This is a genomic window from Kitasatospora sp. NPDC004799 (genome assembly GCF_040609095.1).
Classification (GTDB): domain Bacteria; phylum Actinomycetota; class Actinomycetes; order Streptomycetales; family Streptomycetaceae; genus Kitasatospora.
Window position 1 is genome coordinate 1 of the sequence record NZ_JBEXJK010000005.1, and the last position, 56,605, is coordinate 56,605.

The window sequence follows — 56,605 nt, forward strand, 5'->3', positions numbered from 1 at the left end:
GTGGTGGTCCAGAAGACCAGGTCGCCGGGGCGCAGTTGGCGGTAGCCGATCGGGGTGCTCGGCGGCGGCGTGCTCTACCGCCGGGCCCGGGCCGGCGCCCGCTGACCGGACGGGTCGGCAGGGCCTGTCCGACGCCGCCGGTCGGGCTCGCGAATCGCCGGGCAGGCCGTGGGCCTGCCCTCGAACTCGCGTCCGCGGGGCGGCGTTGACGGGCCCCGGGCGGGCGCCGGGACCGGGCCCGCCGTAGTGACGACGCACCCGCGGCCGCCGAGTGAACGGGCGGCCGCGGGTGCGTGAGGGCTCGGTGCGCCTTCCTCCCGGGCCCGCGGCGCCCCGCCCGTCACCAGCTCCGGACCTGCCGGATGATCCGCCGCTTCAGCCGGACCGTCCGGCTGCCGTCGGGGAACAGCCGTAGCCGGTCGAGCTCCCAGTGCCCGTACTCGGCGTGCTCGGTGAGCAGTTGGCGCGCCGCGTTGCGCGTGGTGCCGCGCGGCATGCGCAGGGACTGGTACTCGTACTCCGGCTGCCGGACCGGCTTCCGTGGGGTCAAAACGCTCCTCCTGGGGATCACCTTCGAGCAAGCCTACGGCCTGCCCCGGACAGTCGGCCCGGGTATTTCCGGCCGTCCTCCGGTGCGGAGGCGGCCGCCCGAAAGGCCGCGACCCGGGCATTTCGCTGACAGTCCATCAGTTCTGTTGCCACTGTGAAGGGAATACCCCGATCCCGGCGCGCGAAGCGGCACCCGGACGGCCTCGGCGGGCCCGGTGCGCGCCCTCCGCGCCCGCTTCGCGCCGGTGCCACCGGAGGACGAACCGGAACGGATCGGACATCAGGGGGGAAGTTGCGGTGAAATCGCGGGTGTAGGTGACAACCGCTGTGCGTACCGGCACCGCGGGGAGATAGCGTCTGCACCATGTCTGATGCCGCGCAGCCCACCATTGCCGAGGTACGCGCCGCCGCTGAGGCGGTCAAGGCCGCCATCGACCGTCATCTGGAAGCGGTGTCAAGCCCCAACGCAGCCGATGATCCCGCCGTGACCGCCGCCTACGAGCAGCTCGCGACGGCGGCCATCGCCTACGACCAGCTCCTGTACGAGGCCTACGACGAGGTGACGCCCTTCGAGATCCCCGGGGACGAGGGCCCCGGCGGGTACCACGGCCCCGAACAGCCCGAGGCGATCAGCGTGTTGATCCGCCGCGACTACCACGTCGTCGACCCCAAGCGGCTGCGGGCCCAGGCCGAGCGGCTGGACGACTCGCTGACCCCGGGCGGGGCCGGAGCGGGCGAGGTGAACGCCGCGATCGGCGTGCTGTTCGGCGAGTACGAGCCCGACGAGATCGCCGCCCGCAGCGAGGAGTTCGGCCTGGAGGAGGCCGACTCGACGCTCTGGGTCGCGGCCGCCGAGCCGACCGAGCCGGGCGAGTGGCTGCCCGAACCCTTCGAGCACGCCGACCCGCAGCTGCTGATCTGCCGGTTCGACGTGAGCGAGGTCTACGACGACGAGGACCCGGACGACTGACGCCGCGCAGGACGGCCGACGGGCGGGCCCGGGATCACCGGGCCCGCCCGTCGTGCGTTCCGGCCCGGCCCGTCGGGGCGCGGCCGGCCGGAATGCCGGTCAGTGCTCCGAGGAGGCGGCGTTCTCGGCGAGGAGCGCCCGCAGCCGGGTGGTGCGCGGCTGCGCCGGGCGCTCGGCGACGGCCTGGGCGAGCGCCGGGCCCGCCGCGTGCACCACGGACAGGTGCCGCTCGCCGCGGCCGAAGGCGGTGTAGACCCACTGCCGGGTGAGCGCCGGGGCGGCGTCCTCCGGGAGCACCACGACCGCGCCCGGCCAGCGCCGGCCGGCCGCCTGGTGGACGGTCAGCGCCCAGCCGTGCCGCAGCCGGCCGGCCTCGGCCGGCGGGACGGTCCGGCGCGAGCCGTCCGGGTACTCCAGGTGCAGGCCGGTGGCGTCGCCGTCCAGCACCCGGGCCGGGCGGGTGACGCCGGGCGCGGGGGACTCGACCACCCGGTCGCCCGGGTCGAAGCCGCCGAAGCGGCCGGGGCCGGGGTTCAGCCGGGCCTTGGCGGCGGCGTTCAGCGCGCGGGTGCCGGCCGGGCCGCCGTGGCCCGGGGTGAGCAGCACCACCTGCTCGACCGGGATGCCCAGCGCGCGCGGGATGGAGTCGGTGAGCAGCTGGACGGCGCGGTGGACGGCCTCGCCGGCGTCCTTGGCCGTCAGGATGACCACCTCCTTGTCCGGTGCCTCGACCGGCTGGAGCTCGCCGACGCCGACGCCGGAGACCAGCTCGCCGATCGGGCCGAAGTCCGGGGTGCGGGAGGCGACGGCCGGGCAGGCCTTGGCGGCCAGCAGGTCGGCGAAGAACCGGCCGGGGCCGGCCGACCAGAGCTGGCCCGGGTCGCCGCTGAGCACCAGCCGGGTGCCGTCGGCCAGCGACTCCAGGACGGTGGCGGCCAGTTCGACGTCCAGCAGCGGGGCGTCCAGGACGACCAGCAGGTCCAGCGCGAGCATGCCGTCCGGGGCGCGGCCGGGGCCGGCGGCGCCGGAGAGCAGGTCGGCGAGGGTGACCACGGGGGACTCGGCCTCGGCCTCGGCGCCGGTTCCGGTGAGCGCGGCGAGCGAGTCCCGGCCCTGGTCGGTCCAGGTGGCCGCCCAGGCCCGCAGCCCGAGGCCCCGGGCGGCGGCGACCAGCGCGGCCGGCTCGGCGCGGGCGGCCTCGCCGCCGGTGTGCAGCACCAGGGCGTGCCCGGCGACGGCGGTGATCAGGGCGGTCGCGGAGGAGGACGGCGCGGCCTCGGCGGCGGCCGCCCAGGCGGTCGGGCCGGGGGCGACGGGGGCCCGCTCGGCGGAGCGCCCGGCCTCGGATTCCTCAGCCCCGGCGTCGGATTCCTCGACCCCGGCGTCGGCATCGTCGGTCCCGGCCTCGGCGTCCTCGCCCGGGACGAAGGCGGCCATCAGCTGGAGCAGCTTCTCGGCGAGGCTGTCCTCCGCCATACCCGGCCCCTCCAGCGCGAGCAGCGTCCGGGTCGGCGCCTCGTCCTCCTCGCCGCCCCCGGCCGCGCGCGCCTCGGCGCCGGTCAGCTCCTCCTGGAAGGACAGCACCCGCCCGTCCTCGACGACGGCCTGGATCGCGGCGGCCGGATCGGGCATCCGGAGCCGGTCGAGCCCGGCCGCCACCTCGGCGAGCTCCAGGGCCGAGTGCCCGCGCAGCGCCGCCTGCTCCAGCAGCCACGGCACCAGCGCCCGGGCGCGGCGCTGGTCGCCCGGGCCGGCCTCGGGGCCGAGCAGCCCCCGGGCGAAGCCGTCCGCGTGCTCGGGACGGACACCGGGCAGGCCCAGCACCGCCCACGGGTCCTCGCGCAGCCGTACGGGCGCCTCCTCGCCGAGCGCGGCCACCGCGGCCGCCGCCAGCTCGGCCGGGGCACCGCCGGCGGTCAGCACCTCGGCGGTGACGCGGAGCGCCTCGGCGCGCTGCTCGTCGGACACCACCGGGGCGGGAGCGGCCGGGGTGGCCGGGGCGGGAACGCGAGCGGCCCGAGCGGCCGGGGCCGGGGTCGGGGCCGGAACGGAAGCAGCCGGTGTTTCCGCAGCCGGCGTTTCCCCGGTCGAGGCGTCCGCGGTCGGGGCGTCCCCGGTCGGGGCGTCCTCCGCCGGAGCCTCCTCGGCCGGAGCCTCCGCCATCGAGGCCTGCGCCCGTGCGGCACCCGCCCGCGCGGCACTCGCCGCGGCGTCCTCCGGCTGCATGCCGCGGATCTTCTGCGCCAGCGCCGCGAACGTCGCCGCCTTCTCCTCCGGGCTCAGCCGGGCCCCGGACGTCACCTCCGGAGCGCCGTTCCCCGTGTCAGTCATCGTCGTCCGCTCCAAAGGTCACTCCACTGCAGGTTCTGCTCGACGCCCCGGGCCCGGGGTCACAGCTCGGTCCACCCCTGGTCCGGGTAGCGGTGCACCGGCGACGAGATGTCGTCCAGCGCACCACGGATCTCATCCGGAAGCGTAAGCGCCTCCACCGACAGCGCCGCCTGCAGCTGGGCCACCGTCCGGGCCCCGACCAGCGCGCTCGCCACCCCGGGCCGGTCCCGGACCCAGGCCAGCGCGACCTCCAGCGGGGTGCTGGCGAGGCCGTCGGCGGCGGTGGCGAGCGCGTCCACGATCCGGCGCGAGCGCTCCCCGAGGTACGGCTGGACGAACCCGGTCAGGTACGGCGAGGCGCCGCGCGAGTCCTGCGGGATGCCGTGCCGGTACTTGCCGGTGAGCACCCCGCGCCCGAGCGGCGAGCCGGCCAGCACCCCGACCCCGGCGTCCAGCGCGGCGGGCAGCGCCTCCCGTTCGATGCCGCGCTGGAGCAGCGAGTACTCCAGCTGCGCCCCGGCCAGCGGCACCCGCCCGTGGTGGGCGCGCTGCCAGGTGGCGGCCCTGGCGAGCTGCCAGCCGCTGAAGTCGCAGACCCCGACGTAACGGGCGCGCCCGGAGGAGACGGCGATGTCGAGGGCGCTGAGCGTCTCCTCGACCGGGGTCGACGGGTCGAAGGAGTGCACCTGCCACAGGTCGACGTGGTCGGTGCCGAGCCGGCGCAGCGAGGCGTCCAGGGCGGCGAGCAGGTGGCCGCGCGAGCCGTCGAAGCGGCGGTCGGACTCCGGGACGCTGCCGGCCTTGGTGGCGATGACCAGCTCGGAGCGGGGGACCAGGCCGTCGGTGAGCCGGGAGAGCAGGTACTCGGCGCCGCCGTCCGCGTACACGTCGGCGGTGTCGACCAGGTTGCCGCCGGCGTCGACGAACGCCTTGAGCTGCTCCGCGGCCTCCTGCTCGTCGGTGTCGCGGCCCCAGGTCATGGTGCCGAGGCCGAGCCGGGAGACCAGGAGGCCGGTACGGCCGAGGTGACGCTGTTCCATCGGACGGGCCCTCCACTGGCCGGTGGCCCCGGGAGCCCCGGCGGCCCTGTGAACGCGCAGGTGGGGAGAGCACTCCCCACGTCGGCTGAGCGTAGCGGCCGGTGCGCGGACCGGGGTGCCGACCCGCAGAACGATCACCGCGTCGGAAACCCGGCGGCGTGTGACCCAGCCCACCACTACCCGTCAGTAGCATGACCGGCGCGGCGCGGTTACCCTCGCCACAACCCCCAACCCACTGGAAGGTGCGGCAGATGCGACTCGGGATCAACCTCGGCTACTGGGGACTCGGCATGGACGCCGACAACGTCGCCGTGGCGCAGGAGGCGGACCGGCTGGGCTACTCGGTCTGCTGGGCGGCGGAGGCGTACGGCTCGGACGCCGCGACGGTGCTCAGCTACGTCGCCGCGAAGACCGAGCGGATCGACGTCGGCTCGGCCATCTTCCAGATCCCGGCCCGTACCCCGGCCATGACCGCGATGACCGCCGCGACCCTGGACACCCTGTCCGGCGGCCGGTTCCGGCTCGGCCTCGGCGTCTCCGGCCCGCAGGTCTCCGAGGGCTGGTACGGCGTGAAGTTCGACAAGCCGCTCGCCCGCACCCGCGAGTACGTGGAGATCATCCGCAAGGCGATGTCCCGCGAGCGCCTGGTGCACGAGGGCGAGCACTGGACGCTGCCGCTGCCCGGCGGCCCCGGCAAGCCGATCAAGCTCACCGTGCACCCGGTGCGCGAGCACGTGCCGCTGTACATCGCCGCGATCGGCCCGAAGAACCTGGAGCTGACCGGCGAGATCGCGGACGGCTGGCTCGGCATCTTCTTCTCGCCCGAGCACGCCGCGCTCTCCCTCGACCCGCTGACGGCCGGCCGCGCCAGGGCCGGGAGGACGCTGGAGGGCTTCGACCTCTGCCCGACCGTGAACCTCGCGGTCGGCGAGGACATCAAGGCCGGCGTGGACGCCCTGCGCTCGTACGCCGCGCTCTACATCGGCGGCATGGGCAGCAAGGAGAAGAACTTCTACAACCAGCTCGCCCGGCGGATGGGCTACGAGCAGGCGGCCGACGAGGTCCAGGAGAAGTACCTCGCCAAGGACTACGCGGGCGCCGCGGCCGCGGTCCCGCACGACCTGATCGACGCCACCTCGCTGATCGGCGACAGCGCCCGGATCGCCGACCGGATGCAGGCCTACGCCGAGGCGGGCGTCAGCACGCTCACCCTGGCCCCGGCCGGGTTCACCCTGGACGAGCGGATCCAGGCGCTGCGCACCGGCGTCGAGGCGCTGGAGCGGGCCGGACTGGCCTGACCGGGCGGCCGGGGGAGGGCGGCACGACGGCCCCTACAGCCAGTCGTGCCGCTTGAACACCCGGTGCAGCACCAGGCAGACCACCACCATCAGCACCAGCACCGCCGGGTACCCCCAGACCTGGTGCAGCTCGGGCATGTCGTCGAAGTTCATCCCGTAGACGCCCGCGATCATCGTCGGCACGGCGGCCAGCGCCGCCCAGGCCGAGATCTTCCGCATGTCGTTGTTCTGCTGCACGCTGACCTGCGCCAGGTTGGCGCTCAGGATGTCGGACAGCAGCCGGTCCATGCCGTCCACCTGGTCGTTCACCCGGGCCACGTGGTCGGCGACGTCCCGCAGGTAGGGCGCGGTCTCGGCGCGGACGAAGCGGGCGCCGCGCTCCAGGGACAGCATCGGCTCCAGCAGCGGCCCGGTGGCCCGGCGCACGGTCATCACCTGGCGCTTGTAGCCGTAGATCCGCCCGGCGGTGTCGCGGCCGACCCGGCCGGGGGCGAAGATGTCCGCCTCCAGCTCGTCCAGGTCGGCCTGGAGCGCGGTGGCCACCGCCATGTAGCCGTCGACGACGGTGTCGCAGACCGAGTGCAGCACCGAGCTGGGCCCGTAGCGCAGCCGTTCCGGGTCCTGCTCCAGGGCGGACCGCAGGCCGCTGAGCGGGCTGTCCTCGCCGTGCCGGACGGTCATCACGAAGTCCGGGCCGAGGAAGACCATCACCTCGCCGACCGTGACGACGTGCGCGCCGGGGTGGTAGCCGAGGGTCTTCAGGGTGACGAACAGGGAGCCCTGGTAGGCCTCCACCTTGGGGCGCTGGTGGGCGCTGACGGCGTCCTCGACGGCCAGCGGGTGCAGCGCGAACTCCTGGCCGACGTGGTCGAGTTCCTCGGCGGTGGGCTCGAACAGGCCGATCCAGACGAAGCCGTCCGGACCGGCCGCGCGGGCGGCGGCGAGCGCGCCGGCCAGGTCCTCGGGGGCCTCGAGCCGGCGGCCGTCGTGGTAGGCGGCGCAGTGGACGATCATGCGGGCCATTGTCACCCGAGCGGGCCCGTCCGGCGAGGGCACGGGTGGGACCGGCCCACCGGACCCGCCTCTCCGCCGGGCCGGACGGCCCCCGGCCCGGCGGAAGGGCGGCCGGACGGAAACCGGGGCCCACGGCCGGGCCCGGAGGCCGTAGGCTGACCCCATGCCCACCCTGCTGCTCGTCCGCCACGGCCGCTCCACCGCGAACACCGCCGGAATCCTGGCCGGTTGGACCCCCGGCGTGGACCTCGACGACACCGGCCGGACGCAGGCCGCCGCGCTGGCCGGCCGACTGGCCGGCATCCCGCTGGTGCAGGCGGTCAGCAGCCCGCTGGAGCGCTGTCGGCAGACGCTGGAGCCGCTGCTGGCTGCCCGGCCCGAGCTGGGCCCGCCGGCCGAGGACGAGCGGCTGGGCGAGTGCCACTACGGCGACTGGACCGGCCGTCCGCTGGCCGAGCTGGCCGAGGAGCCGCTCTGGCGCACCGTGCAGGACCACGCCGCCGCGGCCGCCTTCCCCGGCGGGGAGTCGCTGCGCCAGCTGAGCCACCGCACGGTGGACGCGGTGCGCGAGTGGAACCAGAAGATCGCCGCCGAACACGGCGAGGACGCGGTCTGGATCGCCTGCTCGCACGGGGACGTGATCAAGGCCGTGGTGGCCGACGCGCTCGGGCTGCACCTGGACCACTTCCAGCGGATCAGCGTCGAGCCCTGTTCGGTCACCGCGATCCGCTACACCCCGCAGCGCCCCTTCGTGCTGAGGATGGGCGACACCGGCGACCTCGCCGCGCTCGCTCCCCGGCCCCGCCCGGCCGCGGCCACCCCGGCCGGCGACGCCGTGGTCGGCGGCACCGCCTGAGCCGCGCCGCCGACGGGCCGCCCGGGGAGGCGCCGTCCGGGCGGCACCGTCCGCTTCCCCGGGTGCCACCCCGCCCCGCGGCCGTCGGCTCGGCTCCCCGGCCGGAGCCCGGAGGTCGTAGGGTGACTAACGAGCCATCCGGCCGCGGTCCGCCCCCGGCGGAACCGCGCCGACCGACACGATCCGGAGCGAGAGCGTGCCCCGTCAGGTCTACTTCTACGACCAGCCCGAACGGTTCGTGGCCGGCACCGTCGGCCAGCCCGGCGCCCGGGCGTTCTACCTTCAGGCCAGCGCCCGGGGCCGGATCACCAGCGTGCTGCTGGAGAAGACCCAGGTCGCGGCGCTCGCCGAGCGCATCGAGGAGGTCCTGGACGAGGCGCTGCGGCGCAGCGGCGGCGACGCCGCGATCCCGGCCGCCGCCCCGAAGGACCTGCTCGACACCGCCCCGCTGGACCTCCCGCTGGAGCAGGAGTTCCGGGTCGGCACCATGGCCCTGGCCTGGGACAGCGTGGACGGCTGCCTGGTGGTCGAGGCGCAGGCGCTGGTCGAGGACGACGAGGAGGAGGACGGCGCCGAGGCGGTCTTCACCGACGACGAGACCGGCCCGGACATGCTGCGGGTGCGGCTGTCCGGCGCGATGGCCCGGGTCTTCGCCAAGCGCGCGCTGGACCTGGTCGCGGCCGGCCGCAAGCCCTGCCCGTTCTGCAACCTGCCGCTCGACCCGGAGGGCCACCTGTGCCCGCGCGCGAACGGCTACCGGCGCTGAACACCGACACCCCGCCGCAGGCCGACCCGGCGGCCGCCGCCGCGCTGGCCGCCGACGTGCCCACCGCCCTCGCGCTGCTGCGCCAGGGTGAGCTGACCGTGCACGGCCGCCTCACCGACGCCTCCAACGCCGCGCTGTACTGCACGGTGGCGCACGGCTCGCTGAGCGCCCAGGCGGTCTACAAGCCGGTGGCCGGCGAGCGCCCGCTGTGGGACTTCCCGGACGGCACGCTGGCCGGGCGCGAGGTCGCCGCGTACGAGCTGTCCGCCGCGACCGGCTGGGCGCTGGTGCCGCCCACCGTGCTGCGCGAGGGCCCGCACGGGCCCGGCATGGTGCAGCTGTGGGTCGAGCCGGACCCGGGGGCCGAGCCGCTGCTCGCGCTCCAGGACCCGCGCGGCCCGGAGGCGGGCTGGCTGCCGATCGTCCGGGCCGAGGTCGAGGGCGGGCGGACGGCCCTGCTGGTGCACCACGACGACCGGCGGCTGCGCCGGCTCGCCGTCCTGGACGCGGTGCTCAACAACGCCGACCGCAAGGGCGGCCACCTGATCCCGGCCGCCGACGGCCGGGTGTACGGCATCGACCACGGCGTCACCTTCAACACCGAGGGCAAGCTGCGCACCCTGCTCTGGGGCTGGGCCGGGGACCCGCTGCCCGCCGAGGCGCTGGAGGTGCTGGCCCGGCTGGCCGAGCAACTGGACGGCGAGCTCGCGGAGCGCCTCGCCCCGCACCTGACGGCGGCCGAGCTGGACGCGACCCGGGCCCGGGTGGCCGGGCTGCGCGGGTCCGGCCGGCACCCGCTGCCGTCCGAGGACTGGCCCGCGATCCCCTGGCCGCCGGTGTAGCCGGGGCGGACCGGCGGGGCCGCCCGCACGGCGGGTGGGGGCGGTCCGGACGACTGCGTGCCGGTGGTCTGGACCGGTGTCCGAAAACGGCGGACAGATGGTCTGGACCTGTCCCCGGAAAAGGTCGCACACTGCTCCGATGGATGTGCGACGGACCACCCCCACCCCCCGAACCACGCCGGACCTGCCGTTGCACCGGCTGCAGGTCCCGCTGCCCCACCTGCTCCCCTTCGCCATCGGCAGTTTCGACGCGATCGGCCCGCTGTCCCGGGCCGGCTTCCCCCACCGGCACTCCTTCTACGAGATCGTCCACGTCACCGGCGGCCACGGCGCCCACGTCCTGGACCTCGTCCACCGGCCGCTGGCGCCACCGCAGTTGTGCGTGATCACCCCCGGCCAGGTGCACTACTGGGCGGACACCGGCGAACTGACCGGCCGGGTCGTCCTGTTCAACGAGGACTTCCTGCTCGGCCACCCCCAGGACCTCGCCGCCCTGCGGGCCCTGGCCACCCGCCCGGCCCTCGCGCTCGGGGACCAGGCCGACGCGATCGCCGGGCTGCTCGCCGACATGGAGTACGAGTACCGGACCAGGGCGCCCGGCTACCAGGGTGTGCTGCGGGCCAGCCTGCACATCCTGATCGTCCGGGCGCTGCGCGCCTGCGCCCCGGCCGACCGTCCGACGGTGCCCAGCCGGCCGGCCGAAGTCGCCGCCGCCTTCACCCGGTTGATCGCCCGGCCGGGCGGGGTGCGGCACTCGGTGACCTCCACCGCGCAGGAACTCGGGGTCTCCCCGGGGCACTTGCAGGCCCTGGTGAAGCAGGCCACCGGCCGGACCCCGGGCGGGCTGATCCGCCGGCAGCAGACGCTGGAGGCCAAACGGCTGCTCGCCTGCACCGATCTGACGATCCGCCAGGTGGCCAAGGAGGCGGGTTTCGCCGACCCGGCGTACTTCTGCCGGTTCTTCCGCCGGGAGACCGGGATGACCCCGGGGGAGTTCCGGTCCCGGGTCGACGGAAATCACCACGATCCCCGGATCATGTCCATCGCGGTCGCACCGGACGGCCCGTAACTTTGCTGCTGGCCACCAGTGGCCGGTCCGGCGTGTGCGGACGGGCCGCCGGTCCGGCCCTTGTCATGCCCCCACCATGGCAAGGGCCGCCCCCACCCCCTCCGCCTCACGAGAAGGAGACGGCGCATGCCCACGCCCGACGGCATGATCAGCCGCAAGACCGTCCTGAAGGCCGCCGCCGCGCTCGGGGCCGCTCCGCTGCTGGTCGGCGGCGGAGTCGCACTGGCCCGGGACCGGATCAGCAGCGGCGAGCCGCTGAGCTTCACCCCCGAGTGCCACGACGGGGACGCCCCCACCATCGAGCAGACCGAGGGCCCGTACTTCAAGCCCAACTCCCCGCTGCGCAGCTCGATGGTCAACGACGGCCCCGGCACCCACCTGGTCGTCAGCGGCTACGTGTTCGGCCGCGCCTGCCGGCCGATCTCCGGCGTGCTGCTGGACTTCTGGCAGGCCGACAACGACGGCGACTACGACAACGTCACCTACACCTTCCGCGGCCACCAGTTCACCGACGCCAACGGCGCGTACAAGCTGGACACCATCGTGCCCGGCCTCTACCCGGGCCGCACCCGGCACATCCACGTCAAGCTCCAGGCCCCCGGCCGCCCGATCGTCACCACCCAGCTGTACTTCCCGGGCGAGCCCCGCAACAGCACGGACACCATCTACGACGCCCGGCTGCTGATGAACGTCCGGCAGAACGGCCCGACCCGCGAGGGCACCTTCGACTTCGTGCTGAACGTGCCGCAGACCCCCGGCACGCCGAGCCCGACGGCCACGCCCACGCCCACCCCGACCTCCAGCCCCACCGGCGGTCCCACCACGCCCGGCGGCACCTGGGCCCCGGGCACCCCGTACAACGCGGGCGACCGCGTGACCTACTCCGGCGTCTCCTACACCTGCCTCCAGGCGCACACCGCCATGGTCGGCTGGGAGCCGCCGAACGTGCCGGCCCTCTGGAAGCGGTCGTAGCGGCTCCGGCCGCGTCCCCCGGGGAGCCGGGCGCCCGGTCGGCGGCAGGGCCGACCGGGCGCTCACCCGTGTCCGGAACCATGCCGGGAGGGCCCGGAGCAGGGGCGTTTCCGCGCACTACCAGGCCGGAAACCGCCAGGCAACGGCAGGAAGCGAATCCAGTCGATCTTTCGTACTGGTTAGGCTTTCAAATGTTCGCACGGTTAAAGTTGTTTCCATGCATGCCTGGCCCGCCTCCGAGGTTCCCGCCCTGCCTGGTCAGGGGCTCCCCCTTCGTATCCACGACACCGCAGCGGGCACGGTCCGGGAGGTCGTGCCGCAGGACGGCACCGCCCGGATCTACGTCTGCGGCATCACCCCCTACGACGCGACCCACATGGGCCACGCCGCCACCTACAACGCGTTCGACCTGGTGCAGCGCGTCTGGCGGGACGCCGGTCACGACGTCCTGTACATCCAGAACGTCACCGACGTCGACGACCCGCTGCTCGCCCGCGCGGTCGAGACCGGACAGGACTGGACCGCGCTCGCCGAGCGCGAGACGGCCCTGTTCCGCGAGGACATGACCGCGCTGCGGATGCTCCCGCCGGCCCACTACATCGGCGCCGTCGAGTCGATCCCGTGGATCGTCCCGATCGTCCAGAAGCTGCTGGCCTCCGGCGCCGCCTACCAGGTGGACGGCGACATCTACTTCTCGGTCGACGCCGACCCGCACTTCGGCGAGGTCTCCGGGCTCACCCGCGAGGCCATGCGCCCGATCTTCGCCGAGCGCGGCGGCGACCCGGACCGCCCGGGCAAGCGCAACCCGCTGGACGCCCTGCTCTGGCTGGCCGCCCGCCCGGGCGAGCCCGCCTGGGACACCGAGCTCGGCCACGGCCGCCCCGGCTGGCACATCGAGTGCGTCGCCATCGCGCTGCAGTACCTCGGCATGTCCTTCGACATCCAGGGCGGCGGCAGCGACCTCTCCTTCCCGCACCACGAGATGGGCGCCGCGCACGCCCAAGTCGCCACCGGCACCCACCCGTACGCCAAGGCGTACGTGCACGCCGGCATGGTCGGCCTGGACGGGCACAAGATGTCCAAGTCCCGCGGCAACCTGGTCTTCGTCTCGGCGCTGCGCCGCGAGGGCGTCGACCCGGCGGCGATCCGCCTGGCGCTGCTCGCGCACCACTACCGCGCGGACTGGGAGTGGACCAAGAGCACCCTGGACGACGCCGTCGAGCGCCTGGCCCGCTGGCGCGCCGCGGTTTCCCGCCCGGACGGCCCCTCGGCCGAGCAGCTGCTCACCGAGGTGCGCGCGGCGCTCGCGAACGACCTGGACGCGCCCGCCGCGCTGGCCGCGGTCGACCGCTGGGCGGCCCGGCAGGAGACCGAGGGCGGCACCGACACCGGCGCGCCCGGCCTGGTGACCCGCACCGTGGACGCCCTGCTCGGCGTCGCGCTCTGAGACACGGCGAAGGGGCGTCGGGACGAGGTGTCCTGACGCCCCTTCGGCGTTCCCGTGGGGGAGTTACTCCTCCTCGGCGCCGTCCTGGCCCTCCCGGGCGCCGCCCGGCGCCTCCGGATCGGCCGGCCGCTCCGCCGTGGCGTGCCCGGCCACCGGCTTCTCGCCGGTCGGCCCGACGTTCTCCCGGCGGCGCAGGTACCGCTCGAACTCCCGGGCGATCGCGTCGCCGGAGGCCTCCGGCAGCTCCGCGGTGTCCTGGGCCTCCTCCAGCTGCTGGACGTACTCCGCCACCTCGCTGTCCTCGGCGGCCAGCTGGTCCACGCCGAGCTGCCAGGCCCGGGCGTCCTCGGCCAGCTCGCCCGGCGGGATGCGCAGGTCCAGCAGGTCCTCCAGCTTGTTGATCAGGGCCAGCGTGGCCTTCGGGTTCGGCGGCTGCGAGACGTAGTGCGGCACCGCCGCCCAGAGCGTCACGGCCGGCACCCCGGCGTGGGTGCAGGCCTCCTGGAGCACCCCGACGATGCCGGTCGGGCCCTCGTAGCGGCTCTCCTCCAGGTCCAGCCGGCGGGCCAGCTCCGGGTCGGAGGTGACCCCGCTGACCGGCACCGGGCGGCTGTGCGGGGTGTCGCCGAGCAGCGCGCCCAGGATCACCACCAGCTCGACGCCCAGCTCGTGCGCGAAGCCGAGCAGCTCGTTGCAGAACGAGCGCCAGCGCATGCTCGGCTCGATGCCGCGGATCAGCACGACGTCCCTGGTGGTCGGCTCGGTGACCCGGATCACCGAGAGCCGGGTGGTCGGCCAGGTGATCCGGCGGATGCCGCCGTCCAGCCAGACCGTGGGCCGGTTGACCTGGAAGTCGTAGTAGTCCTCCGCGTCCAGGGCGGCGAACACCTTGCCGCCCCAGGTCTCGTCCAGATGCGCCAGAGCCGCGGAGGCGGCGTCGCCCGCGTCGTTCCAGCCCTCGAACGCGCAGACCATCACCGGGTCGATCAACTCGGGAACATCTTCCAGCTCGATCACCCAGCGTCTCCCTCCGGTCGGCGGTCGGACCTGCGCCGCCCCGGCTGGCCTGCCGGGGCGCCGACGGGCCGGCTGCCGACTGTCGAACCTCTCGTCTCCCGTGGAACAGCTCGCTCCACGGTCCCTACCTGCCCAGCCTACGGGCTTTGATGCGCACCGCGGCCGGGCACCGGGACAGTCTGGGGGAGCGGGCCGCCGCGATCCACCGGATATCGGCCCGCCTGGAGCTGACGGTTCGTCAGCCATCGGTTCGGATGCGCACCGTGCCCGTCCGGTGGCGCGGCGCGACGGTGCGCCGGGTCGGGTGCCCACCCGGCCGCCGAGGTGCGCCCTACTCCGCGCCCGCCCAGCCGTCGCGGTACGCCGCCCAGTGCTCGGGCCGCGACGCGAAGTCCACGTACAGCGCGACCCCGAAGTTGGCCCGCCGCCGGTCCTCCCGGCCCAGGCCCAGCCGGACGCCCCGGACGGCGGCCCGGACGGTCTCGGCGTCACCCCAGTGGCCCCACTTGTCGTCCCAGAAGAACGGCAGGCCCATCAGCAGGTCCACGTCGGCCGGGGTGGCCCGCAGGGCGAGCTCGGTCTGCCGGGCGACGTAGCCGCCGTACAGCGGCTCGGTGGGCATCGAGGTGTCGTAGCTCATCACCGCGATCTGGTCGACCCGGCGGGCGGTCTCGGTGAAGTACTCCCGGTCCCACCACTTGCCGTGGTCGGTGAGCAGGATGCCGGCCGTGTGCAGGCCCGGGACGGGGTCGATCTGCGGGGCCGCCACCGACAGCTGGGCGCCGCGCGCCGCGGTGACCGGGCGGACCTGGTCGAGCAGGGCCAGCCAGCCCGCCGAACCGGGGCGGATCGGCTCCATGTCGAAGTGCACGCCGTCGAAGCCGAGGTCGAGCACCTGCCGGGCGGAGGCGGTGACCCGGTCCCGGGTGGGGCCGTCCTCCAGGTCCAGGGCGTCCTTCTCCGGCTTGACCTCGTCGCCCAGCCAGCTCTGCAGCCGTACGTCCGGCAGCGCCCGGTGCACGGTGTCGGTGAACCAGCGGCCGCGCGGGTGGACGGCGGGCGGCAGCGAGCCGTCGTGCTTCAGCGGGCCGGTGTGCACGTACAGGTCCCGGACGCCGGTGCCGGCCAGCTGCTGGACCAGGGCGGCCACGTCGGCCTCGGTCTTGCGGCCGTCCACCCAGGCGTGGCCGAGCCAGAGCGCGTCCCGGCCCCGGGTGCGGGCGTCGGCGGCGGGCTCGCCGGTGTAGTGCAGCCGGAACATCACGAACACCGAGCCCAGCGCGGTGGCCGGCACGGCCGCCACCAGCACCAGGACCAGCAGGGCCCGGCGCCAGCGGGACCACGCCCGCCAGCGGTCGCGCAGCCTGCGGAACGGGGCCCTCAGGGCCCGGCCGGCACGCCGTGCGGAGATCCGGAATCGGTCCACGCGTTCGCTCCCCCCTGATATCGAAGCGCTCAGGATACGGAATGGCCCGGCGGACCGGCCGGTGGGCCGGATACGCTGGCCACGTGCGTGCCCGAGCAAGCGGGTGTGCAAAGCCGACAGCCGTCGCACCAGGGAGAAGCCCCATGGCCACAGCAGCCAGCCCGTCCGTCACCCAGCAGAGCCGCGCGAACGCGCTGCGTGAAGCGCTCGCTACCCGGGTGGTGGTCGCCGACGGTGCCATGGGCACCATGCTCCAGGCGCAGGACCCGACGCTGGAGGACTTCCAGAACCTCGAAGGCTGCAACGAGGTCCTCAACATCACCCGCCCGGACATCGTCCGGTCCGTCCACGAGGCCTACTTCGGGGTGGGCGTGGACTGCGTGGAGACCAACACCTTCGGCGCCAACTTCAGCGCGCTCGGCGAGTACGAGATCTCCGACCGGATCTTCGAGCTGTCCGAGGCCGGCGCCCGGATCGCCCGCGAGGTGGCCGACGCCCACGCCGCCGACGGCCGCACCCGCTGGGTGCTCGGCTCGATCGGCCCCGGGACCAAGCTGCCGACCCTCGGCCACGCCCCGTACGAGACGCTGCGCGACGGCTTCCAGCGGAACGCGGCCGGCCTGATCGCCGGCGGCGCCGACGCGCTGCTGGTCGAGACCAGCCAGGACCTGCTGCAGACCAAGGCCGCCATCCTGGGCTCCAAGCGGGCCCTGGCCGAGGCCGGCCTCGACCTGCCGGTGCTGGTGCAGGTCACGGTGGAGACCACCGGCACCATGCTGCTCGGATCCGAGATCGGCGCCGCGCTCACCGCGCTGGAGCCGCTGGGCGTGGACTACATCGGCCTGAACTGCGCCACCGGCCCGGCCGAGATGAGCGAGCACCTGCGCTACCTGGCCAAGAACGCCCGGATCGGGCTGTCCTGCATGCCGAACGCGGGCCTGCCGGTGCTCGGCAAGGACGGCGCCCACTACCCGCTCTCCCCGGCCGAACTGGCCGAGGCCCACGACGTGTTCACCCGCGAGTACGGCCTCTCGCTGGTCGGCGGCTGCTGCGGCACCACCCCCGAGCACCTGCGCCAGGTGGTCGAGCGGGTCCAGGGCCGTCCGATCGCCCCGCGCGACCCGCGGCCCGAGCCCTCGGCGGCCTCGCTGTACCAGGCGGTGCCGTTCCGCCAGGACACCTCGTACCTGGCGATCGGCGAGCGCACCAACGCCAACGGCTCCAAGAAGTTCCGCGAGTCGATGCTGGCCGGCGACTGGCAGGCCTGCGTGGAGATCGCCCGCGACCAGATCCGGGACGGCTCCCACCTGCTGGACCTCTGCGTGGACTACGTCGGCCGCGACGGCGTCGCCGACATGAAGGAGATCGCCGGCCGGCTGGCCACCGCCTCCACCCTGCCGATCGTGCTGGACTCCACCGAGCCGCCGGTGCTGCAGGCCGGCCTGGAGGCGCTCGGCGGCCGCGCGGTGCTCAACTCGGTCAACTACGAGGACGGCAACGCCCCCGACTCGCGCTTCGGCCGGATCGCCTCGCTGGCCCGCGAGCACGGCGCCGGCCTGATCGCGCTGACCATCGACGAGCAGGGCCAGGCCCGCACCGCCGAGAAGAAGGTGGAGATCGCCGAGCGGCTGATCGCCGAACTCACCGCCGACTACGGCATCGACGAGGGCTCGATCCTGGTCGACTGCCTCACCTTCACCCTGGCCACCGGCCAGGAGGAGTCCCGCCGGGACGGCATCGAGACCATCGAGGCGATCCGCGAGCTCAAGCGCCGCCACCCGGACGTGCAGACCACCCTGGGCCTGTCCAACATCTCCTTCGGCCTCAACCCGGCCGCCCGCGTGGTGCTCAACTCGGTCTTCCTGCACGAGTGCGTGGAGGCCGGCCTGGACTCGGCGATCGTGCACGCCTCCAAGATCCTGCCGATCTCCCGGATCCCGGAGGACCAGCGCGAGGCCGCGCTCGACCTGGTCTACGACCGCCGCCGGGACGGCTACGACCCGCTGCAGCGCCTGCTGGAGCTGTTCGAGGGCGTCTCCGCCGCCTCGGTCAAGGCGTCCAAGGCCGAGGAGCTGGCCGCGCTGCCGCTGGAGGAGCGCCTCCAGCGCCGGATCATCGACGGCGAGCGCAACGGCCTGGAGGCCGACCTGGACGAGGCGCTGGCCGGGCGCCCGGCGCTGGAGATCATCAACGACACCCTGCTGGCCGGCATGAAGGTGGTCGGCGAGCTCTTCGGCTCCGGCCAGATGCAGCTGCCGTTCGTGCTCCAGTCCGCCGAGGTGATGAAGACCGCGGTGGCCCACCTGGAGCCGCACATGGAGAAGTCCGACAGCGAGGGCAAGGGCACCATCGTGCTGGCCACCGTCAAGGGCGACGTCCACGACATCGGCAAGAACCTGGTCGACATCATCCTGTCCAACAACGGCTACAACGTGGTCAACCTGGGCATCAAGCAGCCGGTCTCGGCGATCCTGGACGCCGCGCAGGAGCACAACGCGGACGTCATCGGGATGTCCGGCCTGCTGGTGAAGTCCACCGTGATCATGAAGGAGAACCTGGAGGAGCTGAACCAGCGCAAGCTGGCCGCCGACTACCCGGTGATCCTCGGCGGCGCGGCCCTCACCCGGGCCTACGTCGAGCAGGACCTGCACGAGATCTACGAGGGCGAGGTCCGCTACGCCCGGGACGCCTTCGAGGGCCTGCGGCTGATGGACGCGCTGATCGCGGTCAAGCGCGGCGTGCCCGGCGCCGCCCTGCCGGAGCTCAAGCAGCGCCGGCACGCCCGGGTCGAGGTGGCGGAGCCGGAGCCCGAGGTCAACCTCGGCCAGATCCGCTCCGACGTCGCCGTCGACAACGCCGTGCCCACCCCGCCGTTCTGGGGCGACCGGATCGTCAAGGGCATCCCGTTCGCCGACTACGCCTCCTGGCTGGACGAGGACGCGCTGTTCAAGGGGCAGTGGGGCCTGAAGGCCTCCCGCACCGGCGACGGCCCCTCGTACGAGGAACTGGTGGAGACCGAGGGCCGGCCGCGGCTGCGGGCCTGGCTGGACCGGCTGCAGACCGAGGGCTGGCTGGAGGCCGCCGTGGTCTACGGCTACTACCCGGCCAACTCCAAGGGCGACGACCTGATCGTCTTCCACGAGGACGGCACCGAGCGCACCCGCTTCACCTTCCCGCGCCAGCGGCGCGGGCGCCGGCTCTGCCTGGCCGACTTCTTCCGCCCGGAGGAGTCCGGGGTGCGGGACGTCGTGGGCCTCCAGGTGGTCACCATGGGCAACCGGATCTCGGAGGCGGCCAACGAGCTGTTCGCCGGCAACTCCTACCGGGACTACCTGGAGCTGCACGGCCTCTCGGTCCAGCTGGCCGAGGCGCTGGCCGAGTTCTGGCACGCGCGGGTCCGCTACGAGCTGGGCTTCTCCGGCGAGGACCCGCAGGACGTCAAGGACATGTTCGCGCTCAAGTACCGCGGCGCCCGCTTCTCGCTCGGCTACGGGGCCTGCCCCGAGCTGGAGGACCGGGCCAAGATCGCCGAGCTGCTGAAGCCGGAGCGGATCGGCGTGGTGCTCTCTGAGGAGTTCCAGCTCCACCCGGAGCAGTCCACCGACGCGATCGTGATCCACCACCCCGAGGCGAAGTACTTCAACGCCCGGTAACGCCCGGTTCGTGCCGCGTTCGCTCCTTCCGGGCGGAGCGGGCGTATCCTTGATGATCCTGAACGGGCCGGTCCGCTCACCTGCGGACCGGCCCGTGCCTTCCCCGGGACGCCCCGGGCCTGCCGGAAGGACCCCCGCCATGACCACCAGCCCCACCGCCGCACGCGTCCTCGACCACGGGGACGACCGCGGGCTCCAGGCGGTGCTGCTGGACATGGACGGGACGCTGGTGGACACCGAGGACTTCTGGTGGCAGGCCGAGGCCTCGCTCTTCGCCGAGCTGGGCCACGAGCTGGACGAGGCGGACCGCGCCCACGTGGTCGGCGGCCCGATGAACCGGGTGATGGAGTACCTGGTCGCCCGGACCGGGGCGGACATCGCGCCGGCCGACCTCGGCGTGCTGGTCAACCAGCGCTTCGTCGACCTGCTGGCCGGCGGCGTGCCGCTCATGCCGGGCGCCGAACGGCTGCTCAACACCCTTGCCGCGCACGGCATCCCGGCCGCCATGGTGTCCGCCTCGCACCGGCACGTGATCGACATCGTGCTGCGTTCGCTGGGCGCCCACCACTTCGCCTTCACCATCGGCGGGGACGAGGTGCCGCGCACCAAGCCGTTCCCGGACCCGTACCTGGAGGCGGCCCGCCGGCTGGGCGCGGAGCCGGGCCGCTGCGTGGTGATCGAGGACACCCCGACCGGGGTGCGGGCGGGCGAGGCGGCCGGCTGCCCGGTGATCGCGGTGCCCTCGGTGGCGGCGATCGAGCCGGCTCCGGGGCGCCTGGTGCTGCCCTCGCTGGAGCGGGTCGACCTCGACCTGCTGCGCTCCCTGGTCGCCTCGCGAGTGTGATTGTCGTCTCATTGCGACCCGGCCTTACCGGCCGGTAGGTGACCTCGCGGGCCTCCGGAGCGGAGTCGGCGGGGGAGAAAACGGGCATTGGCCGACAACTCGTCGGGCGTGCCGTGATGCCCCGAACCACCGTGTCCCAAACGTCATCTGCACGGGTACCGGTCGTGCGTGTTCGATATGGCACGCTACTCCAGTTCGTGCCACCCAGAAGGAACGCGCCTCGTGAAGACTTCAGCTGAACGCCTGGCAGTACTCGGTTGCGCCGGCCTGGTCGCCGTGTCGGTGGCGGGCTGCGGATCGGTGACCGACGTGGTCAAGGGGGACGGCGGCAAGTCGATCACCATGGGCACCAGTCAGCTGACCGGTGTCCTGGACCCGGCGGCCGCCTACGACTCCGGCTCCTGGCTGCTGCTGCGCAACACCTTCCAGTCGCTGCTCACCTTCCAGGCCGCCGCCAGCGCGCCCTCCCCGGACGCCGCGCAGTCCTGCGAGTTCACCGGCGGCGAGGCCACCGAGTACCACTGCACCCTGAAGCCCGGCCTCAAGTTCTCCAACGGTCACCCGCTGACCGCCCAGGACGTGGTCTTCTCGATCGAGCGCACCAAGAAGATCAACGACCCGAACGGCCCGGTCGAACTGCTCGACTCGATCAAGTCCGTCGAGGCCAAGGGCGACACCGAGGTGCTCTTCCACCTCTCCGCGCCCGACGCCACCCTGCCGGCCAAGCTGGCCAGCCCGGCCGGTGCCATCGTGGACCACCAGGCCTACCCCGCCGACAAGATCGTCCCCAACGACAAGCTGATAGGTTCCGGCCCGTACCGGATCGACGCCGTCGAGAACCTGGGCGGCGGCAAGCAGCTGGGCAAGGTCGCGCTGTCGGCGAACGACAAGTACGGCGGCGAGGCCAAGCTGCGGAACAACAAGTTCACCGTGCGGTACTTCGACAAGGCGGAGGACCTGAAGGCCGCGCTGGACAAGGGCGAGGTCGACCTCACCGACAACAGCCTGGAGCCGAACACCGCCGCCCAGGTCCGCTCCGACCAGCAGGGCGGCAAGACCGACCTCCAGGTGACCGAGGGCGACAGCAACGACACCCGTTCGCTGGTCCTCAACACCAAGGACCCGCTGATGAGCAACGTCGCGGTCCGCCAGGCCGTCGCCCAGATGATGGACCGCAAGGCGCTGGCCCGCGACGTCTTCGCCCGCACCGTCCAGGCGCTCTACTCCATGGTCCCGGCCGGCCTGCCCGGCCACACCACGGCCTTCTTCGACCGCTACGGCGACCAGGACGTGAACAAGGCCAAGAAGATCCTGGCCGACGCCAAGATCCAGACCCCGGTCAAGTTCACCCTCACCTGGTCCCGTTCGCGGGCCGGCAGCAACGAGGCCGAGACGCTGAAGAAGCAGCTGGAGACCGGCGGCCTGTTCCAGGTGACGCTGGCCCAGGAGGCGGACTGGGACTCGTACCGCAAGGGCTGGACCGAGGGCAAGTACCAGGCGTACATCATCGGTTGGTTCGCCGACTACCCGGACCCGGACAACTACCTCGCCCCGCTGCTGGTCAACGGCGGTGCGTACCACCACGGTTGGGACGACCCGCGGATCAGCGGCAAGCTGGTGCCGGAGGGCCTCAAGCAGACCGACCGCAGCGCCGCGGCCGCCACCTACGCGCAGATCCAGCAGATCGAGGCCGAGAACGTGCCGCTGATCCCGCTGTACCAGAACAAGTCCTTCTTCGCGGCCCGCTCGTACGTCACCGGCGTCGAGTCCACCGTCGACACCACCGGCTACTTCCGCTTCTGGGAGATCGGCCGCACCAACAAGTAGCGCCCGCAGCACGGCGGCCCGCCCGCTCCTCCCGTCGGTACGGGGGAGCGGACGGGCCGCCGTCGCGTTCCGGGGGCCCCGCGGGGCCGCCGCGGCCCGCTACAGGGTGCCCGGGCGCACCAGCCCGCTCTCGTAGGCGTACACGGCCGCCTGGACCCGGTCGCGCAGCTGCAGCTTGGTCAGCACGTGGCCCACGTGGGTCTTCACGGTGGTCTCGCTGACGAACAGCTCGGCCGCGATCTCCGCGTTCGACAGCCCGCGCGCCACCAGCTTCAGCACCTCCAGCTCGCGCTCGGTCAGCGCGCTCAGCGCCTGCGGCGGCGCCTCGTCGCCCGAGGGCAGCTTGGTGGCGTACATGTCCAGCAGCCGGCGGGTGATGCTCGGCGCCAGCATCGCCGCGCCGTCCGCGACCACCCGGATCGCCTGCACCAGCTCCTCGGCCGGGACGTCCTTCAGCAGGAAGCCGCTGGCGCCCGCGCGCAGCGCCTCCACCACGTACTCGTCCAGGTCGAAGGTGGTCAGCACCAGCACCTTGGCCGGGCCGTCCCGCCCCGGGCCGGCGATCCGGCGGGTCGCCTCGACGCCGTCCATCCTGGGCATCCGGATGTCCATCAGCACCACGTCGGGCTGCAGCGCCCGCACCTGGTCCAGCGCCTGCTGGCCGTCGCCGGCCTCGCCGACCACCACGAGGTCGGACTCGGCCTCCAGGATCATCCGGAAACCGGTGCGCAGCAGCGGCTGGTCGTCGACCAGCAGCACTCGGATCGTCACCTAGGACTCCTTGCTCATCGGATCCCCCGTCGGGATCACTGTTCATCCGATGTACGGGCCATGTGCTGGTGTGAGAATTCGCGGCTAGCCCGCGGCGCCGGGGCACGCACCTCGCGGCGTTGTCGTCGGTCGCCGATGCTCCGCATCGTCTCCCTCCTCCGCCTTGCGATGCACGCACCCCAACACCGCGGGAGTGCACCGGGAATTCTCACACCAGCACGGGCAGCGGGTACGGCGGCGGGGTGCCGCCGAACTCCGGGCAGCTGGCCTGGTGGTCGCACCAGTCGCAGAGGCGGTTGCGGGTGGCCGGGAAGTCCCCGGTGGCCACCGCGTGGCCGATCCGCTCCCAGAGCGCCTGGAGCTTGCGCTCCACCGCGAGCAGGTCCGCCTCGTCCGGGTCGTAGCTGACCACGTCCCCGCCGCCGCCGAGGTAGACCAGCTGGAGGCGCTTGGGGATCACGCCCTTCCAGCGCCACACCACCAGGGCGTAGAACTTCATCTGGAACATCGCCTTGCCCTCGAAGTCCCGCGAGGGCGCCCGGCCGGTCTTGTAGTCCACCAGCCGGACCTCACCGGTCGGGGCGACGTCCACCCGGTCGATGTAGCCGCGCAGCAGCAGCCCGGACTCCAGCGCCGTCTCCACGTAGAGCTCCCGCTCCACCGGGTGCAGCCGGGTCGGGTCCTCCAGCCGGAACCACTGGCCGACCAGCTTCTCGGCGTCCGCCAGCCAGCGGGTGAGCGCCGCGCCGTCCGGGTCCTCCGGGAACAGCGAGCCCAGCTCCGGGCGCTCGCCCAGCAGCCGCTCCCACTGCGGGCGCAGCAGGCCCAGCGCCCGCTCCGGCGTCCGCTCGGCCGCCGGGCTGTCGAACAGCCGCTCCAGCACGGCGTGCACCAGCGTGCCCCGGGTCGCCGCCGAGCTCGGCGGCTCGGACAGCCGGTCGATCACCCGCAGCCGGTACAGCAGGGGACAGGTGAGGAAGTCCCCCGCTCGGGACGGGGAGAGCCCGGTCGGGGGTGCCGCCGGGCGCGCGGCGGCACTGCTGGTCTCGGTGTGCTGCATGGCTACGACCCTATTGCCCTTTGCTGTCATCCCGCTGCCACGGTGCTGCCACACCCGCCGGTGAGTGGGTAGGAAGCGGAAGGAGGGCCGCGCAGCGCCCGGGGGCCGCGATCACGTAGCGTGGGCGCATCGGGCACGACGGGGGAGACGACCGAAGGGATCACGGTGAGCGACAGCAGGGGGCAGCAGCCCTCCGACCGGCCACCGCAGGCGGGCGACGGGCGTCCGGCCGGGCCGCCCGAGCGCCGCGGCGGCATCCTGATGGGCCGCCCCTTCGGGGTGCCCGTCTACGTCACCCCTTCCTGGTTCGTCATCGCCGCGCTGATCACGTGGGTGTTCGGCGGACAGCTGGGCGAGGTGCTGCCCGACCTCGGCGGCGCCCGCTACCTGGTCGCGTTCTCCTTCGCGGTCGCCTTCTACGCGTCCGTCCTGGTGCACGAGCTCGCCCACACCCTGGTCGCCCTGCGCTACAAGCTCGGGGTGCGGCGGATCCAGCTCCAGTTCTTCGGCGGCGTCTCCGAGATCGAGAACGAGGCGGAGAGCCCCTGGCGGGAGTTCTGGCTGGCCTTCGTCGGCCCGCTGCTCTCGCTGCTGCTCGGCGGCGTGTTCTACCTCGCGGTGCGGGCGGTGGAGCTGTCCACCGTGCCCGGGGTGCTGCTCACCGGGCTGATGATCTCCAACCTGGTGGTCGCCGCCTTCAACCTGCTGCCCGGCCTGCCGCTGGACGGCGGCCGGATGCTGCGCGCGGTGGTCTGGGCGGTCAGCGGCAAGCCGATGACCGGCACGGTGGTCGCCGCCTGGGTCGGCCGCGGGCTGGCCGTCGCCGTGCTGATCGGCCTGCCGCTGCTGAGCTCCGCCCGCGGGATCGAGCGCACCACCACCGACACCCTGGTGGACGCGGTGCTGGCCGCGGTGCTCGCCGCGATCATCTGGAACGGCGCCACCGGCAGCCTGCGCAACGCCCGGCTCAAGGAGGTGCTGCCCGGCCTGCGGCTGCGCGAGCTGGCCCGGCGGGCCGTCGAGGTCACCGCCGACACCCCGCTCGGCGAGGCGCTGCGCCGGGCCCGCGAGGCCCAGGCCGGCGCGGTGATCGTGGTGGACGGCCGGGGCGAGCCGATCGCCCTGGTCCGGGAGTCCGCCGTCCGGTCGGTGCCCGAGCACCGCCGCCCCTGGGTGGCCGTCGGCCCGCTCGCCCGGGACCTCGAACCCGGGCTGCGGCTGAGCGCCGACCTCGGCGGCGAGGACCTGCTGCGGGCCGTCCAGTCCACCCCGGCGGGGGAGTACCTGGTGGTCGAGCCGGACGGCCGGGTGTACGGCGTCGCCTCGCTCAGCGACATCGAGCAGCGGCTGACCGCCGCCGTCACCGGCCGCTGATCATGGTGGTAGGGCGGGAGGCTCCGCTTCCCTTAGGATTGTCCGCATGTCCGAACCGACCGGTGCCGCCCGCCGACGCGGGCCCTTCCAGGTCGGGGACCAGGTCCAGCTGACCGATCCCAAGGGTCGCCACTACACGTTCACGCTCCAGGCCGGGAACCAGTTCCACACCCACAAGGGTGCGTTCCCGCACGACGAGCTGATCGGCGCTCCCGAGGGCACGGTCGTGCGCACCACGGGGAACGTCCCGTACCTCGCGCTGCGCCCCCTGCTCCCCGACTACGTCCTGTCCATGCCGCGCGGCGCCGCCGTGATCTACCCCAAGGACGCGGGGCAGATCCTCGCGATGGCCGACATCTTCGCCGGCGCCCGCGTGGTCGAGGCCGGTGTCGGCTCGGGCGCGCTCAGCACGTACCTGCTGCGCGCCGTCGGCGAGCACGGCATGCTGGCCTCCTACGAGCGCCGGCAGGACTTCGCCGACATCGCCCAGGGGAACGTCGAGCGCTACTTCGGCGGCCCGCACCCGGCGTGGAAGCTCACCGTCGGCGACCTCCAGGACAACCTGGTCGAGACCGACGTCGACCGCGTCATCCTCGACATGCTGGCGCCCTGGGAGTGCCTGGACGTCGCCTCCAAGGCGCTCGTCCCCGGCGGCCTCATCTGCTGCTACGTGGCCACCACCACGCAGATGTCGAAGACCGTCGAGGCGCTGCGCGACCACGGCACCTTCACCGAGCCGCAGGCCTGGGAGACCATGGTCCGCACCTGGCACCTGGAGGGCCTGGCCGTCCGCCCGGACCACCGGATGATCGGCCACACCGGCTTCCTGCTCACCGCCCGCCGCCTGGCGGACGGCGTGGAACCGCCGCTGCGCCGCCGCCGCCCGGCCAAGGGCGCGTACGGCGAGGACTACGACAACGGGGCGCCCGAGCCCACCCTCCAGGAGCGCGCGGCCGCCCGCAAGGCCGCCCGGTCCGCCGACGAGGACCAGCCCGACCTGGGCTGAGCCCCGAACCACCGGGAAGGGGTGGTACGAGCGAACGCCGCTCGTACCACCCCTTCCGCGTTCCGCCGAACGCCGTGTGGGACGATGCTCGCTCAGCCTTGGCTCGGGGAGCTCTGGAGGGGACGCCTGGTGGAGAGCGCGGTCGGGACGACGACGGCGACGGCGGGACAACGGACACCGCGGGGCCGCTCCGGGCCCGGGCACGCGCGCACCGCCCCCTGGCACTGGGCCGTCGCCCTGGCCGGCTGCGCGGCGGTGGTGGGGGCCGCGCTCGCCGCCTCCCCGGCCACCGGCACCCCGGCGCCCGTGCGCGGCACCCCCCGGGCGCTCGCCGCGGGCTCCGCCCCCGACCCCTCCCGGGCCCAACTCCCGCTCGACTGCGGCCCGTTCCCGGTGAAGACGGCGCTCAGCGTGCCCGCCCGGCTCGGCGACGGCCGCCCCGGCACGGTGGTCGCCGCGCACTGCGCCACCGACACCGGCACCCCGCCGGACGCCGTCTTCCTGCTCGGCTTCGGCCCGGGCGAGCGCCCGGAGGTGGTGGCCACCCTGCTCGCCGAGCGCGAGAACCTCACGGTGAGCCGGATCGCCGTGCGGTCGGACGGCGCCATCACCGGCCACGCGCAGGGGTATTCGAGCGAGGACGTGCCGCGGTTCCGGCCCGACGTCTCACTGGACCTCACCTGGACGCGCAAGGGCGGCGGCTGGGACCGCTCCCAGACCGCCACCCCGGTCTCCGCCGTGTGACGCCACTCGCGCCTTCGGCTCGGGCGGGCTACTCCGCGTCCGGCCCGTACACCTCGACCCGGTCGGCGACCCGGCGCACGTGGATGCAGTCGCCGGGGCACTCCTTCGCCGAGTCCACCACGTCCTGAAGGAGCGTCAGCGGCACCGGGGCGGTCTCCCCGGGCTGCTGGCGCAGCTCGTCGTCCGGCCCCTTCACGTAGGCCAGCCCGTCGATGTCGAGCTCGAAGACCTCGGGTGCGTACTGCGCACAGATGCCGTCGCCGGTGCAGAGATCCTGGTCGATCCACACCTCCAGCGCCTCGGCCGCTGCCGCCGTCTGCTCGGTCACCGACATGGTCCCCTGCCGTTTCTGTCCCGGGTCGCCCCTATTCCTGGAGCAATCCCGCCATTCGTACAACGATCGGACCCAGACTTGTGGTCGCGATCGGATATCGCTTCGCCCGACGATACATCTGGCCCGCTTTGGGCGGTGCGCGGTGGGTATCCCCTTAGCAGAGGGGAAGCACGCTGGGGCGAAGATCGGACACGCCCGTTCCATCTTTCTTGATCTAGGGGTTTACGGACCCCTGGTCCCAGGTAGGGTCTGGAAGCGTCCAGCTCCCCGGAGGAGGTGAGGACCGTGGCAGCCCACGATGACGACTACAACCGCAGCACCGGCAGGCCCGCTCGTGGTTCCGACGAGGCCGCTCAGGTCTCGTACCTTGAGCAGGAAATCGCCGTGTTGCGCCGCAAGCTCGCCGACTCGCCGCGCAATTCGAGGATCCTCGAAGAGCGGATCGTCGAGCTCCAGACCAACCTGGCGGGCGTGACCGCCCAGAACGACCGGCTCGCCTCCACCCTGCGCGAGGCCCGCGACCAGATCGTGGCCCTCAAGGAGGAAGTGGACCGACTGGCACAGCCCCCGGCCGGCTTCGGCACCTTCCTCGACGCGAACGAGGACGGCACCGCGGACATCTTCACCGGCGGGCGCAAGCTCCGTGTGAACGTCAGCCCCGGCGTCGCCCTGGACGAGCTGCGGCGCGGCCAGGAAGTGATGCTCAACGAGGCCCTCAACATCGTGGACGCGATGGCCTTCGAGAACATCGGCGAGATCGTCACCCTCAAGGAGGTCCTGGAGGACGGCGAGCGCGCCCTGGTCCTGGGGCACACCGACGAGGAGCGCGTGGTGCGCCTCGCCGAGCCGCTGCGCGGGCTGACCATCCGGGCGGGGGACGCCCTGCTGCTGGAGCCCCGCTCCGGCTACGTGTTCGAGGTCGTGCCGAAGTCCGAGGTCGAGGAGCTGGTCCTCGAGGAGGTCCCGGACATCGACTACCGCCAGATCGGCGGCCTGAGCAACCAGATCGAGCTGATCCGCGACGCGGTCGAGCTGCCGTACCTGCACGCCGACCTCTTCAAGGAGTACGAGCTGCGCCCGCCCAAGGGCGTGCTGCTCTACGGCCCGCCCGGCTGCGGCAAGACGCTGATCGCCAAGGCGGTCGCCAACTCGCTGGCCAAGAAGGTCGCCGAGGTCACCGGCCGCCCCCAGGGGAAGAGCTACTTCCTCAACATCAAGGGCCCCGAGCTGCTCAACAAGTACGTCGGCGAGACCGAGCGGCAGATCCGCCTGGTCTTCCAGCGGGCCCGGGAGAAGGCGGGCGAGGGCACGCCCGTCATCGTCTTCTTCGACGAGATGGAGTCGCTGTTCCGCACCCGCGGCTCCGGCGTCAGCTCGGACGTGGAGAACACCATCGTCCCGCAGCTGCTCGCCGAGATCGACGGCGTGGAGGGCCTGGAGAACGTCATCGTCATCGGCGCCTCGAACCGCGAGGACATGATCGACCCGGCGATCCTGCGGCCCGGCCGCCTGGACGTCAAGATCAAGATCGAGCGCCCGGACGCCGAGGCCGCGAAGGACATCTTCTCCAAGTACCTCAAGGACTCGCTGCCGTTCCACCCGGACGACCTCAAGGAGCACGACGGCTCCGTCGAGGCCACGGTGGCCGCGATGATCCAGTCGGTGGTGGAGCGGATGTACTCCGAGACCGAGGAGAACCGCTTCCTGGAGGTCACCTACGCCAACGGTGACAAGGAGGTCCTGTACTTCAAGGACTTCAACTCCGGCGCGATGATCCAGAACATCGTCGACCGGGCGAAGAAGATGGCCATCAAGGACTTCCTCGACCACGGTCAGCGCGGTCTGCGCGTCTCCCACCTGCTCGCCGCCTGCGTGGACGAGTTCAAGGAGAACGAGGACCTCCCGAACACCACCAACCCGGACGACTGGGCCCGCATCTCCGGCAAGAAGGGCGAGCGGATCGTCTTCATCCGCACGCTGGTCACCGGCAAGCAGGGCGCCGAGTCCGGCCGCTCCATCGACACTGTCGCCAACACGGGGCAGTACCTGTAACGCACGCGGTTGTCCGGGCCGGCAGCGGTCCCCGGAGCTGTACGCACACCGTCCGGCTGTGGCGCCTCGCGGCCCCGCAGCCGGACGGCGCGTCTCCGGGCCCGCCGCTCGGCGCCGGGTTCTAGGCTCGACCCACCGTGCGCGGGCAGAGGCCCGGCGTCGGTGTTTGTTCGGCGGTACGTCAGCGTGCTCCGCCCGTCGGGGGCGGTGCACCGGGCAAGGAGGGCCGCATGACCGTACGGCGCGTGATGGGCATCGAGACCGAGTACGGGATCTCCGTGCCCGGGCACCCCAACGCCAACGCCATGCTCACCTCGTCCCAGATCGTCAACGCGTACGCGGCGGCGATGCACCGGGCACGGCGGGCCCGCTGGGACTTCGAGGAGGAGAATCCGCTGCGCGACGCACGGGGGTTCGACCTGGCCCGCGAGGTCGCGGACGCCAGCCAGCTGACCGACGAGGACATCGGCCTCGCCAACGTCATCCTCACCAACGGGGCCCGGTTCTACGTGGACCACGCGCACCCCGAGTACAGCTCGCCCGAGGTGACCAACCCGCGCGACGCCGTGCTCTGGGACAAGGCCGGCGAGCGGATCATGGCGGCCGCCGCGCAGCGCGCGCTGGAGCTGCCCAACGGGCAGAACATCCACCTCTACAAGAACAACACCGACAACAAGGGCGCCTCCTACGGCACCCACGAGAACTACCTGATGAAGCGGGCGACACCGTTCGCCGACATCGTCCGCCACCTCACCCCGTTCTTCGTCTCCCGCCAGGTGGTCACCGGCGCCGGCCGGGTCGGCATCGGCCAGGACGGCTCGGCGCACGGCTTCCAGCTCAGCCAGCGGGCGGACTACTTCGAGGTCGAGGTCGGCCTGGAGACGACGCTCAAGCGCCCGATCATCAACACCCGGGACGAGCCGCACGCGGACGCCGAGAAGTACCGCCGGCTGCACGTGATCATCGGGGACGCGAACCTCTCCGAGATCTCCACCTACCTCAAGCTGGGCACCACCGCGCTGGTCCTGTCGATGATCGAGGACTCGTTCATCGCCGCCGACCTGGCCGTCGACCAGCCGGTGCGCACCCTGCACCGGGTCTCCCACGACCCGACCCTCAAGCACCTGATCACCCTGCGGAACGGGCGCCGGCTCACCGCCGTCCAGCTGCAGCTGGAGTACTTCGAACTGGCCCGCAAGTACGTCGAGGACCGCTTCGGCACCGACGCGGACGAGCAGACCGTGGACGTGCTGGCGCGCTGGGAGGACGTCCTGGGCCGGCTGGAGCGCGACCCGATGTCGCTCTCCCGCCAGCTGGACTGGGTCGCCAAGCGGGAGATCCTGGAGGGCTACCGCAGCCGGGACGCCCTGCAGTGGGACAACCCGCGGCTGCACCTGGTCGACCTCCAGTACAGCGACGTCCGGCCCGAGAAGGGCCTCTACAACCGTCTGGTGGCCCGCGGGCGGTTCGAGCGGCTGCTCACCGAGGAGGAGGTCGAGCGGGCCGTCTCCAAGCCCCCGGAGGACACCCGGGCGTACTTCCGCGGGCGCTGCCTGGAGCAGTACGCGGAGCACGTCGCGGCGGCCTCCTGGGACTCGGTGATCTTCGACCTGCCGGGCCGGGACTCGCTGCAGCGGGTGCCCACCCTGGAACCGCTGCGCGGCACCCGCAACCACGTCAAGGAGCTGCTGGACCGCTGCCGCACGGCCGAGGACCTGCTCCGGGTGCTGTCCGGCGGGTAACTTTTCGATCACCATGGGTGAACGTCCGCCGAATGGGAATCATCCGGGGTGGCAGCGGGTGTTGGACAGGAAGCGCCACCGGCAAACCGGGAGCGGCAGTCGCACCTTGTGTATAGGGTCGGTGCAGCAAGCAGCGACCCAACCGTGCCAGACGAATCGAGCGGGGTGAGGGAAATGGCGGGCAAGGACACCGGCGGCGGCCAGCAGCGGGCGAACCGTTCCTCCGAGGAGGTCGAGGAGCAGGCCGCGGAAAGCCAGAATTCCGAGGACCTCAAGGAGCGCCAGGAAAAGCTGAGCGACGACGTCGACGCGGTGCTAGACGAAATCGACGAGGTCCTCGAGTCGAATGCCGAGGATTTCGTGCGCGGATTCGTCCAGAAGGGCGGGCAGTAGTCCGGCAGCGGAATTCCGAATTCACGGTCGCGACCGTCCTGGGCGGCCGGGCGGCGAGCACCGCCCGGCCGTCCGGCACCGGCACCTCCACCCGTGGACAGTGATCGTCGGGCGGGTAGGGTGCGGGCAGCGCGCGCTTCAAGCTACCTGGAAGGAATCGTGTGGAAGCCAACACTCGTGGCACCGGGCGTCTACCGGCTGCCTTCCTGACCCCGGGGTCGTCCTCGTTCATCGACTTCCTCGCCGAGCACCGGCCGGAGCTGGTCCCCGGCCACCGCGGGCTCCCCGAGGGGGCCGTGGTCGAGGCCCCGCACGGGACCACGATCGTGGCCGCGGTCTTCGACGGCGGCGTGGTGATCGCGGGTGACCGCCGGGCGACCATGGGCAACGTGATCGCCCAGCGCGACATGGAGAAGGTCTTCCCGGCCGACGAGTTCAGCGCGGTCGGCGTGGCCGGCACCGCGGGCCTCGCGATCGAGATGGTCCGGCTGTTCCAGCTGGAGCTGGAGCACTACGAGAAGATCGAGGGCACCACGCTCTCCCTGGAGGGCAAGGCGAACCGGCTCACCACCATGATCCGGGGCAACCTGGGCATGGCGATGCAGGGCCTCGCGGTGGTGCCGCTGTTCGCCGGCTACGACCTGGACCTCGGCCGCGGCCGGATCTTCAACTACGACGTCACCGGCGGGCGCTCCGAGGAGCGCGGCTTCACCGCCACCGGCTCGGGGTCGGTCTTCGCCCGCGGCTCGATGAAGAAGCTCTACCGCGAGGACCTGACGGCCGACCAGGCCGTCACCATGGTCGTCCAGGCGCTGTACGACGCGGCGGACGACGACTCCGCCACCGGCGGCCCGGACCTCGCCCGCAAGATCTTCCCGATCGTCTCGCTGATCACCGAGGACGGCTTCCGCCGGCTCACCGAGGCGGAGGTCACGGAGGTCGCCGTGGCCATCACCGACGAGCGCCTGACCCGGCCCAACGGCCCGCAGGCCCCGCTGATCTAGCCACCACCTCACGAAAGGGACGACCGCCGGTGTCGACACCGTTCTACGTCTCGCCCCAGCAGGCCATGGCGGACCGCGCGGAGTACGCCCGCAAGGGCATCGCGCGCGGCCGCAGCGTGGTCGTGCTCACCTACGCCGACGGCATCGTCTTCGTCGCGGAGAACACCTCCAGGGCGCTCCACAAGGTCTCCGAGATCTACGACAAGATCGCCTTCGCGGCGGTCGGCCGCTACAACGAGTTCGAGAACCTGCGCATCGGCGGCGTCCGCTACGCCGACCTGCGCGGCTACTCCTACGACCGGGCCGACGTCACGGCCCGGGGCCTGGCCAACGTGTACGCCCAGACCCTGGGCACCATCTTCTCCTCGGTCGGCGAGAAGCCGTACGAGGTCGAGCTGATCGTGGCCGAGGTCGGCCGCACGGCCGACAACGACCAGATCTACCGGCTCACGCCGGACGGCTCGGTCGTGGACGAGAAGAACTACGTCGTGGTCGGCGGCAACGCCGACTCCATCGGCAACTACCTGGGCCAGCGCCACCGGGCCGGCCTGAGCCTCACCGAGGCGGTGAAGGTCGCGGTGGACTCGCTCGCCCGCGACCCCAACGGCGGCAGCCCGCGCAGCCTCACGCCGGAGCAGCTGGAGGTGGCGGTCCTCGACCGCCAGCGGTTCCAGCAGCGCAAGTTCAAGCGGATCCTGGGCAACCAGCTGGGCCGGCTGCTCGACGGGGACCAGTCCGCCGAGGCGGACGACGAGGACAACCCGGCGGACGGTACGCCGGTGTAGCAGTGCCTGCGGAGTCCCGTACGGCGGCCCTGCCGCCGTCGTGCGGGACCCCGGTGCCCCTGCGGCGGCCCAGTCGTCGTGGAGGCGGTTTCGGACAGCTCCGACAGAGAATGGAGTGCTCATGGACCGCCGGATTTTCGGGCTGGAGAACGAGTACGGCGTGACCTGCACGTTCCGCGGGCAGCGACGGCTGTCGCCGGACGAGGTGGCGCGGTACCTGTTCCGCCGGGTCGTCTCCTGGGGCCGCAGCAGCAACGTCTTCCTGCGCAACGGCGCCCGCCTCTACCTCGACGTCGGCTCCCACCCCGAGTACGCCACCCCGGAGTGCGACGACGTCGTCGAACTGGTGACGCACGACAAGGCCGGCGAGCGCATCCTCGAAGGGCTCCTGGTGGACGCCGAGCGGCGGCTGCACGAGGAGGGCATCGCGGGGGACGTCTACCTCTTCAAGAACAACACCGACTCGGCCGGAAACTCCTACGGCTGCCACGAGAACTACCTGGTGGCCCGGCACGGCGAGTTCTCCCGGCTGGCCGACGTGCTGATCCCGTTCCTGGTCACCCGGCAGCTGATCTGCGGCGCGGGCAAGGTGCTGCAGACCCCGCGCGGCGCGGTGTACTGCGTCAGCCAGCGGGCCGAGCACATCTGGGAGGGCGTCAGCTCCGCCACCACCCGCTCGCGCCCGATCATCAACACCCGGGACGAGCCGCACTCGGACGCCGAGCGGTACCGCCGGCTGCACGTGATCGTCGGCGACTCCAACATGTCCGAGACCACGACGCTGCTCAAGGTCGGCTCGGCCGACCTGGTGCTGCGGCTGATCGAGGCCGGCGTGGTGATGCGCGACCTCACCCTGGAGAACCCGATCCGGGCGATCCGCGAGGTGAGCCACGACCTCACCGGCACCCACCAGGTGCGGCTCGCCAACGGCCGGGAGGCCAGCGCGCTGGACATCCAGGAGGAGTACTACACCAAGGCCCTGGAGTTCGCGGACCGCAAGGGCATCAACACCGGCACCGTCGGCCGGGTGCTCGACCTCTGGGGCCGCACCCTGGAGGCCGTCCGCACCGAGCGGCTGGACGGGGTGGCCCAGGAGATCGACTGGATCATGAAGTACAAGCTCATCGAGCGCTACCGCGAGAAGCACCAGATGAGCATGTCCAACCCGCGGGTGGCCCAGATCGACCTCGCGTACCACGACATCCACCGCCGCCGCGGCCTGTTCTACCTGCTCCAGAACAAGGGCCAGGCGCAGCGGGTGACCACCGACCTCAAGACTTTCGAGGCCAAGTCGATCCCGCCGCAGACCACCCGGGCCCGGCTGCGCGGGGACTTCATCCGCCGGGCGCAGGAGCAGCGCCGGGACTTCACGGTGGACTGGGTGCACCTGAAGCTGAACGACCAGGCGCAGCGCACGGTGCTGTGCAAGGACCCGTTCCGCTCGGTGGACGAGCGGGTGGAGAAGCTGATCGCGGGGATGTAGCCCCGGACGGGGCGATCGGAGCGGTGTGATCAAGGCGGCGGCCGGCCCCGGTGGTGTCTACCGGGGTCGGCCGCATGCCGGGCATACGCTGTCCGTCGAGTCAGGAGAGCCGACTTCGACCGACAGTTAGGACCACCGTGCGCCGCACCGCCGGTTTGCTTCTCACCCTGCCGTTGCTGCTCGCGGTCGCCTGCAGCAGCTCCCCCAAGGCGGCCGGCCCGGCCTCGCCGTCCCCGGCGAGCGCCGCCCCGACGGTCCCGTCGCCGGTCGGCGAGGCGTCGCCGATGCCCACTCTTTCGGGTGGCGGGTTCGGCAGCAAGGCCACCATCACCATCCCCGAGGGCCAGCAGCCCAGCGGCCAGTTCGTGGTGAACACGGTCAGCGAGGGCGAGCGCGCGACCGTCGACAAGGGCGACTGGGTGACGGTCAACTACACCGCCAAGGACTGGACCACCGGCAAGGACCTGCCCAGCTCGTACGACGCCAACGGCAAGCCGCAGCTCTACCAGGCGGGCAGCGGGCAGCTGGTGCCGGCGCTGGACCAGAGCGTGATCGGCAAGAAGGTGGGCACCCGGCTGCTGGTGGTGGCCCCGCCGGCGGCCGCCTTCGGGGAGCAGGGCTCCAGCCAGCTGGGCGTCGACAAGGGCGACACGGTGGTGTTCGTGCTGGACGTCATGGAGAGCCTGCCGCCGGACTCCACGCTGAGCGGGACGATGACCGAGCCGGCCGCGACGCTGCCGCAGGTCAAGGACAACGGCAAGGCGCCGGCGACGATCACCGTCCCGGCCGGGCAGGCCGCGCCCACCGACCTCCAGCAGGCGGTGCTGATCAAGGGCGAGGGCAAGCAGGTCAAGAGCGGGCAGACCCTGGTGGTGCAGTACACCGGGGTGCTGTGGGCCAACGGCCAGCAGTTCGACGCCTCCTGGACGCACGGCGGCGCGCAGGCCGTGCAGATCGGCACCGGCAGCGTGATCGAGGGCTGGGACAAGGGGCTGGTCGGGCAGACCGTGGGCAGCCGGGTGCTGCTGGTGGTGCCGCCGGCGCTCGGTTACCAGGACAAGGCGCAGGGCGCGGTGCCGGCGAACTCGACCCTGGTCTTCGTGATCGACATCCTCGAAGCGGTCTAGGAACTCAGCAGGGGGATTCCGTACGCTTGGGCGGACGCTCGTACAGCGAAGCGTCCGCCCTCATCCTGAGCTGTCATACTGCCCACGCACTGTGGCAGGCGCCGCCCGGTGCCGAGGTCCGGGGCGGGCGGTGCGACCGCAGGCCGGCGTGCCCACGCCGGGCGCAGACCTGGAAGACCTCGTGGCGAGATGGATGGGGAGTCATGACTGAGAAGACGCCGAGCCCGGGCGGGGCCGGCACCGCGGCGAACGGCGGCTCCGCGGGCGACCCGGCCGCCTCTCGCCCCGGCGGCCCGGTCGGCGGGGACCGCGAGTCGATCGTCGTCCCCCCGGCGATCCTGGCGCAGCAGGCCGGCTGGGCGGAGCCCGGCGCCGCGCCGCGCGCCGCGGCCGGGACGAAGACGGACGACGCCCCGCAGATCTTCGCCTCCAACGTGCGCAAGAGCGACACCTCGGAGGCCGGGTACGACGAGAACCCGCCCGGCGTCGGCAAGCTGGGTGTGATCCTCGGCACGGTGCTGGCCGTGCTGCTGGTCGGCAGCGGCATCACGCTCTACATGGTGAACAAGGACGACTCCAAGGACACCGCCGCCGCCAAGCCGGACGCCGCCAAGAGCGCGCCGCCCACGCCGAGCGCCGAGCCGGTGCCGCCGATCAAGGACAGCGCCAAGGTGCTGCCGACGGTCGCCGGCGACTTCGGCAAGAAGGCCGAGATCCAGGTGCCGGGCGAGGCCTCGGACGGCTCCTTCGTCGTCAAGGTGCTCACCGAGGGCACCGGCGCCAAGGTGGAGAAGAACTCCTGGACCTCGGTGGACTACACCGCCAAGGACTGGAACACCGGCAAGGACATCCCGAGCTCGTACGACGCCAACGGGAAGCCGCAGATCTTCCAGGCCGGCACCGACGCGCTGATCCCGGCCCTGGACCAGGCCGTGATCGGCAAGAAGGCCGGCAGCCGGCTGCTGGTGGTGGCCCCGCCGGCCGCCGCGTTCGGCTCCCAGGGCAAGGCCGACATGTCGATCGGCGCCAAGGACGACCTGATCTTCGTGATCGACATCCGCAACGCCAACGCGCCCGACGCCGTGGTGAGCGGTACCGTCACCCCGCCGCCGGCGGACTTCCCGCAGGTCAAGGACAACGGCAAGAAGCCGGCCGAGATCACCCCGGTGGCCGGGGCGAAGGACCCGACCGAGCTGAAGACGCACGTCCTGATCAAGGGGACCGGGCCGAAGGTGGAGAAGGGCGAGAAGGTCGTCGTCCAGTACACCGGCGCGCTGTTCTCGAGCGGCAAGGTGTTCGACTCCTCGCTCAGCAAGGGCCAGGCGTTCACCTTCCCGGTCGGCGGCCAGCAGGTCATCCAGGGCTGGGACCAGGGCCTGGAGGGCCAGACCGTGGGCAGCCGGGTCGAGCTGGTGATCCCCGCCTCGCTGGGCTACGGCGACAAGGGCCAGGGCGACATCCCGCCCGGCGCGACGCTGGTCTTCGTGGTGGACATCCTGGACGCCGGTCAGGGCTGATCCGCTTTTCGGGTGACAATGGTGCACGTGTGACCTTCGGGTCCGGCCGCGTGGCCGGGCCCGTTCGGGCGGCGGACGCCCGTACCGTGGTCCGGGGAGAACGGACCGGGTGCGGGCGTCCGCCGCTTGGTCGTGATGGCAAGCGAATGTGAGAAGAGGGACTGTGAGCGTCAACCTCAACGAGAAGCCCGAGATCGACTTCCCGATCGGCGACGCCCCGACGGAGCTGCAGATCCGCGACATCGTCGTGGGCGACGGCGCGGAGGCCAAGAAGGGCCAGAACGTCAGCGTCCGCTACGTCGGCGTGACCTTCGAGACCGGCGAGGAGTTCGACGCCAGCTGGAACCGGAGCCCCAACGAGTTCCGCTTCCCGCTGGGCGCCGGCCGCGTCATCAAGGGCTGGGACCAGGGCGTCGTCGGCATGAAGGTCGGCGGCCGCCGCGAGCTGACCATCCCGGCGCGCCTGGCGTACGGCGCCCAGTCGCCGTCGCCGCTCATCCCGGCCAACTCGACCCTGATCTTCGTGGTCGACCTGCTGGCCGTCTGAGCCCGTCGTGACCGTGGGCCGGACCCCTCCGGGGGCCCGGCCCACGGGCGTGTCCGGGGGCGTTCGCGGACGCGGCTTTTGCCGTGCGTACCGCTACCGGTACGGTCGGTCCCGCCGGGTGGTGATCGCCCGGCTGGCGCACCCCGCGCGCGGCGCGGCACACCGGAAGGGTCAGCGATGGCGATCGCCAAGGCAGAGCGGCTGATGAATCTCGCCCTGTGCCTGATGAACACCAGACGTCCGCTCTCCAAGAAGGAGCTGCGGGAATCCGTCGAGGCGTACCGCGAGGCCTGGCAGAACAGCAGCGAGGACGCCTTCAACCGGATGTTCGAGCGGGACAAGGACGACCTGCGCGAGCTCGGCCTGGTGATCGACGTCGACGAGAGCACGCTGGACGGGGAGCTCGGCTACCTGGCCCGCGCCGACCGCAACCGGCTGCCCGAGATCGCGCTGGACGCCGAGGAGGCGGCCGCGCTGACCCTGGCCGCCAGGGTCTGGCAGCAGGCCAAGATGTCCGGCGCGGCGAGCGGCGCCCTGCAGAAGCTGAGGGCGGCCGGGGTGCCGTTCGCCGAGGCCGAGGGCCGGACCGCCCTGGAGCCGCGCATCCCGGCCCGGGAGGCCGCGTTCGAGCCGCTGCTCACCGCCGCCCGGGACCGCCGTCCGGTCACCTTCGAGTACCGCAAGGCCGGTGCCGCCGCCGTCGAGCAGCGCAGCGTCGAGCCGTGGGCGCTGGAGTGCTGGCGCGGGCACTGGTACCTGGCCGGGTACGACCGGGACCGGGGCGACGCCCGGGTGTTCCGGCTCAGCCGGATCACCGGCCGGGTGAAGGCGAGGTCCGGGGCCTTCCTCGGCACCGTGCCCGAGCACGTGGACGTCCGGGCCACCGTGGCGAAGTTCGCGGGGGAGGGGGCCACCGCCACCGCGACCGTCCGGGTCCGCCGGGGCGCCGGCTTCCCGCTGCGCACCAAGGCGCTGGCCAGCACCCGGGTGGACGACGCCTGGGACGAGCTGGAGATCCCGTACGGCAACGGGCTGGGCGCGGACCTGGCCGAGTTCGGGCCGGACGTGCTGGTGCTCGGGCCGGAGGAGCTGCGAGCGGATGTGGTCGACCGGCTGCGGGCGGTCGCGGGGCTTGAAGGAGAAGGCGCGTGAGCAACGCCATCGACCAGACGCGACGGATGCTGTCGCTGGTCACCTACCTGCGCGAGCGGCCCGGGGCCGAGGTCGCCGAGGTGGCCCGGGCGTTCGGGATCAGCGAGCGCGAGCTGATCGCGGACCTCAACGTGCTGCCGATGTGCGGCACCAGCTTCCGCGGCGGCGACCTGCTGGACATCGACACCGACGGCGAGCGGATCTGGTGGCACAACGTCGACGACGTGGCCCAGCCGCTGCGGCTGGCCGCCGACGAGGCGACCGCGCTGCTGGTGGCCGCCCGCGCGGTGGCCGGGCTGCCGGGCCTGCGGGCCGGGGACCGGGAGGCGCTCACCCGGGCCGTCGCCAAGATCGAGAACGCGGCCGGGGAGAGCGCCGAGGGCAGCGCCCGGGTCGGCGTGACCTTCGAGGCGGAGAGCCACGTCTTCGCCGACATCGACCGCGCGCTCAGCGAGGGCCGCCGGCTCTGGCTGCGCTACTACTCGCACGGGCGCGGCGGGATGACCGAGCGCGAGGTCGACCCGATCCGGCTGCTCACCGAGGGCCACACCTACCTCGAGGCCTGGTGCCGCACCTCCGAGGACCACCGGATGTTCCGGCTCGACCGGGTCGCCGAGATCCGCGTCCTGGACGTCCCGGCCGACCCGCCCCGGCGCGAGCCGCGCGACCTGAGCGGCGGGCTGGTCAACCCGGCGGCGGACGACCCCGAGGTGGTCGTCGAGGTCTCCTCCGGCGGGCGCTGGGTGGCCGAGTACTACACCCACGACCGGGCCGAGGAACTGCCCGACGGCGGGCTGCGGATCACCCTGCGCAGCGCCGACCCCTCCCAGCTGCGCCCGCTGGCGCTGCGGCTGGGCCGGGACGGCCGGATCGTCTCGCCGCCCGAACTGGCCGAGCAGGCGCGCTCGGCCGCGCGGGAGGCGCTGGCCGCCTACGGGGAGGGGCGGGTCTGAGCGGTGGAACCCGGGACCAGATTCAAGGTGTACTGCTCCGAGTGCCGGGAGAAGGTGGAGCTCCCGGCCGAGGACTTCCGGCTGACGCTCGGGCGCACCCCGGGCCAGGCGCACTACAGCTTCGGCTGCCCGCGGTGCGGGGCGGCGGTGCGCAAGCCGGCCGGGGAGAAGATCGTCGAGGCGCTCACCGGGGCCGGGGTGCGCACCATGCGGCTCGTCCCGGCGGAGGGTTGAGGCCGGTACCGCCCGTATAGGGTGGGGCGCATGTCCTGGATGCTCGTCGCCGCCGTCCTGCTCGCCACCGCGGGCCTGCTGGTCCTCGGGGTCCTCGCGATCCGGCTCTGGCTGGACGTGCGGGCGCTGGCCGCGGGTGTGGACCGGGCCTCGCGGGCGCTGGCCGCGGCGGCCGAGGACCTGGCGGAGGCGGTGCCCGGCTCCCGGGCCGCATAGCACGGTCGGGCCTTCGGCGGTACGGGGGCTGCTGCGCGCGGGTGAGGGCGGGTTACGCTCTCAGATGGCTCCTGAACCGCGTACCGGGGGCCGCTGTCCTGTTCGGGCGGCCGTCGTCGTGGCGTCATCCGCAGCGGTTACCATCCGCAGCGGACGGCCCGTCGGGCCGCCATGACTGAAGGTGGTCGCGCATGCGCATCTCGCCGACCGCGATCGTGCTGATCGTGGTTCTCGCCATCGTGCTGTTCGGAGCCAAGCGGCTGCCGGACCTGGCGCGCTCGCTGGGCAAGTCGATGCGGATCCTGAAGAGCGAGGCGCAGGCGATGCGTTCGGACGGCGCGTCCGAGCAGCCGGCCCGTCCCGCTCCCGCTCCGGTGGACGGCGCCGCGGGCCGGACCGTCCAGGCGGCTCCGGGCGCGTCGGCCACCGCCCGTCCGGTGACCGAGTCCGCCGCCGGGGCCTCCGCGCCCGACGGCGACCGGCCGCACTGAGCGCGGCGCACGTGACGCACGCGACTTCGGAGGCCCGTCGACCGGCGGGCCCCCACGCACGAGTTGAGGACCGGGGTTGAGCAAGCTCTCCAAGGCGCCGAAGGCGTCAAAGGATCCTGAGGGGCGGATGGCCCTCGCCGACCACCTGCGGGAACTGCGCAACCGCGTGGTCAAGTCGGTCCTGGCGATCGTGCTGTTCGCGGTCGTCGCGGCGATCTACCACAAGCAGATCGAGCACTTCCTGCTCCAGCCGTTGCCGCAGTGCGACAACAAGATCGACGCGGACCAGTACCACGGGCGCTGTGCCCAGGTGTCCAACATCGGCCTCACCGCCGGTTTCAACTGGATGCTGAAGGTCGCGCTGACCGCGGGCGTGGTGGCGGCCGTCCCGGTCTGGCTGTACCAGGTGTGGGCCTTCGTGGCACCCGGCCTGCACAAGCACGAGAAGAAGTACGCGATCATCTTCATGGCCTGCGGCGCCCCGCTGTTCCTGGCGGGTGTGGGCGCCGCGATCCTGGTCATGCCGACCATGGTCGAGATGCTGATCTCGTTCACCCCGACGGACACGACGCCGATCCTGCCGCCCGAGGACTACTTCGACATCGCCACCCGGATGGTGCTGGTCTTCGGCTTCGCCTTCGAGTTCCCGCTGCTGCTGGTGATGCTCAACCTGGTCGGCATCGTGACCGGCAAGCGGCTGCTCGGCTGGTGGCGCGGAGCGGTCATGGCCATCACCGTGTTCGCCGCGTTCGCCACTCCGGGCGCCGACCCGTTCAGCATGCTGCTGCTGTCGATGCCGATCTGGGCGCTGTACTTCATCGCGGTGGCGATCGCGCTCTTCAACGACAAGCGCAAGGCGCGCCGCAACCCGGACGCCGGGCTGGACGACGAGGAGGCCTCGCAGCTGGACCTCTCGGTGCAGCCGGTGGCGGGTGCCGAGTCCGTCCGGGCCTCGACGGCTCCGGCGGCCGGCCCGGCGGTGCCCGCCTCCCGCCGCGAGGAGATGGACGACATCACCTGAGCCGGTAGGGCCTGTCCTCAGCGCTGAGGGAGCCCCGAGCCCCGGTCCGTCGCTCTGTCGAGCGGTGGGCCGGGGCTTTCCGCTGGTCGGGGCGCTCCCGGGTTCGGGGGCGGTCTTGGCAGGTCGCATGGCATGTGACATATTACTGGCGTGCTGAAGACCGAGAGACCTCCCCTGGACGTCGTCGTGGTCGGCGCCGGTGTGGTCGGCGCCGCCTGCGCCTACTACGCCGCCCGCGCCGGGCTCGCCGTCGCCGTCGTGGACCGCGGGCCGGTGGCCGGCGGCACCACCGGCGCGGGCGAGGGCAACCTGCTGGTCTCCGACAAGGAGCCCGGCCCCGAGCTCGACCTCGCCCTGCTCAGCACCCGGCTCTGGCGCGAACTCGCCGAGCGGCTCGGCCCGGCGATCGAGTACGAGCCCAAGGGCGGCGTGGTGGTCGCCTCCACCGCCGCCGGGCAGGACGCGCTGCGGGCCTTCGCCGCCGGGCAGCGGGCCGTCGGGGTCGAGGCCGAGGAGGTGCCCGGCGAGCGGCTGCGCGAGCTGGAGCCGCACCTGGCCGAGGGCCTGGCCGGCGGCTTCCACTACCCGCAGGACGCCCAGGTCCAGCCCGCCCTCGCCGCCGCCCACCTGCTGCGCGAGGCCCGCCGGCTGGGCGCCGAGCTGATCACCGGGGAGAGCGTCACCGCCGTCGACCGGGGCCCGGACGGCGCCGTGCGCGGCGTGCGGACCGACCGGCGGAGGCTGGCGGCCGGCGCCGTGGTGAACGCGGCCGGCACCTGGGGCGGTGAGATCGCCGCGCTGGCCGGGGTGCACCTGCCGGTGCTGCCCCGGCGCGGCTTCGTACTGGTCACCGAGCCGCTGCCGCGGGTCGTGCGGCACAAGGTCTACGCCGCCGACTACGTGGCCAACGTGGCCAGCGGCTCGGCCGGGCTGGAGACCTCCGCCGTGATCGAGGGCACCCCGGGCGGCCCGGTGCTGATCGGCGCCAGCCGGGAGCGGGTCGGCTTCGACCGCACGCTCTCCCAGGAGGTGCTGCGCCGGCTCGCCGCCCAGGCCGCGGAGCTGTTCCCGGTGCTCGCCGGCGTCACCGTGATGCGCACCTACCGGGGCTTCCGCCCGTACCTGCCGGACCACCTGCCCGCCATCGGGGCGGACCCCCGGGTGCCCGGGCTGTACCACGCCTGCGGGCACGAGGGGGCCGGCATCGGGCTGGCCCCGGCGACCGGGCTGCTGATCAGCGAGCAGCTCACCGGCAAGCGGCCGGAGCTGGACCTCGCGCCGTTCCGGGCGGACCGCTTCCCGGCCGCGTGACGGCCGGCTGACGGCCCGCTGACGGCCCGAGCCCCGCTGGTCCCACTGTTGAGATTCCGTCCTGGATTGGAGAAGCCGCCGATGCGCCGCCGCACCCCCGCCGGGCTGGTCGAGGCCGAGCCCGGGCCCGCCCACCACATCGAGTTCGACGGGCGGCCCGTCCCCGCGCTGCCCGGGCAGTCGATCGCCGCCGCGCTCTGGGCCGACGGCGTGCTCGCCTGGCGCACCACCCGGGTCGGCGGCAGGCCGCGCGGGGCGTTCTGCGGGATCGGCGCCTGCTTCGACTGCCTGGCCACCGTGGACGGCCGCCCCAACCAGCGCACCTGCCTGCTCCCCGCCGAGCCGGGCACCACCGTCACCACCCAGGAGGGCCACGGCCGTGCCGACCTCGCCGTCTGACTCCCCGGCCGACTCCCGGCCGTACGACCTCGTCGTGGTCGGCGCCGGCCCGGCCGGGCTGGCCGCCGCCGTCACCGCCGCCGACCTCGGGCTGCGCTGCGCCCTGCTGGACGGCGGGCCGAGCACCGGCGGGCAGTACTACCGCCACCCGGCGCCCGGCTTGGGCGCGGCCCGGCCGGACCGGCTGCACCACCACTGGTCCGCCTACACCGGGCTGGCCGAGCGGCTCGCCGCGCACGAGCGCGCCGGGCGGGCCGCCTTCCGGGCCGGGCACCAGGTGTGGGCGCTGGAGCGCACCGGGGTCGGCTTCGCGGTGCACGTCACCCGCGGGCCGGAGAGTACCGACCGGGCCACCGTCCGGTCCCGGTCGGTGCTGCTCGCCACCGGCGCGTACGAGCGGCAGCTGCCGTTCCCCGGCTGGACCCTGCCCGGGGTGGTCACCGCGGGCGGTGCCCAGGCCATGCTCAAGGCCGGACTGGTGCTGCCCGGGAAGCGGATCGTGGTGGCCGGCAGCGGCCCGCTGCTGCTCGCGGCGGCCTCCTCGCTGGTCACCGCCGGGGCCGAGGTGCCCGCCGTGGTCGAGGCCACCGGCTACCTCGGGTACGCGCGGCGCCCCGGCGTGCTGGCGGGCGTGCCCGGCAAGCTGGTCGAGGGCGCCGGGCACGGCGGTGCGCTGCTGCGGCACGGCGTGCGGCTGCGCCCGCGCAGCGCGGTGGTGGAGGCGCACGGGACGGACCGGGTCACCGGCGTCACGGTGGCCCGGCTGGACGCCGACTGGCGGCCGGTGCCCGGCACCGGGCGGCGGATCGACTGCGACGCGCTCGCCGTCGGCCACGGCCTGCTGCCGCAGATCGACCTGGCCACCGAACTGGGCGCGCGGACCAGGACCGGGCCGGACGGCGCGGTCGCGCTGGAGGTCGACGCCCGGCTGCGCACCAGCGTGCCCGGCCTCTGGTCGGCGGGGGAGACCAACGGCGTCGGCGGCGCGGACCTCGCGCTCGCCGAGGGCGAGCTGGCGGCGCACGCGGTGGCCGGGGAGTCGCCCGCGACCGCGCTGCTGCGCCGCCGCTCGCGGCTGCGGGCCTTCGCCGAGCTGATGGCCGCCGCCCACCGGCCGGGCCCCGGCTGGACCGGCTGGCTGCGCCCGGACACCGACGTCTGCCGGTGCGAGGAGGTGCCGGTGTCGGCGGTCCGGGAGGCCGTCGAGGAGCTGGGCGCGGGCGATCCGCGCACCGTCAAGCTGCTCACCCGGGCCGGGATGGGCTGGTGCCAGGGCCGGATGTGCGGTCCGGCCGTGGCCTGCCTGGCCGGCTCGGGTGAGCCGGGGCCGGACCGGCGGCCGCTGGGCTGCCCGGTGCCGCTCTCCCAACTGGCGGCGGGGCCGGGGCCGGAGTCGGGGCCGGAGGCGTAGCGGCCGGCCGTCGGAGGACGCGTCACGCCCGCTCGACGGACGGCCGTCGAGCGGTGGGCCGGGGACCTTGTCTCCGGCCTGCCCGCTCTTGTAAAATGTCACACCTCATCAAGGAGTTCATGTGTCCATCACCCAGCACGACACCAACCGTCCCTGGCGCGGCATCATGGTCGCCACCACGCTGCCGCTGCGCCCGGACCACTCCGTCGACTACGACGCCTACGCCGAGCACGTCCGCTGGCTGATCGACTCCGGCTGCGAGGGCGTCGTCCCCAACGGCTCGCTGGGCGAGTACCAGACGCTCACCGCCGAGGAGCGCGCCAAGGTCGTCGAGGTCGCCGTCGAGGCGGCCGGCGACGGCTCCCGGGTCATGCCCGGCGTGGCCGCCTACGGCAGCGGCGAGTCCCGCCGGTGGGCCGAGCAGGCCGCCGAGGCCGGCGCCGGCTCCGTCCTGCTGCTGCCGCCGAACGCCTACCGGGCCGACCACGCCTCGGTGCGCGCCCACTACGCCGAGGTGGCCAAGGCGGGCCTGCCGATCGTGGCGTACAACAACCCGATCGACACCAAGGTCGACCTCGTCCCCGCGCTGCTCGCCCAGCTGCACGCCGAGGGCTCGATCGTCGCCGTCAAGGAGTTCAGTGGCGACGTCCGCCGGGCGTACGAGATCGCCGAGCTGGCCCCCGGCCTCGACCTGCTGATCGGCGCCGACGACGTGCTGCTGGAGCTGGCGCTCGCCGGTGCGGTCGGCTGGATCGCCGGCTACCCGAACGCCCTGCCGGCCGCCTCGGTGGCGCTCTACGACGCCGCCGTCGCCAAGGACCTGGACACCGCGCTGCCGCTCTACAAGTCGCTGCACTCGCTGCTGCGCTGGGACTCCAAGACCGAGTTCGTCCAGGCCATCAAGCTCTCCATGGACATCGCCGGGCGCCCCGGCGGCCCGGTGCGCGCCCCGCGCCAGCCGCTCTCCCCGGAGATCGAGGCGGCCGTCCGCGCGGCCACCGAGAAGGCGCTGGCCGACGGCCTGGTCTGACACCCGCGCGACTCCTGGCCTCCGGGCCGGCTGCGGCGGCAGTCGGCCCGGCCCACCCCCACCCTCCGAACCTGTACAGGAGTTGTACCCATGCGCAGCCGTCACGTGTTCCACGCCGTCGACTCGCACACCGAGGGCATGCCGACCCGGGTGATCACCGGTGGCTTCGGCGTCATCCCCGGGGCCACCATGGCCGAGCGCCGGGTGCACTTCCAGCAGCACCTGGACCACTTCCGCACCCTGCTGATGTACGAGCCGCGCGGCCACGCGGCGATGAGCGGCGCGATCCTCCAGCCGCCGACCCGGCCGGACGCCGACTTCGGCGTGCTCTACATCGAGGTCTCCGGACTGCTGCCGATGTGCGGGCACGGCACCATCGGCGTCGCCACCGTGCTGGTCGAGACCGGGATGGTCCCGGTGGTCGAGCCGGTCACCACCGTGCGGCTGGACACCCCGGCCGGGCTGGTGGTCGCCGAGGTGCACGTCGAGGACGGCGCCGCCAAGGCGGTGACCATCCGCAACGTGCCCGCCTACTCCGTCGCCCTGGACCGCAAGGTCGAGGTGCCCGGCTACGGCACGGTGACCTACGACCTCGCGTACGGCGGCAACTTCTACGCCATCCTGCCGCTCGCCGAGTTCGGGCTGCCCTTCGAGCGCGAGCGCAAGCAGGAGAGCCTGGACGCCGGCCTGGCGATGATGGACGCGATCAACGCGGGCCCGGACCGGCCGGTGCACCCGGAGGACCCGTCCATCCACAGCTGCCACCACGTCCAGCTGCTCGCCCCCGGCTCCACCGCCGAGCACTCCCGGCACGCGATGGCCATCCACCCCGGCTGGTTCGACCGCTCGCCCTGCGGCACCGGCACCTCGGCGCGGATGGCCCAGCTGCACGCGCGCGGCGAACTGCCGCTCGGACAGGACTTCCGCAACGACTCCTTCATCGGGACCACCTTCACCGGGCGGCTGGTCGAGCAGACCGAGGTGGCCGGGCGGCCCGCGGTGGTGCCCACCGTCACCGGGCGGGCCTGGATCACCGGCACCGCCCAGTACTTCCTCGACCCGAGCGACCCGTTCCCGGCGGGCTTCCTGCTCTGACCCCCTCCCACCCCGTTCCCGTACCTCCACCGAAGGGCTGCCGGCCGTGACCATCACCTCGTACAACCCCGCCGACCCGGACGACCTCGTGGTCGCCGTCGAGGAGCCCGGCGCCGAGGCCGTGCGGGCCGCCGTCGGGCGGGCTCGGGCGGCGCAGGGCGACTGGCTCGCCGCCGGGGCGGGCGCCCGGTCGGCGGCGCTCGGCCGGATCGCGGACGCCGTGGAGGCGCACGCCCACGAGCTGGCCGCGCTGATCGTGCGCGAGGTCGGCAAGCCGTCGGCCGAGGCGCTCGGCGAGGTCGCCCGCACGGCGGCGATCTGGCGCTACTACGCGCAGGCGCCGTACGCGCCCTCCGGGGCGGTGCACGAGACCGCCGCCGGGCCCGGACTGCTGCTCACCCGCCGCCGCCCGTACGGGGTGGCCGGGCTGATCGCGCCGTGGAACTTCCCGCTGGCGATCCCGACCTGGAAGGCCGCGCCGGCCCTGGCCGTCGGCAACGCGGTGGTGCTCAAGCCGGCGCCCGAGGCGACGGCCTGCGCGCTGCGGCTGGCGGAGCTGGCCGGGCTGCCCGAGGACGTGTTCACCGTGCTGCCCGGTGGGGCCGAGGAGGGCGCGGCGCTGGTGGAGTCGGTGGACGTGGTCTCCTTCACCGGGTCGACCGGCGTCGGCCGGGCCGTGGTGCGGGCCGCGACCGAGCGCGGGGTGCCGGTGCAGGCCGAACTCGGCGGGCTGAACGCCGCGTTGGTGCTGCCGGACGCCGACATCGCGCAGGCCGCCGGGCACATCGCCGCGGCGATCGCCGGGTACGCCGGGCAGAAGTGCACCGCCACCAGCCGGGTGATCGCGGTCGGTGCCGCGTACGAGCCGCTGCGCGAGGCGCTGGTCAAGGCGCTGGCGGCGGTCGACGACGCGGTCTGCGGGCCGGTGATCAACGCCGCCGCCCGGGAGCGGCTGACCGGTGCCGTCTCCTCGGCCGTCGGGGCCGGGGCCGTGGTCCTGGCGGGCGGCCGGGTGCCCGAGCGGGCCGGCTGGTACGTCGAGCCGACCCTGCTCGCCGAGGTGCCGGCCGAACACCCGCTGGCGCGCGAGGAGTTCTTCGGCCCGATCGCGGTGCTGCACGCCGCGGCCGACCTGGACGAGGCCGTCGCGCTCGCCAACGACACCCCGCACAGCCTCTCCACCTCGGTGCACACCCGCAGCCTGGACGTGGCGCTGGCCGCCGCCGACCGGCTGGACGCGGGGATGATCCGGGTCAACGCGCCCTCCAGCGGCGTCGACTTCCACCTGCCCTTCGGCGGGGCCAAGGGCGCGAGCCACGGCGAGCGCGAACAGGGCCAGGCCGCCCTGGACTTCTACACCGTCAGCCGGACGGTCAGCGTGCTGCCGGGCGGAGGTGCGCTCTGATGTTCGTGCGGACGGTCGACTACCACACGGCCGGCGAGCCGTTCCGGATCGTGCTGGACGGCGTGCCGCCGATCCCCGGCGACACCGTCGCCGAGCGCCGGGCCATCGCGCTCGGCGCGGGCGGCAGCGCGACCGCGCCCCGGCCCAGCGCGCTGGACGACGTCCGGCAGCTGCTCAGCCGGGAACCGCGCGGCCACGCCGGGATGTACGGCGGCTTCCTGGTGCCGCCGGACGACGACGAGGCGCACCTGGGCGTGCTGTTCTGGCACAAGGACGGCTACTCCACCGCCTGCGGGCACGGCACCATCGCGCTCGGCGCCTGGGCGGTGGACTCCGGGCTGGTGGCGGCCCCGGCGGACGGCGTGGCGCGGGTGCGGATCGACGTGCCGTCCGGCCGGGTCACCGCCCTGGTGCACCGCAGCGGCGGGCGGACCACCGGGGTGACCTTCCGCAACGTGCCCAGCCGGGTGACCGCGCTGAAGCTGCCGGTGGAGACCTCGCGCGGCACCGTGGAGGTCGCCGTGGCGCACTCCGGCGCCTGCTACGCCTCGGTGCCGGCGGCCGCCCTCGGGCTCGCCGTGGAACCGGCTCGGCTGCCCGAACTCACCGCCGTGGGGCGGGAGATCAGGGCGGCGCTGGCCGGCTCCGACGCGGTCGCGCACCCGACGGACGCCCGTCTCTCGGGCGTGTACGGGGTCGTGCTGTACGACGAACTCCCGTCGGAGGACGGGGTGTTGAACCAGCGCAACGTCACCGTCTTCGCCGACGGGCAGATCGACCGCTCGCCCTGCGGCTCCGGCACCTCCGCCCGGCTCGCGGTGCTCGCCGCCGAGGGGCGGCTGGCCCCCGGTGAGCCGCTGCGGCACGAGTCGGTGATCGGGACGGTGTTCACCGGCCGGTTCCTCGCCGGCGGCGACCCGCGGGGCGAGGGCGTGGTCACCGAGGTCGGCGGGACGGCCTTCCGCACCGGCGAGCACGGCTTCGTCCTGGAGCCGGACGACGAGCTGGGAGCGGGGTTCCTGCTGTGACCTCCGCCGCGCCGGCCTCGGTGCCGACCGCTGTACCGGCCGCTGTGCCGGCTTTCATGCCAACCGTGGTACCCGGCAGGGCGGTTGTGCCGCTCCAGTACGCCGTGCCGGGCACCGGCGGGGTCGGGCCCGCCGGGGCGGTGGGGGCGATCGAGCGGGTGCTGCTGGACGGGTTCGACCCGGAGGCGGCACCCGCCCGGTCGGCGGTACCGGTGCCCGCCGGGGAACTGCTGATGATGCCGGCCGCCGCCGGGCCGTACGCCGGCGTGAAGATCGCCGGGGTCGCGCCCGCCAACCCGTCGTCCGGACTGCCCCGGATCACCGGGAGCTACCTGCTGCTGGACGGGCCCACCCTGCAGCCGCTCGCCCTGCTGGACGGCGCCGCGCTCACCGCCCTGCGCACGCCCGCCGTCACCGTCGCCGCGCTGCGGCGGCTGGCGGTGCCGGAGGCCGAGCACCTGGTGCTGTTCGGCTCCGGGCCGCAGGCGTACGGGCACCTGGACGCGCTGCTCGCCGTCCGGCCGCTGCGGCGGCTCACCGTGGTGGCGCGCAACGCCGAACGGGCCCGGGCGCTGGCGGCGTACGGGCGGGAGCTCGGGCTGACGGCCGAGGTCGGCGAGCCGCGGGCGGTCCGGGACGCCGACCTGGTGGTCTGCTGCACCACCGCGCGCACGCCGCTGTTCGACGGCGCGCTGGTGCCCGCGCACGCGGCGGTGGCGGCGGTCGGCTCGCACGAGCCGGACGCGCGGGAGGTGGACGAGCTGCTGGTCCAACGGGCCGAGCTCTACGTGGAGGCACGCACGGTCGCGGGCCGGGAGGCCGGGGACCTGCTGATGGCGGGTGTGGCCGGGCGGCAGCTGTGGAACCTCGCCGAGCTGGTGCGCGGGGACGCGCCGGTGCCGGACGGGCGGCCGCGGTTCTTCAAGAGCGTCGGGATGGCCTGGCAGGACCTGGCGGTCGCGGCGGAGGTGTACCGGCGGGGGTAGCCGCCCGGTCGCCCTGGCCGCCCCGGTCGGTTCGGTCGCCCTGGCCGGCTCAGCCGCCCCGGCCGGCTCGCCGCCCCGGCTGGTTCAGTCGCCGAGGAAGGCGAGCCAACTGCCCGGGGTGGCGGCGCAGTCGGCGAGCCCGGCGCCGTGGTCGGTGGACAGGTGCAGCAGGGTCGGGGCGCTGCGGCGGCCGTTGTTCGGGCGGCCGTCGTACAGTGCGATTTCGATCGACAAGTCCGTTACTCCTGGCCGTGGTTGGGAGTTGTGAGACTGGAGCCGGCGCAGCGGGAAGGGATCCCCCGCTGCGCCGGCTCCGCGTGTTTCCGGGCGGCCGGTGTTCCGAGCGGCTGGTGTCTTCCGGGCGGCCGGCGCCGACGGCTGGGCCGGTGTGTGGGCCCGGTCGGTCAGGCCCGGCCGTCGGTGTAGGAGGCGAGCAGGCGGGCCAGGTGCTTGCCGGTGACCAGCAGCGGCTGCTCGCTGCGGGCGATCTGGGCGGCGAGCTCGGCGCCCTCCAGGGCGCTGATCACGGTGCCGGCCAGCTCGCGGGCGTCCTCCTCGCCGATGCCGCCGGCACGCAGCCGTTCCGTCACGATGGCGTGCCAGTGGGCGAAGGCCTCGGTCACCGCCGCCTCGATCACCGGCACCCGGCCGACCGTCTCCAGCGCGGTGCTGCTGATCGGGCAGCCGTCCTGCCAGTCGGAGGCGCGCAGTTCCTCGGCGAGCATCCGGGTGCAGGTGGTGATCGCCTCGCCGAGGTCCGTCGAGGAGTCAAGCCCGGCGCGCAGCAGGACGGCGAACTCCTCGTCCCCGTGCCGGATCGCCTCGGCGGCCAACTCCTGCTTGCCGCCCGGGAAGAAGTGGTAGACGGAGCCGAGGGTGGCCTCGGCCTCGCGGGAGATCTGCTTGATGCCGGTGCCCTCGTACCCCTGGCGCTGCAGCAGCCGGGAGGTGGCCCGGACGATCCGCTCGCGGGTGCCGGGTTTCGCCTCGGCCTTCGCGCCGGGCGTCGTGGTCGGCTTCGCGTCGCTCTTCGCGGAGGTTCTCTCGGGCGTCGTCACGGCGCGATCCTAGCCGAGATTCTGAGTAGAGCGTTCGTTCCAGTCCTGTGCTAGCGTCAGCTCCGGCGCTCTGAGTAGAGCGTTCGTTCTAGCGATTCGTGCTGGTGGAGGGGAAGACGCATGCCCGTGGAGCAGCAGTCGAAGCGATCCGTGACGGTGATCGGGCTCGGCCCGATGGGGCAGGCCATGGCCGGGGCGTTCCTGGACGCCGGGTACGCCGTCACGGTGTGGAACCGCACGGCCGGGCGGGCCGACGGCCTGGTCGCCCGGGGTGCGCGGGAGGCGGCCGACGCGGAGGCGGCGGTGGCGGCGAACGAGCTGGTGGTGCTCAGCCTCACCGACTACGACGCGGTGTTCAAGGTGCTGGAGTCGGTCGAACCGGCGCTCCGGGGCAAGGTGGTCGCGAACCTCAGCTCGGACACCCCTGAGCGGGCCCGCGAGGCCGCCCGCTGGCTGGCCGAGCGCGGCGCCGGGCACCTGACCGGCGGGGTGCAGACGCCGCCCTCGGGCATCGGCAGCCCGGAGTCGTCCACCTTCTACAGCGGCCCGGTCGAGCTGTTCCAGCGGCACCGGGCCGCCCTGGAGGTGCTCACCGGGGCCGACTACCGGGGCGACGACCCCGGGCTGGCGCAGCTGTACTACCAGATCCAGATGGACCTGTTCTGGTCCTCGATGGTCGGCTACCTGCACGCCACGGCGATCGCCGAGGCCAACGGCATCTCGGCCGAGGAGTTCCTGCCGTACCTGACCTCGACCGCCGCCTCGATGCCCGGCTTCCAGGCGTTCTACGCGCCGCGGATCACCGCCGGGGACCACCGCGGGGACGTCGACCGGCTGGCGATGGCACTGGCCAGCATCGAGCACGTCCGGCACACCGCGGAGGACTCCGGGGTGGACGGCGCGCTGCCGGCCGTCCTGGCGGAGGCGTTCCGGCGGGGCCTCGAGGCCGGGAACGGCGCGGCCAGCCTGACCACGCTGGTGGGCCAGTTCCGCCGGGCGTAGCCCTCCGTACGGAGCTGAGGATCGTGTGCCGTCGGCCGGTTGTCACGGCCGACGGCCACTGTCACCATGGCATTCGGCGTGCCGGGGGCGGGTGTTGGGGCTGCGGGAATCACCGGCTGTCGCGCACGCAACGTAACGTGACATTGTACGCTGGTGTTCTGCACCCATCCGGAGGAACACCATGGCCGACCTCAAATCCCGCACCCTGATCTCCGTACAGGAGCGGCTTCGCGACCAGGTCGCCCACGCGCTCCGGGCGGCCCTGATCTCCGGCGAACTGCGCCCCGGCGTGGTGTACTCCGCCCCCGCGCTCGCCGCCGACTTCGGCGTCTCCGCGACCCCGGTCCGCGAGGCCATGCTCGACCTCGCCCGCGAGGGCCTGGTCGAGGCCGTCCGCAACAAGGGGTTCCGGGTCACCGAGCTGACCGACCGGGATCTCGACGACTACACCGAGATCCGCGCCCTGATCGAGGTCCCGACCGTCGGCCGGGTGGCGCGCACCGCCACCAAGGAGCAGCTGGAGCGGCTGCGCCCGCAGGCCGAGGCGATCGTCGCGGCGGCCCGCAAGCACGACCTGATCGGCTACCTGGAGGCCGACCGCCAGTTCCACCTGGACCTGCTCGGGCTGGCCGGCAACACCCGGCTGGTCGAGGTGGTCGGCGACCTGCGCAAGCGCTCGCGGCTGTACGGCCTCAACCGGCTCGACGAGCGCGGCGAGCTGGTCTCCTCGGCGGAGGAGCACCTGGAGCTGCTGGACCTGATGCTCGCCGGCGACTCGGCGGGGGCCGAGGCCTGCATGACCCGCCACCTCAGCCACGTCCGCTCGCTGTGGGCCGGCGAGGAGAAGCCCGCCGACCCGGAGCCCTCGGCCCTGCGACTCCGGTCCCGGTAGGGGCTAAACCACTCGTTCGGGTGAGGTCTGAGGATCGGTCGCCGAAGGGTGACCGGGCTCTACGATGATGGTCTCGACATCGGCAGCCCGGAGGAACTCCATGTCCGCCGCAGCAGTGGAAGAGCCCTTCGAGCAGATGACGCTGCTCGAAACCGCCGAGCTGTTCTCCAGGCAGCTTGTGGGGCATCGGGTCGAGATCCTCGGAGGACAGATCACAGTGACGCCGCCTCCGGGCGGTCAGCACGGTGACTCGCTCACCAGCGTCAGCCTGCCGTTCCTCGTGGCAGGTCTCCATGGCGAGACGACCCGACTGATTCAGGGAATCGGCCTCTGGTTGCCCGGCGGCCCGTCGGACTATGCGATCCCGGACATGTCGATCGTCGATGCCGACTATGCCGACCACTTGATCGAGCGCAACTGCTACGACCCTGTGATCTTCAGGCTCGTCCTGGAAGTGACGTCGTCGAATTACTTGGTTGACCTGAAGGTCAAACCGGTGCTGTACGCCGAAGCAGAAGTGCCCGTCTACGTCATCGTCGACCGCAAGAACCTGAAGGTCATGGTGCTCACCGACCCGCAGGACGGTGAGTACCGAGTGCATGCCGTCCACCACCCCGGGCAGACGTTCACCCTGCCGGAGTCGATCGGCGCCGCTGTGACGCTCTCGGTGGACGACGTGCTCATCGCCAAGAAGTAGCTCACACCGCCGCGGCGGGGAGGGTCAGCCTCCCGTCGTGGACCTCGGCGATCTGGTCGACGGCCGTCAGGTGGGTGCGGTCGTGGGTGACCAGCACCGTGGCGGTGGCCCGGCGGTGGGTGAGGTCGGTGATCAACTCCAGGACGGCGGCTCCGCGTTCGTGGTCGAGGGCGCTGGTGGGCTCGTCCACCAGGAGCACCGTGGGATCGTTCATCAGGGCGCGGGCGATGTTGACCCGCTGGCGCTGGCCGCCGGAGAGCTGGTGCGGGCGGCGGGCGGCCTGGTCGCGCAGGCCGACGGCGTCCAGGAGTTCCAGGGCCCGGGGGAGCGCGGTGCGCGGGGAGCGGCCGTCGAGGTGGGCCATCACCTGCAGCTGTTCCACGGCGGTGAGCGAGGGCAGCAGGTTGGCCTGCTGGAAGACGATGCCGATCCTGGTGCGGCGCAGCGCGGTGAGCTCCGCCCGGCCGAGGCCGGTGGTGTCGGTGCCGTCGACCACGACCTGCCCGGAGTCCGGGGTGATCAGGGTGGCGGCCACCGCCAGCAGGCTGGACTTGCCGGAGCCGGAGGGGCCGACGACGGCGGTGAGGGAGCCCTTGGGGACGGTCAGCGAGACCTCGTCCAGGGCCGTGAGCCGGCCGTCGCCGTCGGGGTACGTGAGGGTGATGCGGTCGAGGGTCAAACTCATCGGGCGCTCCCCAGGGCGGTCAGCGGGTCGACGGAGGTGATCCGGCGGATGGACAGGGCCGCGCCGATCGCGCCGAGGGCGATCATGACGGCGGCGGGCAGCAGCAGGGTCGGGGCGTCCAGGACGAAGGGGACGGCGGAGCCGATCAGCGAGCCGGCGCCGAGGGCGATCGCGGTGCCGACGACCGTGCCGCCCACCAGCAGCAGGACGGCCTGGCCCAGGGCGTCGCGCAGCAGGTAGCGGGTGGAGGCGCCGAGGGCCTTCAGCACCGCGATGTCGCCGCTGCGCTGGATCGTCCAGACGGTGAAGAACGCGCCGATCACCAGGGCCGAGATGGCGAACAGGAAGCCGCGCATCAGCTGGAGGGAGCCGTTCTCCGAGGTGTAGGAGCCGATCGCGGTGAGCGCGTCGTCCCGGGTGCGGGTCTCGGTGCCGTGGCGGGCGTCGGCGGCGGCCAGGTCGGCGCCCTTCGCGGTGCTGAGCGCGATGACGGTGGCGTGGCCGGCGCCGCCGGGGGCGGCCTGCTGCCAGTCGCCGAGGCCGGTCCAGATCACCGGGGTGTGGCTGTACGCGGCGTCGCCCTCGACGGCGGCGACCGTGAGCGGGTGCCCGGCCAGGGTGAACCCGGCGCCGGGGGCGAGGCCGCCCAGGTCCTCCGCGGCGGTCCGGGACAGCACCGCCTGGCCGGGGGCGATCCGGGTGCCCTGCGGGGCGAGCCCGGAGCCCTCCTGGACGCCGAAGACGGAGAGCGCGGCGGTGCGCTGCCCGGCGGCGGCCTTGGTGGTGGTGATGCCGAGCGGCTCGGCGGAGGTGACGCCGGGCTCGCGGGCCCAGGCCTGCCACTGCTCGGGGGTGACCTGGGAGTCGGTGAAGGAGAGCTTCTGCCCGTCGGCGGGCTTGCCGAAGACCAGGTGGTCGGCGGGCAGGCCGGTGATCGCGGAGATGTTCTGCCGGCCGAGCCCGGCGGTCAGCCCGGACAGCAGGCCGACCAGCACGGTGATCAGCACGATGACGGTCCCCATCAGGGCGAACCGCCCCTTGGCGAACCTCAGGTCCCTCCAGGCGACGAACACAATGGGCCTTTCCCGTGTGGGTGGTTTCCGCGGGTGCTTCCGCGGCCGGTTTTCCGTGGGTGGTTTCCCGACGCTTCCACCGTCCCGGAGGAGGGGGCCCCGGGGCATCGCGCCGGGGATTGCATCCTGGGCATCAAAGGGCAGAGACCGAGTTCAACCTTTTGATTGATGCCGGGCGCCGGGCGCAGAACTTAGGCTGGACGGATGGCGACCGAACGATCCAGAACCACCCCCGTCGCCCGCGTCCTCCAGGTCTGCCTGCACCTGCTCGTGGCGGGCCTGCTCGCGCTCGCCGTCGCCCGGGCCGTCCTCGTCGACCGGGGCGGCGATCCGGCCGCCGTCGTCGCCGCGGCCACCGCGATGGCCGCCGTCTACACCGTCGGGCCGCAGCTGGCCGCCGTGCGCCGCTCGCGCCGGGCGGCCGCGCTCTGGCTGGCGCTGCTCGGCATCACCTGGGCGGGCGTGCTGATCGCCACCCAGGACGGGGTCTGGCTGGCGTTCCCGCTGTACTTCCTGGAGCTGCACCTGCTGGGCCGGCGCGGGGGGCTGGTCGCCGTCGGGCTGACCGCCGCCGCGTCGATCGCCGCGTGGTCCTGGCACCAGCAC

54 protein-coding genes (1 of these 54 cut by a window edge) are annotated in these 56,605 nt (G+C 73.4%); 41 read left to right on the forward strand and 13 right to left on the reverse strand.

Features of this window, described 5'->3' with window-relative positions:
- Window positions 1-340: 340 nt before the first annotated feature.
- Window positions 341-550 (reverse strand): DUF5703 family protein, encoded by a 210-nt coding sequence (locus ABZW03_RS01315; RefSeq protein WP_224285495.1) that lies wholly within the window; start codon window positions 548-550, stop codon window positions 341-343.
- Between the two features lie 363 nt (window positions 551-913).
- Between ABZW03_RS01315 and ABZW03_RS01320 the strand changes: the two genes are divergently transcribed.
- Window positions 914-1,519, forward strand: coding sequence for a hypothetical protein (locus tag ABZW03_RS01320; protein ID WP_355250319.1), 606 nt, complete (start codon window positions 914-916; stop codon window positions 1,517-1,519).
- A 99-nt stretch (window positions 1,520-1,618) separates the two neighbouring features.
- Here ABZW03_RS01320 and ABZW03_RS01325 read toward each other — a convergent pair whose 3' ends face one another.
- Together ABZW03_RS01325 and ABZW03_RS01330 are read right to left on the reverse strand one after the other, a co-directional pair.
- Window positions 1,619-3,850 (reverse strand): ATP-binding domain-containing protein, encoded by a 2,232-nt coding sequence (locus ABZW03_RS01325; RefSeq protein ID WP_355250322.1) that lies wholly within the window; start codon window positions 3,848-3,850, stop codon window positions 1,619-1,621.
- Window positions 3,851-3,909: 59 nt separating this feature from the next.
- Window positions 3,910-4,890: an aldo/keto reductase gene (locus tag ABZW03_RS01330; protein WP_355250325.1), complete on the reverse strand. Its 981-nt coding sequence runs from the start codon at window positions 4,888-4,890 to the stop codon at window positions 3,910-3,912.
- A gap of 251 nt (window positions 4,891-5,141) precedes the next feature.
- Between ABZW03_RS01330 and ABZW03_RS01335 the strand changes: the two genes are divergently transcribed.
- Window positions 5,142-6,188, forward strand: a complete 1,047-nt coding sequence (locus ABZW03_RS01335; RefSeq protein ID WP_355250328.1) for an LLM class F420-dependent oxidoreductase — start codon at window positions 5,142-5,144, stop codon at window positions 6,186-6,188.
- A 33-nt stretch (window positions 6,189-6,221) separates the two neighbouring features.
- On the opposite strand, the gene ABZW03_RS01340 is transcribed toward ABZW03_RS01335, so the two are convergent.
- Window positions 6,222-7,202, reverse strand: a complete 981-nt coding sequence (locus tag ABZW03_RS01340) for a magnesium and cobalt transport protein CorA (protein ID WP_355250331.1) — start codon at window positions 7,200-7,202, stop codon at window positions 6,222-6,224.
- 163 nt (window positions 7,203-7,365) lie between these two features.
- Between ABZW03_RS01340 and ABZW03_RS01345 the strand changes: the two genes are divergently transcribed.
- The 6 genes from ABZW03_RS01345 to mshC all read left to right on the forward strand — a co-directional run bounded on the left by ABZW03_RS01345 (window position 7,366) and on the right by mshC (window position 13,154).
- Window positions 7,366-8,058, forward strand: a complete 693-nt coding sequence (locus ABZW03_RS01345) for a histidine phosphatase family protein (protein ID WP_355250334.1) — start codon at window positions 7,366-7,368, stop codon at window positions 8,056-8,058.
- A 196-nt stretch (window positions 8,059-8,254) separates the two neighbouring features.
- Window positions 8,255-8,824, forward strand: a complete 570-nt coding sequence (locus tag ABZW03_RS01350; protein ID WP_355250337.1) for a DUF3090 domain-containing protein — start codon at window positions 8,255-8,257, stop codon at window positions 8,822-8,824.
- 44 nt (window positions 8,825-8,868) lie between these two features.
- Window positions 8,869-9,666, forward strand: coding sequence for an SCO1664 family protein (locus ABZW03_RS01355; protein ID WP_355250461.1), 798 nt, complete (start codon window positions 8,869-8,871; stop codon window positions 9,664-9,666).
- 139 nt (window positions 9,667-9,805) lie between these two features.
- A complete protein-coding gene (locus ABZW03_RS01360; RefSeq protein ID WP_355250340.1) occupies window positions 9,806-10,735 on the forward strand; it encodes an AraC family transcriptional regulator in 930 nt (309 codons plus the stop codon).
- 126 nt (window positions 10,736-10,861) lie between these two features.
- Window positions 10,862-11,707: a carbohydrate-binding protein gene (locus ABZW03_RS01365; protein WP_355250343.1), complete on the forward strand. Its 846-nt coding sequence runs from the start codon at window positions 10,862-10,864 to the stop codon at window positions 11,705-11,707.
- Between the two features lie 217 nt (window positions 11,708-11,924).
- Complete coding sequence (gene mshC, locus ABZW03_RS01370; RefSeq protein ID WP_355250346.1) at window positions 11,925-13,154, forward strand: cysteine--1-D-myo-inosityl 2-amino-2-deoxy-alpha-D-glucopyranoside ligase; 1,230 nt, start codon at window positions 11,925-11,927, stop codon at window positions 13,152-13,154.
- Window positions 13,155-13,217: 63 nt separating this feature from the next.
- On the opposite strand, the gene ABZW03_RS01375 is transcribed toward mshC, so the two are convergent.
- Together ABZW03_RS01375 and ABZW03_RS01380 are read right to left on the reverse strand one after the other, a co-directional pair.
- On the reverse strand, window positions 13,218-14,171 hold the full coding sequence (locus ABZW03_RS01375) for a PAC2 family protein (RefSeq protein WP_355250349.1): 954 nt from the start codon (window positions 14,169-14,171) through the stop codon (window positions 13,218-13,220).
- A gap of 331 nt (window positions 14,172-14,502) precedes the next feature.
- Window positions 14,503-15,597 carry a hypothetical protein gene (locus ABZW03_RS01380; protein ID WP_355250352.1) on the reverse strand — a complete coding sequence of 365 codons (1,095 nt, stop codon included), beginning with the start codon at window positions 15,595-15,597 and terminating at the stop codon, window positions 14,503-14,505.
- Between the two features lie 143 nt (window positions 15,598-15,740).
- Between ABZW03_RS01380 and metH the strand changes: the two genes are divergently transcribed.
- The 3 genes from metH (at window position 15,741) to ABZW03_RS01395 (ending at window position 21,921) form a co-directional block, all read left to right on the forward strand.
- Window positions 15,741-19,250: a methionine synthase gene (gene metH, locus ABZW03_RS01385; RefSeq protein ID WP_355250355.1), complete on the forward strand. Its 3,510-nt coding sequence runs from the start codon at window positions 15,741-15,743 to the stop codon at window positions 19,248-19,250.
- Between the two features lie 139 nt (window positions 19,251-19,389).
- Complete coding sequence (locus ABZW03_RS01390) at window positions 19,390-20,094, forward strand: HAD family phosphatase (RefSeq protein WP_355250358.1); 705 nt, start codon at window positions 19,390-19,392, stop codon at window positions 20,092-20,094.
- Between the two features lie 222 nt (window positions 20,095-20,316).
- Window positions 20,317-21,921, forward strand: a complete 1,605-nt coding sequence (locus ABZW03_RS01395) for an ABC transporter substrate-binding protein (RefSeq protein WP_355250361.1) — start codon at window positions 20,317-20,319, stop codon at window positions 21,919-21,921.
- A 99-nt stretch (window positions 21,922-22,020) separates the two neighbouring features.
- Here the strand turns inward: ABZW03_RS01395 and ABZW03_RS01400 are convergent, their stop codons facing one another.
- Complete coding sequence (locus tag ABZW03_RS01400; protein ID WP_350523854.1) at window positions 22,021-22,692, reverse strand: response regulator transcription factor; 672 nt, start codon at window positions 22,690-22,692, stop codon at window positions 22,021-22,023.
- A 208-nt stretch (window positions 22,693-22,900) separates the two neighbouring features.
- Window positions 22,901-23,752, reverse strand: coding sequence for a RecB family exonuclease (locus ABZW03_RS01405; RefSeq protein ID WP_355250365.1), 852 nt, complete (start codon window positions 23,750-23,752; stop codon window positions 22,901-22,903).
- 165 nt (window positions 23,753-23,917) lie between these two features.
- Here ABZW03_RS01405 and ABZW03_RS01410 point away from each other — a divergent pair, with 165 nt between their 5' ends.
- The 3 genes from ABZW03_RS01410 to ABZW03_RS01420 all read left to right on the forward strand — a co-directional run bounded on the left by ABZW03_RS01410 (window position 23,918) and on the right by ABZW03_RS01420 (window position 26,876).
- A complete protein-coding gene (locus ABZW03_RS01410) occupies window positions 23,918-25,126 on the forward strand; it encodes a site-2 protease family protein (RefSeq protein WP_355250368.1) in 1,209 nt (402 codons plus the stop codon).
- A gap of 46 nt (window positions 25,127-25,172) precedes the next feature.
- Entirely contained in the window at window positions 25,173-26,132 is a 960-nt protein-coding gene (locus ABZW03_RS01415; RefSeq protein WP_355250371.1) for a tRNA (adenine-N1)-methyltransferase, read from the forward strand.
- Window positions 26,133-26,261: 129 nt separating this feature from the next.
- The gene (locus ABZW03_RS01420) at window positions 26,262-26,876 is read left to right on the forward strand and encodes a hypothetical protein (RefSeq protein WP_355250374.1); all 615 of its coding nucleotides are present in this window, start codon (window positions 26,262-26,264) and stop codon (window positions 26,874-26,876) included.
- A gap of 28 nt (window positions 26,877-26,904) precedes the next feature.
- Here the strand turns inward: ABZW03_RS01420 and ABZW03_RS01425 are convergent, their stop codons facing one another.
- Window positions 26,905-27,210, reverse strand: coding sequence for a ferredoxin (locus tag ABZW03_RS01425; RefSeq protein WP_355250377.1), 306 nt, complete (start codon window positions 27,208-27,210; stop codon window positions 26,905-26,907).
- Between the two features lie 285 nt (window positions 27,211-27,495).
- Between ABZW03_RS01425 and arc the strand changes: the two genes are divergently transcribed.
- The 23 genes from arc to ABZW03_RS01540 all read left to right on the forward strand — a co-directional run bounded on the left by arc (window position 27,496) and on the right by ABZW03_RS01540 (window position 50,592).
- A complete protein-coding gene (gene arc, locus ABZW03_RS01430) occupies window positions 27,496-29,262 on the forward strand; it encodes a proteasome ATPase (protein WP_355250380.1) in 1,767 nt (588 codons plus the stop codon).
- A gap of 230 nt (window positions 29,263-29,492) precedes the next feature.
- Entirely contained in the window at window positions 29,493-31,004 is a 1,512-nt protein-coding gene (gene dop, locus ABZW03_RS01435) for a depupylase/deamidase Dop (protein WP_355250382.1), read from the forward strand.
- Between the two features lie 174 nt (window positions 31,005-31,178).
- Window positions 31,179-31,397 (forward strand): ubiquitin-like protein Pup, encoded by a 219-nt coding sequence (locus ABZW03_RS01440; protein WP_355250385.1) that lies wholly within the window; start codon window positions 31,179-31,181, stop codon window positions 31,395-31,397.
- A gap of 161 nt (window positions 31,398-31,558) precedes the next feature.
- Window positions 31,559-32,401, forward strand: coding sequence for a proteasome subunit beta (prcB, locus tag ABZW03_RS01445; protein WP_355250388.1), 843 nt, complete (start codon window positions 31,559-31,561; stop codon window positions 32,399-32,401).
- Window positions 32,402-32,430: 29 nt separating this feature from the next.
- Entirely contained in the window at window positions 32,431-33,186 is a 756-nt protein-coding gene (gene prcA, locus ABZW03_RS01450) for a proteasome subunit alpha (RefSeq protein ID WP_316520345.1), read from the forward strand.
- A gap of 121 nt (window positions 33,187-33,307) precedes the next feature.
- Window positions 33,308-34,669 (forward strand): Pup--protein ligase, encoded by a 1,362-nt coding sequence (pafA, locus tag ABZW03_RS01455; protein ID WP_355250392.1) that lies wholly within the window; start codon window positions 33,308-33,310, stop codon window positions 34,667-34,669.
- A 137-nt stretch (window positions 34,670-34,806) separates the two neighbouring features.
- A complete protein-coding gene (locus tag ABZW03_RS01460; RefSeq protein ID WP_355250395.1) occupies window positions 34,807-35,796 on the forward strand; it encodes an FKBP-type peptidyl-prolyl cis-trans isomerase in 990 nt (329 codons plus the stop codon).
- 203 nt (window positions 35,797-35,999) lie between these two features.
- The gene (locus ABZW03_RS01465) at window positions 36,000-37,313 is read left to right on the forward strand and encodes an FKBP-type peptidyl-prolyl cis-trans isomerase (protein WP_355250397.1); all 1,314 of its coding nucleotides are present in this window, start codon (window positions 36,000-36,002) and stop codon (window positions 37,311-37,313) included.
- Between the two features lie 163 nt (window positions 37,314-37,476).
- On the forward strand, window positions 37,477-37,860 hold the full coding sequence (locus ABZW03_RS01470; RefSeq protein ID WP_355250400.1) for an FKBP-type peptidyl-prolyl cis-trans isomerase: 384 nt from the start codon (window positions 37,477-37,479) through the stop codon (window positions 37,858-37,860).
- Window positions 37,861-38,037: 177 nt separating this feature from the next.
- Complete coding sequence (locus ABZW03_RS01475) at window positions 38,038-39,012, forward strand: WYL domain-containing protein (RefSeq protein ID WP_355250403.1); 975 nt, start codon at window positions 38,038-38,040, stop codon at window positions 39,010-39,012.
- A 26-nt stretch (window positions 39,013-39,038) separates the two neighbouring features.
- A complete protein-coding gene (locus ABZW03_RS01480; protein ID WP_181970795.1) occupies window positions 39,039-39,965 on the forward strand; it encodes a WYL domain-containing protein in 927 nt (308 codons plus the stop codon).
- A gap of 3 nt (window positions 39,966-39,968) precedes the next feature.
- Window positions 39,969-40,199 (forward strand): hypothetical protein, encoded by a 231-nt coding sequence (locus ABZW03_RS01485; RefSeq protein ID WP_355250406.1) that lies wholly within the window; start codon window positions 39,969-39,971, stop codon window positions 40,197-40,199.
- Between the two features lie 30 nt (window positions 40,200-40,229).
- On the forward strand, window positions 40,230-40,415 hold the full coding sequence (locus ABZW03_RS01490; RefSeq protein ID WP_355250409.1) for a hypothetical protein: 186 nt from the start codon (window positions 40,230-40,232) through the stop codon (window positions 40,413-40,415).
- 191 nt (window positions 40,416-40,606) lie between these two features.
- Complete coding sequence (gene tatA, locus ABZW03_RS01495) at window positions 40,607-40,906, forward strand: Sec-independent protein translocase subunit TatA (RefSeq protein WP_355250412.1); 300 nt, start codon at window positions 40,607-40,609, stop codon at window positions 40,904-40,906.
- A 127-nt stretch (window positions 40,907-41,033) separates the two neighbouring features.
- Complete coding sequence (gene tatC, locus ABZW03_RS01500; protein WP_355250415.1) at window positions 41,034-41,927, forward strand: twin-arginine translocase subunit TatC; 894 nt, start codon at window positions 41,034-41,036, stop codon at window positions 41,925-41,927.
- 150 nt (window positions 41,928-42,077) lie between these two features.
- A complete protein-coding gene (locus ABZW03_RS01505) occupies window positions 42,078-43,238 on the forward strand; it encodes an FAD-dependent oxidoreductase (RefSeq protein WP_355250418.1) in 1,161 nt (386 codons plus the stop codon).
- An 81-nt stretch (window positions 43,239-43,319) separates the two neighbouring features.
- Window positions 43,320-43,637, forward strand: coding sequence for a (2Fe-2S)-binding protein (locus ABZW03_RS01510; protein WP_355250421.1), 318 nt, complete (start codon window positions 43,320-43,322; stop codon window positions 43,635-43,637).
- A complete protein-coding gene (locus ABZW03_RS01515) occupies window positions 43,618-45,048 on the forward strand; it encodes an NAD(P)/FAD-dependent oxidoreductase (RefSeq protein WP_355250424.1) in 1,431 nt (476 codons plus the stop codon). The genes ABZW03_RS01510 and ABZW03_RS01515 overlap by 20 nt, the downstream gene beginning before the upstream one ends.
- 121 nt (window positions 45,049-45,169) lie before the next feature.
- Window positions 45,170-46,078, forward strand: coding sequence for a dihydrodipicolinate synthase family protein (locus tag ABZW03_RS01520; RefSeq protein ID WP_355250427.1), 909 nt, complete (start codon window positions 45,170-45,172; stop codon window positions 46,076-46,078).
- Between the two features lie 90 nt (window positions 46,079-46,168).
- Window positions 46,169-47,173 (forward strand): proline racemase family protein, encoded by a 1,005-nt coding sequence (locus tag ABZW03_RS01525; protein WP_355250430.1) that lies wholly within the window; start codon window positions 46,169-46,171, stop codon window positions 47,171-47,173.
- A 37-nt stretch (window positions 47,174-47,210) separates the two neighbouring features.
- A complete protein-coding gene (locus ABZW03_RS01530) occupies window positions 47,211-48,578 on the forward strand; it encodes an aldehyde dehydrogenase family protein (protein WP_355250464.1) in 1,368 nt (455 codons plus the stop codon).
- Window positions 48,578-49,606 (forward strand): proline racemase family protein, encoded by a 1,029-nt coding sequence (locus ABZW03_RS01535; RefSeq protein WP_355250432.1) that lies wholly within the window; start codon window positions 48,578-48,580, stop codon window positions 49,604-49,606. The genes ABZW03_RS01530 and ABZW03_RS01535 overlap by 1 nt, the downstream gene beginning before the upstream one ends.
- 56 nt (window positions 49,607-49,662) lie before the next feature.
- Window positions 49,663-50,592: an ornithine cyclodeaminase family protein gene (locus ABZW03_RS01540; protein ID WP_355250435.1), complete on the forward strand. Its 930-nt coding sequence runs from the start codon at window positions 49,663-49,665 to the stop codon at window positions 50,590-50,592.
- An 84-nt stretch (window positions 50,593-50,676) separates the two neighbouring features.
- Here ABZW03_RS01540 and ABZW03_RS01545 read toward each other — a convergent pair whose 3' ends face one another.
- Together ABZW03_RS01545 and ABZW03_RS01550 are read right to left on the reverse strand one after the other, a co-directional pair.
- Entirely contained in the window at window positions 50,677-50,826 is a 150-nt protein-coding gene (locus ABZW03_RS01545) for a hypothetical protein (protein ID WP_355250438.1), read from the reverse strand.
- A 170-nt stretch (window positions 50,827-50,996) separates the two neighbouring features.
- Window positions 50,997-51,554, reverse strand: coding sequence for a TetR/AcrR family transcriptional regulator (locus ABZW03_RS01550; RefSeq protein ID WP_355250467.1), 558 nt, complete (start codon window positions 51,552-51,554; stop codon window positions 50,997-50,999).
- A 216-nt stretch (window positions 51,555-51,770) separates the two neighbouring features.
- Between ABZW03_RS01550 and ABZW03_RS01555 the strand changes: the two genes are divergently transcribed.
- The 3 genes from ABZW03_RS01555 (at window position 51,771) to ABZW03_RS01565 (ending at window position 54,241) form a co-directional block, all read left to right on the forward strand.
- Window positions 51,771-52,652 carry an NAD(P)-binding domain-containing protein gene (locus ABZW03_RS01555; protein ID WP_355250441.1) on the forward strand — a complete coding sequence of 294 codons (882 nt, stop codon included), beginning with the start codon at window positions 51,771-51,773 and terminating at the stop codon, window positions 52,650-52,652.
- Window positions 52,653-52,833: 181 nt separating this feature from the next.
- Window positions 52,834-53,544, forward strand: a complete 711-nt coding sequence (locus ABZW03_RS01560) for a GntR family transcriptional regulator (RefSeq protein WP_355250444.1) — start codon at window positions 52,834-52,836, stop codon at window positions 53,542-53,544.
- A gap of 100 nt (window positions 53,545-53,644) precedes the next feature.
- Complete coding sequence (locus ABZW03_RS01565; RefSeq protein WP_355250446.1) at window positions 53,645-54,241, forward strand: Uma2 family endonuclease; 597 nt, start codon at window positions 53,645-53,647, stop codon at window positions 54,239-54,241.
- Window position 54,242: 1 nt separating this feature from the next.
- Here the strand turns inward: ABZW03_RS01565 and ABZW03_RS01570 are convergent, their stop codons facing one another.
- Both ABZW03_RS01570 and ABZW03_RS01575 read right to left on the reverse strand, forming a co-directional pair.
- Complete coding sequence (locus ABZW03_RS01570) at window positions 54,243-54,926, reverse strand: ABC transporter ATP-binding protein (RefSeq protein WP_355250448.1); 684 nt, start codon at window positions 54,924-54,926, stop codon at window positions 54,243-54,245.
- Window positions 54,923-55,999, reverse strand: a complete 1,077-nt coding sequence (locus ABZW03_RS01575; protein ID WP_355250450.1) for an ABC transporter permease — start codon at window positions 55,997-55,999, stop codon at window positions 54,923-54,925. The genes ABZW03_RS01570 and ABZW03_RS01575 overlap by 4 nt, the downstream gene beginning before the upstream one ends.
- A 204-nt stretch (window positions 56,000-56,203) precedes the next feature.
- Here ABZW03_RS01575 and ABZW03_RS01580 point away from each other — a divergent pair, with 204 nt between their 5' ends.
- Window positions 56,204-56,605: the 5' end (the start) of a sensor histidine kinase gene (locus ABZW03_RS01580; protein WP_355250453.1), read on the forward strand. Its footprint extends 804 nt past the window's final position; the window shows 402 of its 1,206 coding nt (coding positions 1-402); its start codon is at window positions 56,204-56,206; its stop codon lies beyond the right edge, outside the window.

Excerpts from the sequence above, each read along its gene's own strand:
- ABZW03_RS01320 (WP_355250319.1), top strand. The coding sequence starts at position 914 with ATGTCTGATGCCGCGCAGCCCACCATTGCCGAGGTACGCGCCGCCGCT.
- ABZW03_RS01325 (WP_355250322.1), bottom strand. The coding sequence starts at position 3,850 with ATGACTGACACGGGGAACGGCGCTCCGGAGGTGACGTCCGGGGCCCGG.
- ABZW03_RS01330 (WP_355250325.1), bottom strand. The coding sequence starts at position 4,890 with ATGGAACAGCGTCACCTCGGCCGTACCGGCCTCCTGGTCTCCCGGCTC.
- ABZW03_RS01335 (WP_355250328.1), top strand. The coding sequence starts at position 5,142 with ATGCGACTCGGGATCAACCTCGGCTACTGGGGACTCGGCATGGACGCC.
- ABZW03_RS01340 (WP_355250331.1), bottom strand. The coding sequence starts at position 7,202 with ATGATCGTCCACTGCGCCGCCTACCACGACGGCCGCCGGCTCGAGGCC.
- ABZW03_RS01345 (WP_355250334.1), top strand. The coding sequence starts at position 7,366 with ATGCCCACCCTGCTGCTCGTCCGCCACGGCCGCTCCACCGCGAACACC.
- ABZW03_RS01360 (WP_355250340.1), top strand. The coding sequence starts at position 9,806 with ATGGATGTGCGACGGACCACCCCCACCCCCCGAACCACGCCGGACCTG.
- ABZW03_RS01365 (WP_355250343.1), top strand. The coding sequence starts at position 10,862 with ATGCCCACGCCCGACGGCATGATCAGCCGCAAGACCGTCCTGAAGGCC.
- mshC (WP_355250346.1), top strand. The coding sequence starts at position 11,925 with ATGCATGCCTGGCCCGCCTCCGAGGTTCCCGCCCTGCCTGGTCAGGGG.
- metH (WP_355250355.1), top strand. The coding sequence starts at position 15,741 with ATGGCCACAGCAGCCAGCCCGTCCGTCACCCAGCAGAGCCGCGCGAAC.
- ABZW03_RS01390 (WP_355250358.1), top strand. The coding sequence starts at position 19,390 with ATGACCACCAGCCCCACCGCCGCACGCGTCCTCGACCACGGGGACGAC.
- ABZW03_RS01405 (WP_355250365.1), bottom strand. The coding sequence starts at position 23,752 with ATGCAGCACACCGAGACCAGCAGTGCCGCCGCGCGCCCGGCGGCACCC.
- ABZW03_RS01415 (WP_355250371.1), top strand. The coding sequence starts at position 25,173 with ATGTCCGAACCGACCGGTGCCGCCCGCCGACGCGGGCCCTTCCAGGTC.
- ABZW03_RS01425 (WP_355250377.1), bottom strand. The coding sequence starts at position 27,210 with ATGTCGGTGACCGAGCAGACGGCGGCAGCGGCCGAGGCGCTGGAGGTG.
- dop (WP_355250382.1), top strand. The coding sequence starts at position 29,493 with ATGACCGTACGGCGCGTGATGGGCATCGAGACCGAGTACGGGATCTCC.
- ABZW03_RS01440 (WP_355250385.1), top strand. The coding sequence starts at position 31,179 with ATGGCGGGCAAGGACACCGGCGGCGGCCAGCAGCGGGCGAACCGTTCC.
- pafA (WP_355250392.1), top strand. The coding sequence starts at position 33,308 with ATGGACCGCCGGATTTTCGGGCTGGAGAACGAGTACGGCGTGACCTGC.
- ABZW03_RS01465 (WP_355250397.1), top strand. The coding sequence starts at position 36,000 with ATGACTGAGAAGACGCCGAGCCCGGGCGGGGCCGGCACCGCGGCGAAC.
- ABZW03_RS01475 (WP_355250403.1), top strand. The coding sequence starts at position 38,038 with ATGGCGATCGCCAAGGCAGAGCGGCTGATGAATCTCGCCCTGTGCCTG.
- ABZW03_RS01480 (WP_181970795.1), top strand. The coding sequence starts at position 39,039 with ATGCTGTCGCTGGTCACCTACCTGCGCGAGCGGCCCGGGGCCGAGGTC.
- ABZW03_RS01490 (WP_355250409.1), top strand. The coding sequence starts at position 40,230 with ATGTCCTGGATGCTCGTCGCCGCCGTCCTGCTCGCCACCGCGGGCCTG.
- tatA (WP_355250412.1), top strand. The coding sequence starts at position 40,607 with ATGCGCATCTCGCCGACCGCGATCGTGCTGATCGTGGTTCTCGCCATC.
- tatC (WP_355250415.1), top strand. The coding sequence starts at position 41,034 with ATGGCCCTCGCCGACCACCTGCGGGAACTGCGCAACCGCGTGGTCAAG.
- ABZW03_RS01510 (WP_355250421.1), top strand. The coding sequence starts at position 43,320 with ATGCGCCGCCGCACCCCCGCCGGGCTGGTCGAGGCCGAGCCCGGGCCC.
- ABZW03_RS01525 (WP_355250430.1), top strand. The coding sequence starts at position 46,169 with ATGCGCAGCCGTCACGTGTTCCACGCCGTCGACTCGCACACCGAGGGC.
- ABZW03_RS01535 (WP_355250432.1), top strand. The coding sequence starts at position 48,578 with ATGTTCGTGCGGACGGTCGACTACCACACGGCCGGCGAGCCGTTCCGG.
- ABZW03_RS01540 (WP_355250435.1), top strand. The coding sequence starts at position 49,663 with ATGCCAACCGTGGTACCCGGCAGGGCGGTTGTGCCGCTCCAGTACGCC.
- ABZW03_RS01555 (WP_355250441.1), top strand. The coding sequence starts at position 51,771 with ATGCCCGTGGAGCAGCAGTCGAAGCGATCCGTGACGGTGATCGGGCTC.
- ABZW03_RS01560 (WP_355250444.1), top strand. The coding sequence starts at position 52,834 with ATGGCCGACCTCAAATCCCGCACCCTGATCTCCGTACAGGAGCGGCTT.
- ABZW03_RS01565 (WP_355250446.1), top strand. The coding sequence starts at position 53,645 with ATGTCCGCCGCAGCAGTGGAAGAGCCCTTCGAGCAGATGACGCTGCTC.
- ABZW03_RS01570 (WP_355250448.1), bottom strand. The coding sequence starts at position 54,926 with ATGAGTTTGACCCTCGACCGCATCACCCTCACGTACCCCGACGGCGAC.